Raw genomic sequence first — 57671 nt, forward strand, 5'->3', positions numbered from 1 at the left:
CGTGAAAGGCTATCGTTGGAATCACAAGCGTGTGTATCGTATTTACCGTGAGCTAGAGCTCAATTTACGCATTAAACCGCGTCGTCGCTTAACACGCGATAAGCCGGATGCCTTGAGTGTGCCAAGCCAGATGAATCAAGTGTGGTCGATGGATTTTATGTCTGACAGTTTAGAGGATGGTAGGAAATTACGCACATTTAATGTGCTGGATGATTACAATCGGGAAGCATTAGCCATCGAAGTGGATATTTCCTTGCCCACCTCACGCATCATTCGTGTCCTCGAACAGGTCATTGAATGGCGTGGGAAGCCCGCTGCAATCCGATGTGATAATGGACCGGAATATATCTCTAAAGAGCTCATTTTATGGGCAACAACACATGAGATTACGATGTTATATATTCAACCGGGTAAGCCAACGCAAAATGCGTACATTGAACGATTTAATCGCACGGTACGCCATGAATGGTTAGATTTACATCTGTTTGAAAGCGTTGAGCAGGCACAGCATCTTGCCACCGAATGGTTATGGATTTATAACAATGAAAGACCCAATACAGCGATTGGCGGTATTCCGCCAACACAACTAATCTGTTCCCTTTAATTTATTCTATGAATAAGTACTGGCTAAAAAGGGGGGATTACACCTGAAGCCTACGCTATTTTGGATAATTTCCACTGGACGGCAGACGACATGGGTGAAGTTATCTTAATGAATGAACAAACCGACACAGACCCTTACGAAAATGCCAAAAAGTGGGTAACTAACCACCCAGAACTAGTTGAAAAATGGACTACTCAAAATAATTAGATAAAAACTAAAACTCATAGCGCATCATACGATGCGCTATGTTTGCCTCTTGATAAATTTCACCATACGGCTCAAAACCATAACGAGTGTAAAAATCCAACGCATGCACTTGAGCAGATAAATACACCTTTTTGTGTCCTTGTTTGCTGGCTGCCTTCACTAGATTTTGTAAAATTAAAGCACCTACGCCCTGCCCTCTATACTCAGCCAATACGGCCATACGACCTATATGCGCATTGGGTAACAAACGAGCTGTGCCTATAGGTACGCGGCCCTCATAGGCAACAGCATGCAAACTATTAACGTCTGCATTGTCCATTTCTATAAGAAGTGGTACCTGCTGCTCTTTCACAAAAACTGCATAACGCACTGCGGTGGCCTCGGTCTGTAACTCAGACCAAGCACCGATTTTAACTGTATGATTTTTCATACTATTTATTTTGCAGTACTTTGACGTTTTCTAAATAAATAATCCCTTTATTCTTAATGGTATCTAGCTCGTTTTTCTCTGAAGCCACATGTACTTCTTCCAGCTGCTCAGCTAATTCATCAATTGCCTCTTCCATGTACTCTAAGGCATTTTCTAAGCTGTATGTGAGCTCGTGTACTTTAACGCCATCTTGAGGGGATAATTTATCCTGCGCTAGAATATCGGCCAGCTCGTTATTGTATTTCGTCAGATTATCTTGAGCTTCACTCCAACTACTAACGCTCGCGCCTTTAAAGTGAGCTGGACGATCATCATCGGCTTGCGCCGCTGTACCAAACAGTAAAAGTGCTGCCGCCGCACTTACAACCCATGTATTACCTTTCATCATTTTTCCTTAATAGCCTGATAAGTTTAATATAACCGTCATGTGAATGATAGCGATTATCATTTACATTGTCTATGTTGTTTTAATAATTATTGATTTATCAATTACGCACAAAATGCATCCTAAAGTTTTTCCCTTTAATACCCGCCTCTTGCACGCGGTTGACTGCGCTTTGTGCCACACGCCTATCAAGAGCCACATGCGTCACCACCATTCCCACATTAATCTTACCTACTTGCTCTTTAGATAAGCCACCATCACCCGTAAAAGCTCCCAAGATATCTCCTGGACGCATTTTATCACGCTTACCTCCAATAATTACTAAGGTTTGCATGGGTGCTTTTTGAGGTTTAATCTGACTTTTAGCCTGAGGTATTACTTCGAAAGCAATGGGAGCATCACGCTGACTAGCCAGTTGATCTAACAAGGCGTGATCATACTGATCACATAAACTGAAGACCATTCCTTTTTGATCTACCCTACCCGTACGCCCTATACGATGCGTGTACACCTCGGGCTGATGGGGTAACTCTACGTTAATCACCGCGGGTAATTCTGCAATATCTAACCCCCTGGCTGCTACATCAGTAGCCACCAAAATAGAACAACTATGATTCGCAAATTGGATTAAAACCTCGTCTCTATCTCGCTGATCTAAATCTCCATGCAGCACCAAAGCACTGAAACCTAAGCTGCGTAGATAATGGGTAAGACTATCGCAATTGGCTTTAGTATTACAAAAAACCAAGGTGGAACTAGGCTCATACTCTAATAATAAAGACACCACCGCATCAAATCGCTCAGACTCAGGTACCTCATAAAAATGCTGCTCAATTTGTGCTGCACTTACTTGCGACTCCACCGTCACATGCACCGCATCACGTAAAAAAATCGTTGCATCTTTACCAATGGTGTCAGGATACGTAGCAGAAAATAGCAAGGTTTGGCGTCGCGGTGGACAAGCCGCTACTATATGGCTCATATCCTCATAAAACCCCATATCAATCATACGATCAGCTTCATCTAAAACTAAGGTGTGCACAGAGCGTAAATCAATGGATTGCGTATCTATGTGATCAATGATGCGCCCTGGTGTGCCCACAATAATATGCACACCATGCGCTAAGGAATCCACTTGACGCTGCACCGGCACCCCACCCGTTACCGTCATAATTTTCATATTAGGAATGCCACGTGCTAAGCGTCTAAGCTCTTCAGCTACTTGGCCAGCAAGCTCTCTGGTAGGACACAACACCAAACCCTGAGGCCGTAAGCGTTGTGTATCAATTTTTTGTAATAAACCCAAACCAAAGGCCGCTGTTTTACCACTACCGGTTTTCGCTTGCGCAATCACATCATGACCTTCAAGTATAAGCGGTAAACTTTGCTCTTGAATGGCGGTCATTTGATGGTATTGCAACTGCTCAAGCGTATCTAACAGGGCTGCTTGCAATGGCAGTTGAGGAAATGAAGAAGCGGTCATACTTATACCTAATTAAAATAATACTAAATAAGCTCCATTGTATCCTGCCTACTACAGTTTCAAGCGAAATCTACACAAAGCCGCTGAAATATATACAATAGGTACTCCATCACAACTTATGCTCAATATGAGTTTAATAATATGCGCTCACTTTTAACCCGTAAAAATATTGAATTTTCCCTACGCCGTTATGGGGTAGAAACCATGAACTTTATGACCTTAGGGTTATTCAGTTCATTAATTATTGGGCTCATACTTAAAACGGTGGGTACATGGTTAGATCTAGCGTGGCTCATAGAAATTGGGGCTTTAGCGCAGGCGGGTTTAGGAGCCGCTATTGGGGTGGGAGTCGCTTATGGTCTTCAAGCGCCACCAATGGTGATCTTCAGTAGTGCCATGGTGGGCTCACTTGCTATTAGTGTAGGAGGCGGCCCTATAGGTGCCTTTGTAGCAGTAGCCATCAGTAGTGAACTTAGTAAACTCGTAAGTAAAACTACGCCTATTGATATTATCATCACCCCTGCTACCGCGCTCATCAGCGGTATGTTGGCAGCTCAATGGATGGCACCTTATCTGGGGGATTTAATGCGTGCCACGGGTCAAACCATTGAATGGGCCATGACGTTACAGCCCTTTTTTATGAGTATTGTGATTGCGCTAGTCATGGGTTTATTACTTACCGGTCCGACTTCTAGTGCTGCTGTCGCTATTTCTTTAAATCTAGGGGGTTTGGCTGCTGGCGCTGCTACCATAGGCTGCTGCGCCCAGATGATAGGTTTTGCCACCATGAGTTACAGAGATAACGGCCCTTCAGGTGTATTAGGTGTGGGCTTAGGCACTAGTATGCTGCAACTGGCTAATATAGTACGTAATCCACTGATTTTAATACCCCCTATGCTTACAGCAGCTCTATTAGCCCCCATAGGGACCTTGGTCTTTAAAATGCAGAACGTGCCTACAGGAGCAGGCATGGGCACCAGCGGTTTTGTAGGTCAAGTAGGCACCTTAGCAGCCATGGGTGATAGTAGCGACGTATGGCTAGCCATAGGGCTGTTGCACTTTTTATTACCTGCTGTATTGTGCGGTGTGATGATGTGGTGGATGCAGCGTCAAGGCTGGATTAAAACCGGTGACTTGACGCTAAAAACCTAAGTGTATTGGCAATAACTGCTTGAGGCATAATATTTAATTTGCTGGCAAGTAACGCGTGGCGTCTACCGCCTTACCATTATAGCGCAGTTCAAAGTAGAGCTGTACATGGCTGGTATCAGAGCTGCCCATAGTTGCAATGGTTTGCCCTTGTTTCACGGATTGATTTTCTTTGACATTCAAGCTGTCATTATGAGCATATACACTCATAAAATTATCATCGTGACTAATAATAATCATATTGCCATAACCCCGTAAGCCGTGCCCAGCATACATGACCTTACCCGCAGCTGCGGCTTGGATAGGACTGCCTTTGGCGCCTTTAATAAATACTCCTTGCGACTGCGCCCCTGTACCTCTACGGTGTGAGCCATTAGCAGGCCACACAAGTTTGATGGATCGCGGTGCGGCCACCGATTTGCCCGTGGTGGCCTTAGGTGTTTGTGCCGTAGAACTACCTGCGGTAGGCAACGGGGCGGCGCGGCTACTGCCATTAACGCGCAATACTTGCCCTATGCGAATATGATTGGGATTACGCAGGCTGTTGAGCTGCATTAAGCTATTTACACTTTGACCGTGTTGGCGAGCAATTTTTGAAAGCGTATCTCCTTTAACCACACGATAAGTCCCTGTACCTCCCCCTAGCGCTCCTTTTTTTGGGCTGGAGCCGCATGCAGCTAATACCACTGCTATCATAATCACTGCTAGTAAACGCATATTTTTACTCTCTTGTTACTCTTCTTTTTTCTCAGTTGCTATCTCACTGTCTAGTGTAGAGTGTGTTTGCTCTATTATCTCCATACGCTGGGTAGGATGTAGACTTAGATTTGATTTCTCAAAATTGGCTAACACTTTAAAAAACACCTCACTGCGCACGGCATTGATAAGGCGCGGCGAAGACAAATAAATGTATAAACTGTATGCAATCCCCCCCGCCTCAAATCCATCAATAATAACCAGAGGTTCGGGATCTGTTAACACCTCTTCGGTACTTTCTACCGCATCAAATAAACATTGACGCACCCGTTCTGCTGAAACATTAACCGGCATAATAACGGTGATACGCCCTCGGCCTAAAGGGTCACTGAGCGTAACATTTCTCACCGTTTTTGTGATGAGCTCGGAGTTAGGCACAATCACCGTAGACCTATCGAACATTTCAATTTCAGTAGCTCGAGCATTAATTTGGCGCACATTCCCTTCCACCCCTGTACCTATAGATATCCAATCGCCCACCTTAATAGGGCGTTCAGCTAAAAGTAATAAGCCAGAGACAAAGTTTTGTACTACGGCTTGTAAACCAAAACCTATACCTACCGATAACGCACTCACAATCCACGCCAACCGCTCAAAACCAATGCCTGCCGTTGATAGGGCTAAGACCCCAGCCAACATATACCCTACATAACTCACTAAACGCGCTGTAGAAGCACCCATACCATCTTCTAAACCAGTATAAGGTAAATACTTATCGGCTAACCAACGCTGCAAATGCTGTACTACCCATATACCACCTACCAATACTAAACCGGCATAAAGTAAAGCAGTAGGCTTAACGGTTACCTCACCAAAAGCAAAACCTTTCAATAAAAAGGTAAGTCTGCGCTGCAACCAAGCAGTGGGGTCCTCACCAAAGGGTAAAAAAATCAATAACAGTGTCATCAATACTAAAGCTACCTTCAACACCCCAGCCATTAACAACACAAACTGTCCACGAGCACGTAATTGACGTTCAGTAATCCTCTCTGCTTCGTTCTCTTTATTGAAGCTATTTAATATAGCTTCTGCCACATCGTCTAAAAAACACAGCAATAAATAAGAGGTAAATATAATGGTGCCCAGCCACACTACTTCTTGAATAATGAAATTACTCAACGCAATATAACCAAACAACCAAGCCAACACACTGCTTGCAATCGCAAACGTAACGACTTTAAGCGCTAAACTATGCAAACTCGTAGCCAAAGGCGTACCTAATTCTAATCTGCCCTCTGCTCTATAATATTTTTGTGCCCGGCCTACGGCTAAGCCCACTATGGCGTTTAATCCAAGGGCAAACACGCTATTCACTAGCAATAGCGTGCTGATGTTCGAGCTCACTAAGGTTGTGATCTTTTGTATAGACCACATAAGAAGAATGAAAGCGCCTAATACCACGGGCAGCCACTCTAACGCCTTGGCCACTGGGTCAGGCAGTTGCGGTAAGCGCCACGTGGGCTTATTAGCCGATAACAAAGCACGACCCAAGCCGGCAATAAAGGCTGCCAAAGCCAAAATACCTATAAACTGCTGTACAAACAATGTGAGCTCATCACTTAAGCCGTGGGCACTACTAAGGATAGAAAGTAAAATTATTACCATCCCCGTAGGTAAAAGCACGTATAGCCCAACAAGAAACGTAGCGAGCAATGTGCGCCGTAAGCGTGTGGATTGGCTGCTTTTTAATAAATAACGCATAAAGCGCTTCCACACATAGAGCAAACTAAATGCCCATAAGGCAGCTAATCCCGTTAAAAGCCACCGTCTTTTTAAAGAAACATGCTCAACACTGATGATTATCTCATTAAAAACCTGATAGGCGGCACGCAAATCTGGTCCGAAATCCTCTTTAATCTGACGCCAAGATTCTGAAGAAAAGGGGGATAAAAAGCGTTGACCTAATACTGCTTGAAATTGCTCTTTACGTATCAAACCTAAGTCTTCTAAACTTTGTTTAACTTCTACCGATATAAGACGTGCTATTTTCAGTTGACCATCAATAGTGGCCACTTCTTTAGTGAGGTTATCTCGTTGCTTTTTTAAGTCTCCCGCCTCAGGCACATCCGGATCAATTTGCCCTAATTCAGCTAAGCGTGCCTTACTACTTTCCAAAGAAGGACTTAAAGCACTATCTACCGCCGTGGCTTGCGCTTGCAATTTATTTAAACGATCCCGTAAATCATTGAGTTGCACCTCATTCAATGGTTTCTCGGGTGCTTTAAGCGTCTCCTGAATCTTTTTTAAATCATTACGCGCTTGATCTAAACTTAAATCAGCTTCTTTTACTGTTTTTATTTCTTGAGCTTCGGTTTTTTGCGCATAGACGTTACTACTAAGAACTAGTAAAAACAAGCCGTGACAAAAAATCACCAAAAACAAAGCCCCCATCCACCGCAGGAAAGGGGCTTTAGTAAGAGCCTGAAAGGTAATTAATCTGTGCACCTTAGGCATAGTACACTCTAGGCAACCGTAACACCCGCAGCACCGTCTTGCACCGAACCGACCACTGCAGCAGAGGCAAAGCCTTGCTGCTGAAATAAGGCAAGCACTTCCTCTACGGCGGTGGGGTTGCAGGAGACGAGTAATCCACCCGATGTTTGAGGGTCTGTGAGCATAGCACGTTGTGTTTCAGTAATCGATTCTGCTAACGTAATATGCTCACCGTAGGCTTCCCAATTACGCCCGGAAGCGCCAGTAATAAAACCTTGATGTGCTAGCTCAGCGGTATTGGGTAACCAAGGCAAAGCATTAAAATCGATTTGTAGATGCAAAGCGGAGCCACGGGCAATTTCCCAAGCATGGCCCAGTAAACCAAACCCCGTAACGTCTGTCATGGCGTGCACCCCTTCCATACTACCCAAAGCAATACCGGGGGTATTAAGCTGCGTAGTACTGTGCACCATAGTGGCGTAATCCGCCTCAGACAGCTGATTTTTCTTAAACGCTGCCGACATAACACCTACGCCTAACCCTTTACCTAAAATGAGTACATCGCCTTTTTGCGCCGCCGCGTTTTTACGCACGCGCTGCGGATGCACCAAACCCATGGCCGCTAAACCATAAATAGGCTCTACAGAGTCAATGGAGTGGCCACCCGCCACAGGAATCCCTGCAGCTTTACAGACATCAGCGCCCCCTTTAAGGATTTGAGCAATGTCTTTTTTACTCATGGTATTAATAGGCATACCTACTATAGCTAAGGCCATAATGGGCGTGCCACCCATGGCATAGACATCCGATAACGCATTTGTGGCCGCAATACGACCAAAATCATACGGATTATCTACGATGGGCATAAAGAAATCAGTAGTAGCGATCAACGCTTGCTCATCATTGAGCTGATACACTGCTGCATCATCAGCGGTATCGGTACCCACAAGTAAATTCGCATAGCCCTGCATAGAAGGCATGTCTGCTAATAATTCAGACAAGACTGCGGGAGAAATTTTACAACCGCAGCCCCCACCATGCGCTAAGGAGGTGAGACGAACAGCAGTAGTTGGTGTAGATTCTGACATGAAATTGGCTCCGAAACTCGAATTTAAGGCAAACACGTTGCACATGCAGCCAAGCATGAGGGATGAATATAAAAGATGGCGGAAGGCAGCAGGAGTCGAACCTACCTAAGAGTGTCTAACACCCTCAACTGGGTTTGAAGCCCAGCCGCATCACCAGATACGAATGCCCTCCGTTATTACTATTATTTACGGCTTAGTAAATACGGTATTATCGGGACGGATTAGATGCCGATCCCGCAAACGTCGAGTATAGCCAATACGCTCGAAAAACTCGAGGATTTGTATGGTTCTTTTACGCCCTAAGGATAAATGATCACGGAAATCAGCCGCTTTAATCCCTTTTTCACCAGCTAAGCTGGCAAATAAATCGGCTAATTCCAGCACATGATCACGATGATAGTATAAATCACGTACCACTTGAAACAACACCCCTTGACGAACAAGCTTACGCCCTAAGCTGCGTAATTGTTCTTCGGGCACTTCTAAAGTGGCCGCCATATCTCGCACCCAGGGCGGATTAAACTGCCCATCATAAGACAATCCTACAAGTTTATGAGCGATGATTTCCTCTTCAGGGCTAAAACTCACGGTATGCGCGGTTAAATGATACCAAGGGCCATTGAGCGCTATACGTTGACGCTGTGTTAACTCATGTAAGGCCGCAAACCACAAGGTATCCGAGCAACGTGGTGCTACCATACGACGCAAACGCGCGGCCTCTATGCCGGGCTCATCCGGATAACGTTCATGTGCTTCACTTAATACCGTTTCAATGCGTGCTAATAATTGCTCCCATGCATTATTATGAATAAGCACTTGCGCTTTTGTACGAGGAGCTTGTACCCATAATGCCGCATCTGGCAGGGTTAACTGTTGCGGCATACTGGCATCGGATTGAGTTAAGCGCTGTAAAAACAATTGCTCCAAACCATAGGGAGCTTGGCGTAAAAGTAAATCTAAGCCTCTGCCCAACAAATAACTTTCCACTCCATCTAACCAAGACAAACGCGCTAAAGCCCTACGCTTTCGATCGGGAGCATTCGGGTCTAAGACAACTCCCCCACCTACCGTAAGCTTTGCTTGGGCATTGCGCACAATGAACCTATCATTTGGCATAGCACAAATGGGTTCATCAAAGACCAGCTGCGCTAAGGCCGATTGCCCTGGTTGAATTAAATCTTGGCTCAACGGCACCACATGCGCCACATAATGGGCTGCCCCTATATGTACATGCAAAGGAGACCAGGTTTTAATTACCGCATCTGCCTGATCGAGTAAATTTAAACGTACATCCACATGCGTGGAAGGAATGAAGCAACGCGCATCTGCTACCCAATCTCCTCGCTGGATTTGCTCTTTGGCAATCCCAGATAAATTTAACGCACAACGCTGTCCTTCCAAGGCCGTAACGCTATTTTGATTTTGAGCATGGATGCTACGAATACGTATAGGTACATTGGAAGGCATAAGACGAATATCGGCCTCATTATTCCCAACATGCGCCACACCACTATGCACCGTACCTGTCACTACCGTTCCTTGTCCTTCTAGGGTAAATACTCGATCTATGGCTAGCCTAAATAAACGGTCTGCCGGCTTTGGTTGTGCCATACGCTGTGCTTGCTCATGCAAATGGGCATGTAAAGCCGTAATTCCTTCATTAGAAAGACTATCCACCATAAAAACAGGTGCTTGTGCTAAAAAACCGTTTTGCAATAAAGCTTGCACATCCGCCTGTACTTGCGCCAATTGATCGGCATCGGCGCGGTCTTTTTTTGTGATCACCACACAACCCTGCTCTAAGCCTAAAAGCGACAAAATCGCAATGTGCTCACGCGTTTGCGGCATAACACCATCATCTGCCGCAATAATTAACAGAGCATAATCAATACCCGTAGCACCGGCCACCATGGTATGAATCAGATTTTCATGACCAGGCACATCCACAAAACCTAAGATTTCCCCACTATCTAACGCTTGGTACGCATAGCCTAGAGCTATGGTAATACCTCGAACTTGCTCATCTTGTAGCCTATCGGTATTCACGCCTGTTAAAGCACGTATCAGGGCGGTTTTCCCATGGTCAATATGACCTGCAGTACCTACTATCATGCTAAGGGTTCACTCCACAACGCTTGTAGTTGCAACAGATCGGCTGCCGTTAAACATCGCAAATCTAACAATAAGGTATCTTGCTGAATACGCCCAATCACGGGCCGTGTCAAACTACGTAACCAACGCTCCACTTTCATAATCGCGCTACCGGCTGTCTTAGTAGGGCCGGTATAGCGCACCGTAACACCATAACTAGGCAACACATCGACGGGCATAGCGCCGCTCCCTATTTGACTCATCATAGGCGCTGTAGCCACCGTATACTCAGCACCCAAGGCTTGTTGTAAATGCGGTAATAAAGCCTCCGCTTGCTCTTGCATTTGCGCTTGAGGGCGCGTTAATAAGCGTAAAGTGGTTAAACGCTGCGCTAAAAGCTCTGGACTACGGTACAACGCTAACACAGGCTCTAAAGCGGCTAAAGTCAATTTGCCTACTCGTAAGGCTCGTTTTAAGGGGTTTTTCTTAATGGCCTGTATGTATTGTTTACGACCTACAATAATGCCGGCCTGCGGACCTCCCAGCAATTTATCACCGCTGAAGGTGACCACATCAGCACCGGCTTCTATAGTTTGCCGTACCGTGGGCTCATGCGGTAGGTCCCATTGGGCTAAATCTACTAAAGTACCGCTACCTAGATCCACTGTAACGGGCACATTATGTTTATGACCAATTCCCACAAGCTGTGGCAATTTAACTTCTTTGGTAAAGCCTACCACTTCATAATTACTACAATGTACCTTCATAAGCATGCTTGTGTGCTCAGTGATGGCATTTTCATAATCGTGTGCATGGGTACGATTAGTAGTCCCCACCTCCACAAGCTTAGCTCCAGAATGGCTCATAATGTCTGGTATACGAAATGCGCCTCCAATCTCTACTAGTTCACCACGTGACACCACCACCTCTTTGTTCTTTGCCATAGTGCTTAACATGAGCATAACGGCAGCGGCGTTATTATTAACTACAGTAGCGGCTTCGGCCCCTGTGAGCTCACAGATAAGCTCCTCTATAAGGTCATCTCTATCGCCACGTTTACCGGTGGCCACATCAAACTCAAGATTTGAAGGCGATTGCATCGCTGTGACTACGGCCTGTATAGCCGCATCCGGTAATAAGGCACGCCCTAAATTTGTATGTAAAACGGTGCCCGTTAAATTAATCATAGGGCGCAGTTTTGGTTGCATATGTTGCTGTAACTGCACCTTAAATTGTGACACGATGAGACTATCTTCCAACTGCGCTAAAGTAAGCTCTCCGGCCAAAGCTTGCTTGCGTAACCGCCCTAAAAAAATACGCAGTTGATTAGTGATTAACTGATGCCCATACTGCGGCAATAGTGCTCCTATATCGGCCTGTTTTAAAAGACGATCTACAGCAGGTATATCAGCAGCACGGGCAGCAGTCATAGTAATTATCAATAATTATTCATTCGAGTTTTGTTGCCATAGCAACGGATTATCATTAACACGGAAAAAGCCCTCTTCGCCCATGAGCATATCAAGCTCTAAGCTAGCTAAATCATCAGCTACGGCTTCCACCATATGATCTTTATCTTGATAGAAGATTTTACGGTACGTATTACAATTACCGCAGGACTCCGCCTTAATGGCCTCCGAACCTTCTTCAATAGAATGATAGGCTATATCTTTGGTTGATTCGCATTGAGTACAAGTCACACGGACTATGTGCCATTCCGTAGTACATAATGAGCAAGTTGCATAGCGCATGCCATCACGCTTACCACCAATACGCACCACAGAAGAGACAGGTAAACTACCACAACACGGGCATAGCCCAAAAGGCGTAATTACCGGTAATTGTTTTTCATCAAAATCCACAGCTAAGCGCGTCCAATAAACCTGTAACGCTGCCATTACAAAGGGCGCACTGGCTGCATCAATGCCTTCTTCAAAACGCGCCAAAATAGCATCTGCTAAATTCTCTAAGGCTTCAGGCTGCTCTTTAATTGCAGAGGCAATGGCTTGCGCAATAACTTTAGCATTATCTGCCACATCGGTTTGCTTAGCTACGTGGGCTAAGATGTCTGCCAATATAGCCAACCACTGAGGGTCTCTCCCCCAACCTGTGGCCTGTAAAGGTGGCATGCCGTGCGCTTGAGCACGATCAATTTTCTCAGGATCCGGCCCTGGAATATCGGTATATTTTTCTAAGGCATCATGCTGTGCATCCGCCACATGAGCCATTAGTAATAAATAATCTTTAATTGTGCTCTCAGGCGCGAGCTGACGCAAACGATTAGCACGCTCTTGAAAAGCAAAACGCTCTTTAGCGACAAAAACACGAGGAATATAGGTGTGATCTAAATCTTCAATCTCACCACGCGGGAGAATACGTTGCATCTGGAATCCTAGAAAAAGACGGCTGCTATCGATAAAAGATAACGATAGCAGCCATTTTAGCGTTACGCTAATATTAACGAAAGGCGGAAACGGTTATTCAGCGTTTTCGTTTCTTACTATTTTACGATACCAGTCACGATGGTTTTTCCAGGCCCAACCGGGACTGACCGTACCACGTGTCATGGCACGCATAGAGCCTTTTACCCAAATCCCGGCATAAATGTGAATAATAATTGCACAAATAATCAGGAAGGCAAAAAATGCGTGTAGCAGTGATGCAAATTGCACTACTCCTAAACCGAAAAAGTGAGAGAAGTATTCACGCCACATCACCAAACCGGATGCCAACAGTCCAAGCATTAAAATAATCAATGCGAAGAACAGTACCTTTTGCCCACCATTATAACGGCCGGTATCGGGCACACCTGCAGTCTCATGCTTTAACACCTTGGGGGTGGCAGCAATCCACTCTCTGTCTTTTTTCGTAATTTTATTAAAACGCCATAAGCGAATTGCAAAAAGAAAGAAACAGACAAACATCAACACCCCGATAAAGGGATGAAGAATGCGCGTCCAAACACCGCCCCCTAATAGATTTGACATCCAGTAGAAAGCAGGATGAAACAGCGCCAAACCTGATACCGTTAGCAACACAAAGGTGATAGCTATGATCCAATGGTTTATACGCTGGCCTGGTGTGTACCGCACAATGGAGTACTTTTTAGGATCAGACATGAGTTTCCTCCTTAGCTTTCTGGGCCTCTTGAGCGGCAGCTAACTCATCTTCAGGAGTCACCTCTACTGGGCCTCTACGAATGTAATGGATAAACCCAGCAAATGCCGCCAACGCCATAGTAGCGACGCCAAACGGTTTAGCTATGCCTTTCCATAACGACACCATGGGGCTGATTTTAGGATCTTTAGCTAAATTGCTATAAAGCTCCGGCTTATCAGCATGGTGCAATACATACATAACGTTTGTACCACCTACCCCTTGCGGGTCGTATAAGCCAGCCTGATCGAAACCTCGTGACTGTAGATCAACAATACGATCTGCTGCATGATGTTTCATGTCTTCTTTGGAACCAAACACAATGGCTCCAGTAGGACAGGTTTTTACACACGCTGGCTCTTGACCTACGGCTACGCGGTCAGAACACAAAGTGCATTTGTAGGCTTTGTTGTCTTTTTCTGAAATTCGAGGAATATCAAAAGGACAACCGGTAATACAGTAACCACAACCTATACAGTTAGCTTGGTTAAAGTCTACAATGCCGTTTGTGTGCTGAACAATGGCGCCCGGTGAAGGACAGGCAGTTAAACAGCCAGGTTCTTCACAGTGCATACAACCATCTTTACGAATAAGCCATTCTAAATCGCCATCTTCTTTTTCATACTCAGCAAAGCGCATGAGCGTCCAAGTATCAGCGGTTAGATCGTTCGGGTTATCGTAAGTACCGTAGTTATCACCCACTTCATCACGTAAATCATTCCACTCCATACACGCCACTTGACATGCCTTACAACCAATACATTTTGTAGTATCGATTAATTTGGCTACGCCTTCAGTTGTAGGAATAGGATTACGAATACTCGGCGAAGGAGTGGTCGTCGCAGAGCGACGTTTTATGTCCATTGCTTGTAATGCCATGACAATCTCCTTATACCTTTTCTACGTTAACGAGGAAGGATTTAAACTCAGGTGTTTGCGAGTTACCATCGCCCACAAATGGGGTGAGAGTATTGGCTAAGAACCCGGGTTTAGCTAGACCCACAAAGCCCCAGTGAATAGGAATACCCACATGGTGCACTCGTTTACCATCGATATCTAGGCCTTTAATACGCTTAGTCACGACTGCCTTGGCTTTGATATAACCACGGTTAGAAGTCACTTTCACCATATCACCGGCTTTAATACCTAAATCATTACCTAGCTCTTCGCCAATTTCTACAAACTGCTCTGGCTGGGTAATAGCGTTAAGCATGTTGTGTTTCGTCCAATAATGGAAATGTTCAGTTAAGCGGTACGTAGTAGCAGCATAAGGGAACTTGTCTGCTTTACCAAACTCAGCCCAAACATCTTCAAAAACACGCGCAGCGGGATTACTCGTTGCCTTGTCATTTTCAGGATATAACGGGTTATATCCTATAGGCGTTTCAAAGGGCTCATAATGAACAGGGAAAGGTCCTTCAGCCATATTTTTGCGAGCAAAGAAACGTGCCACACCTTCGGGGTTCATAATAAATGGCCCCATGCCATCGCGTGGCGGCTCATCTGCCTTGTAGTCAGGCACATCCGCTCCTACCCATTTACTGCCATTCCATTCAATTAGCTCACGAGCCGGATCAAATGGCTGACCGTCTAAATCACAGGAAGCGCGGTTATACAAGACTCGGCGGTTTGCTGGCCATGCCCAAGCCCAGTTTAGGGTTTGACCTATGCCAGTGGGGTCGCTGTTATCACGGCGAGCCATCATATTGCCATCTTCGGTCCAGGATCCAGCATAAATCCAGCAACCACCTAAGGTGGAGCCATCATCACGCATTTCACCAAAGCCAGCTAATTGCTCACCCGCTTTACGGATGACCTCACCATTAGCATTTCGTAAATCAACTAATGCTCTACCGTTTAACTCTTTTGCTAACTCAGCAGCGGTAGGATCATCAGGGTTGGAATACGGCCAATTGATATTAAGTATAGGATCTGGGAATACACCACCTTCTTTTTCATATAAATCGAAAATAGCGCGATGCAACAGAGCCATGATATTAATATCAGTTTTCGCTTCACCTGGCGGTTCGGCAGCCTTCCAATGCCATTGCAACCAACGACCAGAGTTAACCAGCGCGCCCTCTTCCTCAGCAAAACAGGATGTGGGTAAGCGGAAAACTTCCGTTTGAATGCTAGCTGTGTCTACATCGTTATACTCACCCGCATTACGCCAGAACTCAGACGTTTCCGTCTCAAGTGGATCCATGATAACTAGATACTTAAGCTTAGAAAAACCTCTGATTAGCTTTCCTTTATCAGGAGCGGCAGCTAAAGGGTTAAAGCCTTGACAAATGTACCCATTCATCTTGCCTTTATCCATCAGCTCATAGACTTGCAACATGTCATAAAGCTTATCGAGCTTAGGCATGTTATCGAAAGCAAAGTTATTTGCTTCCGTAGCGTTATCACCCCACCACGCTTTCATTAAACTCACATGGAATTTTTTGTAATTACTCCAGTAGCTCAACTGATTTGGACGTAATGGTTTATGAGCTCGTGCGGCGATATAAGCATCAAAGTCTTGCTCATTTTGATTGGGTAACGTCATGTAACCGGGTAATAGATTAGACATTAAACCAATATCGGTTAGACCTTGAATATTAGAGTGGCCGCGTAAAGCATTCATACCACCACCTGCGATACCGATGTTACCGAGTAACAACTGCATCATGGCACCAGTACGAATCATTTGTGAACCAATAGAGTGCTGCGTCCAACCCAAGGCATACAAAATCGTCCCAGCACGATCAGGTGAGGAGGTAGAGGATAATACCTCACAAATCTGCTCAAATTTATCAGTGGGTGTACCGCAAATACGACTCACCATTTCTGGTGTGTAGCGCTCATAGTGTTTTTTCAATAGCTGATAGACACAACGGGGATGTTGCAAGGTGCGATCTACAACCACCATGCCATCTTCACCTAGCTCGTAATCCCACGAATCCTTATCATAAGTGCGATTCTCTTCGTTATAGCCGGAGTAAATACCGTCGTCGAAGTCATAGTCTGCACGCACAACAAAGGAAAAGTCCGTGTAATTACGAACGTATTCGTGTTGGATCTTATCGTTATCTAGAAGGTATTTAATCACACCACCTAGAAACACAATATCCGTACCAGTGCGTATAGGCGCGTAAATATCCGCCACAGACGCAGAGCGTGTGAAGCGTGGATCAACCACTATTAATTTTGCATTGTTATGTGCTTTGGCTTCCGTTACCCATTTAAACCCGCAAGGGTGAGCTTCGGCTGCATTACCGCCCATAACTAAAACCACATCGGCGTTTTTGATGTCGACCCAATGGTTCGTCATCGCACCTCGGCCAAACGTCGGGGCAAGACCTGCCACCGTCGGACCGTGTCAAACGCGTGCTTGGTTATCGAATGCAAGCATTCCTAATGTACGTGCCACTTTATGAGTTATATAACCCACCTCATTACTACTGGCTGATGCCGCTAACATACCTGTGGTGGTCCAACGGTTAACGGTTTTACCGTCTTCCGTTTCCACAAAGTTTGCATCGCGGTCTTCTTTCATGAGCTTCGCAATGCGTGTTAGCGCGTCATCCCAAGAAATACGCTCCCAAGTATCAGACCCAGGGGCACGATATTCAGGATACTGCAAACGATTAGGGCTGTGAATAAAATCAACTAAACCAGCACCCTTAGGACACAACGTCCCGCGGTTAACGGGGTGATCGCTGTCACCCTCAATATGCTCTACAGACGGTTTGGCGTTTTTGGCGCCATCACCTAAGCTATAAATTAAAATGCCACAGGCTACGGAACAATAGGGACAGGTACTGCGGGTTTCAGTCATACGCAATAACTTGTATTGACGTGCAGCTGCAACCGCAGGTGTAGGTGTTACACCTAGTAAGGCCATACTAGACCCTGCTAGCGTACCCCCTGTCACCTTAAAAAACTGGCGCCGACTCATGTTATTCATGGAGGCTCTCCCAATAAGGTAAACAACAATTGTGATATCAAGACTAGAGCATAAAGTTTTTTTATTGCTACTATCCTTATGCATCGTATTGTACCTAGATTACTACAATTCCCATATAAACCTTTATATATAGCGGATTTTTTTCTTTACGAAAAATAACACTTAGAAAAACTCATATATATCAACACCTTAAGAGTAAAAAAATAATAAAAAAACGTATTTCATCGTATATTTCTACGTGATAACACTTATATAACTTCTTGTTATATATCAAGAAGTTCTCTCTTAGTAGCCTACTTCTTGTTGACGGTTTTTTGGAACACTCCTTGACTTAAGACCCTTTTCGCCCTTAGTATTAACAATAGCATTTTGATATGAAATGCTTATAGAGATGCCCGCCATAATGCGGGCTTTTTATCTGGGGCCATTTATCCGACTTGCTCGCCCCTGGCAATGGTGCCTAAGAGCTAAAAAGGAAAACTTATTATTATGTCTTATACATTTGTGGTCGACGGTGAAACGTTTACAGGTAAAACTATTTCTGAAGCTGGTGTGGTTAAAATCTATCAGCCTAAAAAGAAACGCACGGTAGCTACCTTTTTCCCCGAAGCTTCTTCATTATTCAGTGATCGCGCTAGTGGTGCGTGGTCAGCCATTCACCCTGACACCAGCTTGACCTTTCTGGAAAAAATCCAGCCTCAGGTGGTTGCTGCATGCAAACAGCGTATTATAAGCAAACACGCTTCCTAGCCTTGCACCTACCCTATTAAATAGAGGTCTAAAGATTTGCCCCCTTACGCCACAAGCCTAAGGGGGCTTTTTGTTGTTTTTTATCTTTTCAGCGCACAAAAAAAGCCACCCTTGGGTGACTTTCAATGAATGCGATTGAAAAATGAATCACATCTATTTGTTCGATTTACTAATGGGACATGAGTTAATACCCACTAATGTATAAAGTGGACAAAATTTAAATAAGCCAGTAGCCAAAGGCACTACACCAATCCAACCCCAAACACCAATTGTGCCTGTGAGAGTTAAAGCGATCAACACCAAACCAAGCACAATACGTAAAACTCTATCTATACCGCCAACGTTTTTCTTCATGGAATTCCCTTATAAATCAGTGTAAATGACAAATTAACAGTTAATGCTCCTATAATCATTATACAATAACATATAATATAAAGTATAGAATTACTGCACTTCCTTTAAGGAGCCCTTATGTCAAAGATTAATCGCCGTCGTTTTTTGCAGTTTAGCACCTTAGCTGCAGGAAGCTCGGCAATCAGTTTAAAAAGCCCCTCTGTACAGGCGGCTTCAAAAACTAAAACCTCTGCTCGTATTGTGATAGCAGGGGCAGGTGCTGCTGGTTTAAGCGCCGCTAACTTGTTAAGTCAGCGTCTAGATGGCGCAAAAATCACTTTATTAGATGCACGTAAAGCTCATTATTATCAGCCCGGTTTCACCCTCATTGCCGCGGGTCTCAAACCCATGTCATATGTAGAAACCACCACCAAAGAATACATACCTAAAGGCGTAGAGTTAATAACTCAATCCGTAGCTGAGTTTCACCCTGAAACCAATCAACTCATTACAGCAGATGGCACCACCGTTGACTATGATTACTTAATTTTAGCCACAGGTTTAGATTTAGATTACAGCGCCATTGAAGGCATGGATGAAAATCGTATTGGCACAAAGGGGTTAGGAAGCATTTATCACAGCCCTGAAAAAGCCTATGCCACTTGGCAATTACTGGACAAATTTGCTGACACCGGTGGCAATGGTGTGTTTTTACGCCCAAACACTGAAATGAAATGCGCCGGAGCCCCTTTAAAATACACCTTCATTACTGAAGATCACTTAGTACGTCGTGGTAATCGTAGCAAAGCAAACTTAATTTACAACTCAAATAATAATGCATTGTTTAGTGTGCCTATAGTGCACGAAAAAATACGTATGCTGTATGAAGATCGTGATATTGGCATAAATTACAATCATATTCTCTCTAGCATTGATCCAGATAAGCAAATAGCCACCTTCACCACCCCTGAAGGCACGGTAGACATGGATTACGATTTTATTAACGTTATTCCACCCATGCGTGCCGCTCAAGCAATACGTAATAGCTCTTTACCTTGGCAAGATGGCCCATGGGCTGCTGATGGCTGGGTAGAAGTAGATAGAAACAATATGCGCCATGCGCGTTACCCTAATATATTTGCCGTAGGTGATATTGCAGGCGTGCCTAAAGGTAAAACGGCGGCCAGTGTAAAATGGCAAGTGCCAGTAGCAGTGGATCATTTAGTCGCCGAAATAGCAGGAACGACTACAGACGCTTTTTACGATGGCTACACGTCTTGCCCCATGATCACACGTTTAGGCCGCGCCATGTTGGTAGAATTTGATTATCACAATAACCTCACTCCTTCTTTCCCCGGTGTGATTGCTCCCTTAGAAGAATTATGGGTCAGCTGGGTCATGAAAACCATGGGACTTAAGCCCACCTACATCAGCATGTTACGTGGTAGAGCATAATTGGCCTTAATAACGCAACAGACATAACTCTAATTATTAATAGATCAAAAGGAATGTATTATGCAATCTATGGATCCTATGGTTTTTCTGGCCGTATTCCAAGAAATGCTTGGCCCATTATTATGGGTAATTTTATTTATTGTCATTGTCGGCACAGTGGCTTTTATTGCTTTGCTTATTAAAGAAAAGCATATTGCTTCTAAACGTTTAGTGGGTTCAGAAATAGTTGGTGTGGTGGGGGGGGTGTTAGCCTTAATATTGATGGCAAAAGTATCATCATCAGGCTTTACTGACGCAGCCGGACCTATTGATTGGCTTGTGATAGCAGGTGTGTTTGTTGCTGGTTTAATAGGCACCACTATTTTAAGCTATACCATCAGTGGCTGGTACGCGCAGCGCAAACTTGTTTAACTCTTATTCTTTCTTCTTTTAGGATTCCTTATGCGCACCACAGACTTTGTTGCTACTTTATTTGAAGATACCACAGGCAAGCAAAACAAAATCATCATTGCTTTAACCATGGCTTTAAATGCTGCCGAAAAAGGCCACAGTTCCACCTTAATACTAATGGGCGATGCTGTACTCTTAGGCACACCAAAAGCCATGAATGCCATTGATATTGGCGCTCCTTTTAAATCGGCCAATGAACTGCTAGAAGCCTATTTAAAACTTGACGGTAGAATCGCTGTTTGTAAGTCTTGTATGATTAATAAAGGCCTCAGTGAAGAACAACTAGATCCACGCTATGTTTGCATCACTGGCGCCGATGTGATTGATCTCACCATGAATGCCATAGGCAGCTTACAGATCGCCTAATAGTGATTAATCTTTAGAAGCAATATCTATCATTGCCTCAGCCACAATATCATTGACCTCTGAAAGTAAGGTTTTATTTGTGGCTGAGCTCACTAAAGCTTCACGGCTATACACCAAATAGGGGTAACCCGTAAGCATTAACCCATGGCGCAATGGTGTTAATTCTTGAGCATCGCGCTGCTCTAACTGCAACAAAGGCTCAGGCACATAGCCCCACCCTAAACCATCTCGAATCGCATCTCGCACTAACTCAAAACTACTCAAGGCAATGCGCTCACTGCCTACATGCTCCATATGAAAACGCTCTTGATTAGAGCTGTCCATATAGGTAATTTGTGGCAAGCTGCGTAAATCTGCATCTGTGACATACTGCAACCGGCTAAGGGGATGATCATGAGTAATCATCATACGCATCACAATACGCCCTAAAACACGCCTGTGTAGGCCCTCTGCAGGATCATATAAGTTTTCAGATACCCCATAAGCGATATCTAAATGTTGCTGTCGCACTAAATCGGGCAATTCATCTGAGGAGGCAAAACGCATGCTTAAACTTAAGTGCGGATAACGCTGACGTAATTGCAAAATAATGTGCCGCCAAAAAGCTTCTGATAAAGCATCATCACGCCCTATTCGTAATTCTTGACGCTGGGTGTGATCTCCCATGAGGCAACGCTGCTTAATGCCTAAGCTCAAACTTAATAAACGATGACAATCATCTAAGATGCTTTCACCTATAGCTGATAACTCCAAGCTATTACCGGTGCGCTCAAAAAGGGCGACGCCCAGCTCATCTTCTAAAGCAGAAATCGCCATACTGACGGTGCTGCGTTGCCGCCCTAAAGCGGCGGCTGCCTTAGCTATGGAACCCAATCGAGCAGTGGCTACAAAATAATCAATATGATCAATACGCATGCGTGAATACCTTTTAGCGTCAAAATAATTGACGCCCAGAGATTTTGCATAACCCCTTAAAACCTTTAGTATAGCTTTATGTTTATTCTATGGAGCGTTCTTAAACTGGACGGTTTTTATGCATTGGGTCTTTTTGACACTAGCAATTGTAGGTGAAGTCCTAGGGACTTCGTTAATGAAAGTTTTCATCAGTGAGGGTTATTTAATCGCTGGCACTGCCACTGCCATGATAGCTGTAGGTATTTCCTACTTACTTTTAAGTCGAGCCACCATTCGTATACCCGTTGCTTTTGCCAACGCCGCTTGGGAAGGTATAGGCATGGTGCTGATCGCAGTTGTTTCTTTTTTGTGGTTGCATGAGCAAATCTCTCCCACTCAAACTGTGGGTATTATTTTATCTTTAATGGGTATTGCTGTAATACATCATGGCTATAACCAAGCAGAGGTAGAAGAAAACAATCTTCCTCCGTTAACATGAGCATTCACTTGCTCTACCTATTAGGCTCCGCACTATTAGATATACTGGCTAATTTAGCGCTTACCTTATCAAAGGGTTTTAAGAAAAAAATCTGGGGCGTGGTTTCTATATTTTTAATTATGGGGGCCTTTGCTTTATTAGCCTTAGCGGTGCATGGTATTCCATTATTTGTGGCTTATACCGTTTGGGGGGTGCTCTCTATTTCAGGCACCGCTCTTGCCACTTGGTGGTTTCTCGATCAACCAATGAACCGCACTATTGTGTTTGGTATTGCTATACTAATCTTAGCTATTGTTTTAATGCAAATAGATTAGTTCCCTCATTACTATAATACCGAGCTCACGTATGTTCTATAGGCGCCCCCCACTGCCTCCTTTTATCAAATACCGTCTGGCGGGCATTTGTGCATTTGTAGCGCTAGTGTCTGGGTGCAGCTTACAACCTCTTTTAGATCGCTCGGAAAGCCAAGCCATTAGCGCTACTGAGGCGCAAAACACCACCCTAGGCAAAGCCTTACAACCCTTAGCGGATGCTCATCCTGGTCTTAGTGGTATAAGCGCTTTAGCGGATGCTCACGACGCTTTTGCTGTACGCGGTTTACTCACGCGTGCTGCTGAAAAATCCTTAGATGTGCAATATTACATCTGGAGAAATGACACTACGGGTATGCTGCTATTACAAAACTTGCAAAATGCAGCTGATCGGGGGGTACGCGTGCGTTTACTTTTAGACGACAACGGCATTAGTAAACGCTTAGATAAAGATTTAGCTTTATTAAACACCCACCCCAATATAGAAATTCGGCTCTTTAACCCCTTTGTGTGGCGTAGCCCTAAAGCGCTCAATTACCTCACTGATTTTCACCGCTTAAATCACCGCATGCACAATAAGTCATTTACGGTAGATAATATGGCCACAGTAGTAGGTGGACGCAATATTGGTGATGAATATTTTGGCGCTACGGAACAAGTGTTATTTGCTGACTTAGACGTACTAGCTTTTGGGCCAGTAGTGCAATCCGTCTCCGAAGATTTTGACAAATACTGGGCTAGTCCGGTGGCTTACCCCATAGATCAAATTGTTAACCTACATGCAAACGATGAGCTTAATGATTTAAATTTAACGGCTACGCTTGAAAAAAACCCAGAACGCACCAAAGATTACTTAAAAATCCTTGCACAAACCGATATTATTCAAGAGTTATTAAATCAAAGCCTAGCCGTAGAATGGGTAAAAACCGAGATGGTAAGCGATGACCCTTCTAAGATAAAGGGTCAAGCCACTAAAGAGCAGATGCTTACCCATCAGCTTAATCGAGCCATAGGCTCACCAAAAACTCAGGTTGATCTGGTTTCGCCTTATTTTGTACCAACAAAAACTGGCGTTAAAAGCTTCCAAGAGCTGCTCAAAAAGCCCAATATGAAAGTGCGACTCTTAACTAACTCATATGAGGCTACGGATGTGGCGGCTGTACACGCTGGTTACATGAAACGTCGTAAAGATCTCATCAAAGCGGGGATGGAGGTCTACGAGCTTAAAGCACAGTCTTCCGGTAATTTAAAACGCAGTGGTAAAACACCTTTTGGTAGTTCGGGCTCTAGTTTGCATGCCAAAACCTTTGCTATAGATGGTGAGCGTGTTTTTATAGGCTCATTTAATTTTGATCCACGCTCAGCCAATCTCAACACAGAATTAGGTTTTGTTATACATAGCCCCAGCTTAGCCAAAGAAATATCTGGTATTTTTGACTATCAAGTCCCCTACTCTAGCTACCAAGTAATTTTAGACAAAAACAAAAAAGAAGTGTGGCTAGAGCGCGAGGAAGATGGCTCAGTCAAATCTCATACTACTGAGCCTGGCACCAGTTTATTTAGCCGATGGTGGGTGATTTTTATGTCTAAGCTTCCTATTGAATGGATGCTGTAGAAGGCGGATTTTCTATACGAACATCACGCCCGGCAAACATACCAAGCAGTAAAATAACGGTTGCTATTAACATACACAATAACAAGGTTGAATTCCAGCTCCCACTGGAATCATGTAAACCTCCGGTTATGCTAGGCCCCGTGGCTGCCAAGGTGTAACCCACAAACTGCGCCATTCCTGAGAGACTAGCCGCCATTTTCGATGTACTAACTCGCATGCCAATAAAGGACAAGCCCAAGACAAAAACTCCGCCACAACCCAAGCCTAAAAAAGCACTCCAGACCATGGCCTGCCCTGGATAAAATAGCAATCCAAGTAAACCTATAAACACCGGTATAATCATGATCAACACTACAGGGCGCTGATCTTTAAAACGTGCTACTAAAGGTATGATAATCAACCCTGAAAAAGCAGTTGCTAGCTGTGTCATTCCATGGGCTCTGCCTGCATACACTGCACTAAAACCCGCCTCCTCAAGTATGGCTGGTAACCAACTAATAACTATGTAATACAGCAAGGAGTTTAATCCAAAAAACAAGGAGACCTGCCAGGCTAAAGACTTACGCCATAATGAAACTCTTTGCATAGTACTGGTTTTTTCTGTGGTCTCTCTTGTTTTTGCTCTTGCTTGTAACCACTGCGGCCACCAAACCACTAAGGCCACAAACACCATAACGCCAATCATTAATAAAGAATAACGCCAGTTTGAACCTTGTAGATTAGCAATAGGTACAGCAAAAGCAGAAACAAAGGCGGCCATAAAACCCATTGTTAATGCATATAAACCGGTAATAAAAGCCACTCTATATGGAAAATCACGCTTAATGAGACTAGGTAACAGCACATTAGCCATAGAAATACCTATGGCTACAATATTATTACCCAAAAACAAAGCTTCTATGCTGGGCAATGAACGAATCACTACACCTATCAACATTAACCAGAGGGCATAAAATAAACTGCTCTCTAATCCAAACCGCGTTGCTATTCGTGGACTCAACAAAGAAATTATCGCAAACACTAATAACGGCGTGGTAGTGAGCAAGCCTGCCACCGTGGAGGACAAGCCCAAATCTATCTGTATAGCGCTAATTAAAGTAGGCAGCCCAGTAATGGGGGCCCGTAAGTTAGCAGCAATAAGAAGAATGCCTAAAATTAACCATTCTGGCCGACGCGTGAGTTTCATGAAAAACCTGTGATGTTATTAAAATAAATTAAGAGCTACTCTACGCTATTTTTTCTGTATAGCCCAATCAATCAACACCCAATTTTCATCTATAAAACGTAACTGGGCGTGTATGCGATGCTGATGCAGTATATTTAGAATATAAATATAACTAGGCGTGGCTAGCTCTGGGTTTTTCTGGGTATCTACATTCGGATTGGCGCCAAAGGTAATTTTTGCTGGATACGTCAGATACACATGACGCTTAGCATGGGCGTGCATTTTTAATAAAGCAGCCTCCATATCTTCCACCAAGGTAGAACGAGAGGCTACCACTACGTCACATAGTGGAATATTTTGCCAATTATCTGCCCAGCTTTTACATAATAATTTTATATTATGTGTATTATAATGCTGCATATTTACAGATAATTTATTAAGCATGCCCTGACTGTAATCTATAGCGTAGACTTTTTTTACTAAAGGAGCAGCAAGCACTGCAATATTCCCCACCCCACAACCTATATCTAATAAAGTGTCTTCGGCTGTTATTTGCATAGCAGTCAATAAAGCCTTAGTGTAAGGGCTTTCTAATTGACCCACTTCCATTTCTTGCGCTTTTTGATCCCAGCGCTCAGCTTTAGAAGGTGGTCGGGCTGCTAACTGTTTATGATTTATATAAAGAACAGCGAAATTAACGTCATGAATAGTTTGTATTGGCATTTGCTTAATAGTTAATCTTTAAAATTTACGCCACTAATGCATGTAACTACCATGCACAATAGCTTATGATATGTGTGAATATATAGTAAGCCATTTTCTTGATCCAACTGGAGCTGATGTATGTATCGTTTGCTAACGCGCTATACCACATTTTATATTGTGATTATTGGCGCGATTGTTTTTAGTCTACTGGCATTAATAAGTGGTGTTGCCTGGTGGGTGCTAGCTCTGCCTTTCATTGCTCTCAGCTTATTAGGAGTAATAGATTTAAGCCAAACTAAACATGCCATACGACGTAATTATCCCGTCATAGGTAATCTACGCTTTCTTTTTGAGTTTATACGCCCAGAAATACGTCAATATTTCATGGAGAGCGATGATCAACAGCTACCTTTTTCTCGTGCCAGTCGTTCCTTAGTCTATCAACGCGCTAAACAACAACAAGATAAACAACCTTTTGGCACTCAAATAGATACATATAGCAGTGGTTACGAATGGATTAACCATTCTATGGCACCTACAAACATTAAAAACACAAATTTTCGTATAACTGTAGGGGGGCCAGATTGCACACAACCCTACTCGCTTTCTGTATTTAATATTTCAGCTATGAGTTTTGGCGCCCTATCGGCTAATGCCGTTATGGCCCTTAACCGTGGAGCTATTTTAGGCGATTTTGCGCACGATACCGGTGAGGGTGGTGTAAGTCGTTATCATACAAAATACGGTGGCGATTTGATTTGGAATATCGGCTCTGGTTATTTTGGCTGTAGAAATGAAGACGGCAGCTTTTCCGCCGAACGCTTTGCTAAACGCGCTCAACAAGAGCAAATTAAAATGATTGAGATCAAGCTCTCTCAAGGTGCCAAACCTGGCCAAGGAGGGATTTTACCCGCCGCTAAAGTCACTGCTGAAATTGCCGCAGCACGTGAGGTTCCGGTAGGTCAAGATTGCATGTCACCTGCCCAGCATAGTGCCTTTAGCACTCCTATAGAATTGATGGAATTTGTGGCCCAACTGCGTGAGCTCTCTGGTGGTAAACCTGTGGGTTTTAAACTAACTATTGGTCACCCTTGGGAATGGTTTGCGATTGCTAAAGCCATGCTAAAAACTAACATCGCACCTGATTTTATTGTGGTTGATGGCGCAGAAGGGGGGACAGGTGCCGCCCCTGTTGAGTTTATGGACCACGTAGGGGTTCCGCTGGTAGAAGCTTTGCGTTTAGTACATAACACCTTAGTGGGTATTGGCTTGCGCGGTAAAGTTAAAATCGGTGCTTCAGGTAAAATTATTAGTGCCTTTGATATGGCAAGAATCATGGCGCTAGGGGCCGACTGGTGTAATAGTGCCCGCGGCTTCATGTTTGCTATTGGCTGTATCCAAGCCTTGGCATGCCATACAGGCAAATGCCCCACGGGCGTGACCACCCAAAGTGTATTACGCCAAAAAGCCTTGGTGGTATCAGATAAATCATTACGGGTAGCAAGTTTTCATAACAACACCCTAAAGGCTTTAGGTGAGCTACTGAGCGCAGCAGGTCTGGAGCATCCGTCTAACTTACGCCCTCACCATATTGCACGCCGCATTGCTAATGGTGAGGTGCGAGTATTATCAGCTCTATTTCCAGACTTAGAAGAAGGTGAATTACTGCGTGGAGAGTTTAAACAAACGGTATTTCGTACCGTATGGCCTATGGCTACGGCTGAGTCTTTTCAGCCTTTGTATAGTCTTAGTGCAGCGCTGTCAGGACACCACGCCATTAGTCCTCAACCTACTGCAAAAATATAACAAAGCCACCTTATAACAATCCTCGATCATATAAGTGCTGTAAGCAGCTGTCACCATCGACGGTGTCAGCTGCAAAAATCCCCTCACCGTCTAAATCATAAGCTTTAAGCAGATATTCTGCCGCCCGCTCATGGTTAAGACGCCAATAACACTTACCCAACATATAGTAAGGGTACGGGTTTTCTTTGGCCTCGGGACATTCCATGGCTTGCGTTAAAGTCGCTATAGCTTGCTCGAAATCCTCTAATTGATAATAGCCTTCTGCAATGGAAGCATAAAGCCAAAAAGCAGCCTGCCACTGCACTATAGGTTCAGGCAATAACTGCAATGCTTCTTCCCAAAGTAAAATAGCCTCATTAAAGTGGCCTTGATCTATAGCAATATTACCTTGATCGGCTAAACCGCTTAATTCATTATAAATAGCATCAGATAACTGCATAATTATTCCCTACTGTATAGTAAGCGTAGATTTGTAAGGGCTACTTGGCGTGTTGCTAGTATCCAATTTACCATCGAGTATCTTAGAAACACGCTTTATCGTCATCCAATCACTCTAATGCTTACTAGGAATCAAACGGGGTGCAATCATATGCTGTGGCTTGAGGATGTCGTTAAGGACTTCTTCATCTAGTAGCTCTTCTTCCCGCACTAGTTCTAAAATACCTCTACCTGTTTCTAAGGCTTTTTTTGCAATCCGCGTGGAGTTTTTATAGCCAATATAGGGATTTAAAGCGGTGACCAAACCTATAGAATGCTCAACTAAATGTAAGCAATGCTCTTCATTAGCGGTAATGTCGTCTATACAAAGCTCACGCAACATATCCATGGAACGATAGAGTAAACGGATAGAGTCAAACATTTTATAAGCAATGATGGGCTCCATGACATTAAGCTGTAACTGCCCGGCTTCAGCCGCCATGGTTAAGGTGAGATCATTACCAATAATCTCAAAAGCCACTTGATTAACGGCCTCTGGAATCACCGGATTCACCTTACCTGGCATAATTGAACTACCTGGCTGACGTGGAGGCAAATTAATTTCATTGATTCCAGTACGGGGCCCGCTAGAGAGTAGACGTAAGTCATTACATATCTTTGATAGTTTGACTGCCGTACGCTTCAACATGCCCGAAAACAACACAAAATCCCCCATATCGGAGGTAGCTTCAATTAAGTCCGCGGCCGATTTAACCTCATGACCACTAATAGCCGCTAAGCGCTCAATCGCTAATCTCTGATAACTGGGATCAGCATTAATACCGGTGCCAATGGCTGTACCACCTAAGTTCATTTCACAGAGCAACTCAGGCACTATGGTGCGTAGACGACATAAATCTTCTTCTAAGGTCGTGGCAAAGGCTTGAAACTCTTGACCCAGCGTCATGGGCACAGCGTCTTGTAACTGCGTGCGTCCCATTTTAAGTATATGTTCAAACTCTGTGGCTTTCTCTTTAAACGAAGCTATTAATTTTTCAATACTCTGAAGCAAACGATCATGACCCAGTAACAACCCTAAGCGTATAGCGGTAGGATAAGAATCATTCGTGGACTGCGCCATATTGACATCGTTGTTTGGGTCTATTTGATTATAGTCCCCTTTCTCACAGTTTAAATACTCTAAGGCAATATTTGTAATCACCTCATTGGCATTCATATTAGTAGATGTACCGGCTCCGCCTTGGATCATGTCTACCACAAACTGATCATGAAACTCACGATTCATAATACGCTGACAGGCATGAGTAATAGCTTTATGTTTACAAGTGGTGAGATAACCTAATTGATGATTGGCGTCTGCGGCTGCATGTTTTACCATTGCGAGCGCAATCACAAAGTTAGGGAAATGAGAAAGCGGTACCCCTGATAGGCTGAAATTCTGTACAGCACGTAAGGTTTGCACACCGTAATAGGCATGAGAGGGAACTTCTAGAGAACCTAATAGGTCTTCCTCGATACGAGTGGATGCATTTTCTGGCACGATAATTTAACCTAATCAAAGCGCTTTAAAGCGTTGTATTGATGTATAAAAAGAAATGAATAATGGGTAAAGAACAGAAAGTAAAGAATAAAGTATAAAGAACGTTAAGAAAAATGCGCAATCATTTTTTTTAACATAGTTTAATATTTAGGAATAAAAAAAACACTAATCTACGTGTATAAAACGTAAAGCGTCTACATTGATATAACCAATGCGCCCTTGATGATCACAAACTAACCACCAATCATCACTTTGCTGTTGATGCGTTAAAAACTCACGTTGGGCCTCAAGCACTCCTACTACCTCTGAGCCCTCTTTAGGGCGCAAATAAATAGTTAAACGCCTATATAAACTACGCCCTTTTTTTTGAAAAAAATGCGCGGGCATGGGGGTAGCTAGCCAATGCCCTGGACGATCAGGATCAATGGTAACTACACCAAACTCTGCCAAGCGTTGCAATAAACGCTCCGCATTTTTAGTACTTATATTTAAATGCAATTGCAAGTCTGAGACGCTCGCCTTTTGCTGTAACCAAATGCAATGTGCAGCCTCAGTAACTATATCCAATGCAGCGCCTTTTTATTTAGCTAAATAAAACACGGCAACGCATGGTGCCAGGAATCTCTTTCAACGCCTGATAAGCGAGCTGAGAATCCGCCTGGTCTACATCGATCACTACATAACCAACGGCTTCATCCGTTTGTAAAAATTGCCCAGTGACGTTGATATCATTATCAGCAAACACCTTATTAATAGCCCCTAACATACCCGGCTGATTTTGGTGCACATGTAAGATGCGATGTTTACCTGGATGCGAAGGCAAAGCTAACTCAGGGAAGTTTACCGATGACACAGACGTACCATTATCACTATATTTAACTAGCTTTTGGGCAACTTCAATACCAATATTAGCCTGTGCTTCTTGAGTTGAACCACCAATATGGGGAGTTAGAATCACATTATCAAAACCACGTAAGGGGCTGATAAATTCATCATCATTAGAGCGCGGCTCTACGGGGAACACATCTATGGCAGCACCTGCAAGGTGCTTATCTTGAATAGCAGCGGCTAAGGCTTCTATATCAACTACCGTACCACGAGCTGCATTAAGTAAAATGGCACCCTTTTTCATGGTGCGAATCTGTGCTTCAGAGATCATCATATGCGTAGAAGGTAGCTGAGGCACATGTAAAGACACCACATCACTTTCAGCTAATAACTCATTAAGTGTATCGACTTGACGAGCATTACCAATGGGCAATTTAGTAATTACATCATAATATAATACCTGCATACCTAAAGCTTCGGCCAAAACGGAAAACTGCATACCTATAGAACCATAGCCAATAATACCTAGCTTTTTACCTCGTGCCTCAAAAGAGCCCGATGCACTTTTGTTCCATTTACCAGCATGAGCTGCGGTGCTTTTATCGGGAATGCCGCGTAGCAACATAATGGCTTCAGCTAAGACTAGCTCCGCAACGGAGCGCGTATTAGAGTAAGGGGCATTAAAGACAACAATACCGCGCTCCCGCGCCGCATTCAAGTCAACTTGGTTTGTGCCTATACAAAAACACCCTACTGTTACGAGCTTTTCAGCCACAGCAAACACGTCTTGGGTTAGCTGAGTGCGTGAGCGTATACCCACAAAGTGTGCATCAGAAATCTTCTCTTTTAGCTCAGCCTCAGACAAGGCGCTAGAGATAGATTCGATATTGTAATAACCAGCAGCATTGAAGGTGTCTATGGCATTTTGGTGCACACCTTCAAGTAATAAAATACGGATTTTGCTTTTATCCAAGGATGTTTTGCTCATCAATTAACCTTTTTGCAAGAAAAACGAATACAACACTCGCTAAGACTCTGATAATATCACACAGCGAAATTAGTATATATTGGCACACTAAAGTTTCCCTTTTTTCACAGAGGTATCACCTTGTTTGGCACCAATTTTAGTGAGTTTTTAGACGGTGAACTAGGGCGTATTATATCGTCTTTAATGATTGTTTTAGTGGCAATGACGCTAAGTCACTTAAATAGACGTTATTACACCTCACCGGCGCGTGCTCAAAAAAAGCGTAGTCATAGCCGCCAGCAATTAGTGCTTATAAAAAACATCATCATTCTAAGTGCCGTAGTGATGATTGTGATTATTTGGGCTACGAAAATTGCCGGTGTTGCCATTTCATTATCTGCCTTTGCGGTTGCTTTGGTGCTTTCCACAAAAGAACTGATCATGTGCATTACAGGCTATATTTTATTTGTGATGTCACGCCCTTTTAATGTGGGTGACCTAATTGAAGTGAATGGTAGCCAAGGCTTAGTAGTGGATGTAGGCTTGTTAAATCTCACCCTGTCTGAAACCAATGGCTCACAACAAATCACAGGCAAAACCATTGTGCTGCCAAATAGTATTTTACTAACCGCAGTGGTCACAAACCATGTCGGATTAGGACGTTTTGTAGTGGGCTCAGTACGTCTAGCTGTGCCTTATAGTACAGATAGAACCACTTTTAACCAAGTCGCTCTGGAAATAGCCACAAAACTCTGTGATCCATGGGCTACCGAGGCATTAAAACACTTCCAACGCTTAGGATCTAAAGCACTTTTAGATGCACCTTCAAATAAAGTGGAAATATTTTGGGAATCTGAAGACGTAAAACAACATTGGGTAGAAATTCGTTTTTTTGTACCTGCCTCTCAACAAGAGCTGCTCGCACAGCAAATACAACAAGAAATTTGGCTAAAATATGGCCCTGAACTGAGCGCGGCAGCCGCTAAAATCTGACAATAACTGCTACCATTAGAGTTAACGGTTATTCACCAAGGAGTTTTTATGCCTACGCCACCCACTCCAGAAAAAAAGTCCGACTTAAACCTTAAACCGGCTCTAGCTGCTATTGCCATTGGTGTGCTTGTTTGGCTGTTACCGCAACCTGTGGCAGTCACGAATGAGGGCTGGCTCATGCTGGCCATTTTTATAGGCACCATCGCTGCCATTATTGGTAAAGCCATGTCTATAGGTGCCATTTCTATTGTGGCTATTGCTTTAGTAGCTGCCAGTGGTGTGACGGCTGAAAATCCAGGGCAATCCATAGATAACGCTTTAAGTAGTTTCTCTAACCCGCTTATTTGGCTAATTGCCATTGCCGTGATGATTTCACGTGGTTTAATTAACACAGGCTTAGGCGCTCGTATTGGTTATTATTTTATTTCTCTTTTTGGCAAAAAAACCTTGGGTATTGCTTATGGCTTAGCCATTTCTGAATTAGTTATTGCTCCAGTTACCCCTAGCAATACCGCACGTGGTGGGGCAATCATCCACCCAATTATGCAATCCATTGCCAATAGTTTTGATAGCAGCCCAGAAAAAAACAGTAGTGATTTAATCGGTAAGTATTTAGCTTTGGTGAATTACCACAGCAACCCCATCACCTCTGCCATGTTTATTACGGCCACCGCACCGAATCCACTGACTGTAAAACTTATTGCCGAAGCCACGGATATGCAAATCCAGCTCAGCTGGACGACGTGGATGGTGGCCATGCTTTTACCCGGCTTATTAGCTATAGCCGTGATGCCCTTAGTTTTATATTGGATATACCCCCCTAAAATCAAAACTACGCCGGATGCTTCTGCCTTTGCCAAGAAACAACTAGCCGATTTAGGGCCCATACATAAAGATGAAAAGATCATGCTAGGCGTATTTGGGCTTTTACTTTTACTTTGGGCTGATATTCCAGCTCTAATTTTTGGTAGTTTTCTAACACTTAACGCCACCACTACCGCTTTTATAGGCCTATCCATTTTAATACTTTCCGGTGTATTAAAATGGGAAGACGTCCTTAAAGAACGTAATGCTTGGGATACCCTAGTCTGGTTTGGTGCTCTGGTTATGATGGCAAGTCAGCTTAATCATTTAGGTGTCATTGCCTGGTTTTCACAGAGCATGCAAAACATCATTGCTAATGCCGGCATGGGCTGGCCCGCAGGCACAGCTTTATTAGTCGCTGTGTTTTTGTATTCGCACTACTTCTTTGCCAGCACTACAGCACACATTACCGCTATGATGGGTGCTTTTTTGATAGTGGGTTTAAGCCTTGGTGCCCCACCCATGCCTTTTGTACTTATGATGGCAGCGGCCTCATCCATTATGATGACGCTTACTCATTATGCCACCGGCACCTCCCCCGTTATTTTTAATTCTGGCTACGTAAGCCTAACGGAATGGTGGAAAGCAGGTTTTATAATGAGTGTAGTGAACTTAACGATTTGGGTAGTAGTTGGTGGGCTTTGGTGGAAGGTGCTGGGGTATTGGTAAGTCTAGCGGTTAGGTCAGAAAGCCTTTATTTTTTAAAAAGGTAATCCCTATCACGGAAAGTGCAAACCCACTCTGGCCGGTACACCACCAATGCCGCAATACTGACCCCATTCATTAACCCCTCAGGTAAGGCGACTAATGGGATGATGAGCAGGTAGTCCGCCTTAACGGCATCCCAGCTATAAACACCCGTTAACGCTAAATACCCCCCCACCATCAACATTTTAGTGGTAAGCGTTAAAACTCCATTAAAAAATCCCGCTATAAATATATAAACAAATAAATGTCTAGGCATATAGCTATACGTAAGCAAGAAAACAAAATAACTTAATGATACCGGCCAAACAGCTCCAAAGAATACGTTTTCTGCTAGGCTAGCCCAACTACTAATGCCCACTGCCGTAACGAGAAAAGTAGCCACACTCGCAATAAGAATACTAAGCCGCCAACCAAGCATTAAAGTCAGCGCAGTCAAACCTAAAAAATGCACTTCTAAACCGGGTCTAATACCGGTTTGTAAGGCCCAGATGGCAGTTATAATACAGACCGAAATCACACTGAGCTGCTTACGAGTGCTATCTTTTAGAAACTCTGCCCAATTCAATTCGCGTACTGCAGTAACTAGAGTCCATATGGCTACGAGTAATAATATGGCTTTGGTCATAAGGAATTTTAGAAATATCAATCAGTAAACTTTGCCGTCCTCAATTATCTTTTTACATGCTAAAATAAATTACTAAAAATTAGGTATAAATTTTAACTATTAATGAGGGAGAAATGGATAAAACTAAAAAATTGCGCTCCAAGCGCAAAACAATGGGTATTTTTACCACTCAACAAGCTGCTGAACAAGCAAAACAGCACTTATCGAATTTATATTCGGGCGATGAGTCAAAAATAGCTTTTATTACACCTGATGACCCTGATGTAGACGCTAAACTCAAAGATGAGCTCACTGCTATGGGTACTTTAGGCTTCTCCGTGCATTTTATATCTATAATTGTCAGTCTTATACTCGGTGTTGCTTTTTGGGGCATTATGTACAACGCCGGTTCACTCATGTTTGTACATGAACCCGTGATTTCTTTCATGGGCGTGGTGTGTGTATTTCTTTTAATTGGCGTAATTATAGGTGTATTAATTGCTTATACTCCCGGCCGTAATGCTGTAATTGCTCCCGTAAAGACTGCGGTTGCAAACGGTAAATGGGTAATTATTGCCTATCCACAATCTCAATCAGAAACAAAAGCCACCATTGATTACTTCGATAAGTTAGAAGCCTCTCCTAACTAATAGTCTTTTAAATATTAGAAAGCGTGCTTCCATAATTTGTGGTGATTTATCTTCCACTATTACAGCACGCTATCAAAATTGATTTTTTCTTCGCTCTAATCGACAAGGTGTTTCGCACATTTTGCTAAATAGCAAAAATCTAATCAACCGCACTGATCAAATAGGGGCTCGGTCAATTTTCGATAATTGCTCGTGCACAGCAAAAATCTTGCCGTTTACAGGTGAAATCCCAAAATCATTTAAACGCGCAGTATGCATGGTTAAATAAGCCTCGGCACTCGCCTTATCTTCAAATAAATAAACGCCTCCTGCCTCCTTCTCTGTCTCATTAGTGGTCCATATTTTCCAAATAAGCCCAGGTTCGTTTGCGATTGAGCGCGCCAACCCCTCCATAGCAGCAGTCATTTCATCCCCCCAGGGGCCAGTGTAAGGAAAATCAACTTGCAAAATATAACTCATAAAAACTCCAATTCTTTTATTTGAAATTATCAAGAAAACTCATGCCGTAAATCAAGAGTAGATATTTCGCCTAAGTTAGCATGATGCTCATCAAGAAATGCTTTAGCCGAGGCACGTCCTATGTCGCGCAAATGCACCAAAAACTCCCACTCTGAATTCATTTTGCTGGAAGCGGCTAAGGGACTTAAATGCTCAGTGGCCTCGATTCGATGCACTAGTACATCGGCATAATGTGCTCTATCTAATTTATTTTTTTGTAATAATCTATGTACAAACTCAATACTTCGCAATTCTCTTAACAAAGAAGAATTGAAGGAAATTTCATTGATGCGATTTTGTATATCTTTCGCTGATTTTGGTGTTTCATTGCGCTCAACTGGATTAATTTGCACAATAACTACATCTTTAGATTTAGTGGAATGAAATAAAGGATACAAAGGCGGATTGCCCACATAACCTCCGTCCCAGTAAGGCACACCATCAATTTCAACCGCTTTATAAAGCGTAGGCAAACACGCTGAAGCTAAAATCATATCGGCGGTTAGTTCTTCGCGCTCAAATACTTTTATCTTACCCGAATGTACATTAGTGGCCGCAATGAATAGCTTTAATGCACTACACTCTCTAACTTTTTCAAAATCAATAGTGGATTCGACCAGTTCTCGTAACGGGTTAATATCAAGCGGATTTATATCATAAGGTGAAGCCACACGGCTGAATAGATCAATCATCGTATTTAACGGTGAATAACCCATACTCCAACTGCCTGTAAGTACGCTTAATGGACTACGCTGAATGGGGCTAAAACGCCCCATCTCTGCGACCTTCCGCCAAAACCTATTCAGTGCTTCACGAGCGCCCTCAGCACCCCCGTCTAAATATCCGTGTGCTAGCATGGCGGCATTCATGGCTCCGGCGCTTGTACCCGAAATGCCACCTATGCTGATGCGCTCGTCTTCCATAAAGTAATCCAGTACACCCCAAGTGAACGCACCGTGTGAGCCACCACCTTGTAATGCCAAATTAATTGATTTTTTTTGCATTTAGACCACATTCCTTTTTTCTTCTACTAAGAAAAAATATAGTAACACGCTGTACAGCGGGATAGCAGCCCACCCGTAGACGGCATTAGTTTGTTGATAACTCTTTCAAACTTAGCTTAGCTAAAACTGTAATTTAGATATTTCAGATGCCGAAATAGGTGGGGAAAAAAGATCACCTTGAAACCAATCGCAGCCATGCTTTGAAAAATAATCAAACTGCCACCCAGCTTCTACTCCCCCCACTATTACTTCTAAACCTAGAATATGACCCAAGGCAATAATTGCTACAGCTACTACACGATCACCCACCCGATCTGACAAATTTTGCACCCGTAAAAAATCAAGCGGTAAACGCTCAATATGTTGAACAGCAGAACATTCTGTGCCAGATCCTTCTAGCGAAAAGCGTACACCTAAAGCTTTTAACTCTTGTATTCTCAAGATATTGATTTCAATATCTGAGAAATACACCGATTCAGTCAATTTAAAACAAAGTAAGGACGGGTTTGCACCGGTTTTCTCAAGAGTATGGCGTATAAAGGTGATAACAGATTGATTTTGTAATTGGCGTGTACTCATATCAATCGCTATAGTTAAATGAGTCAAACTACTACTTTGACTCCACTCCACTAATTGCTTACATACCTTTTCAAGTGACCATTGAAATATTGGAATCTCTAGATTATTTCTTTCTACTAACTCCTGAAAGGTGTTAGGTGACAAAACTCCTTTAGCGGGATGCTTCCAATAAGCCATAGCATCAAAACCTTGAATATTACGTTTTTTATCAACTATTGCTTGATAGCGTAGAGTGAATTCATTACGTGCTAAGGCCTGCTGCAAGTCTTGAAATAAAGCATTACGCTCAACCACAATATCTTGTAGTTGTGAATTAAACACATATATTCGGTTTCGCCCTAGCTCTTTGGCTTTGTACAGGGCCATATCAGCTTGACTCAATAAAGTAGACTTACTGTTTTCAAGCTCATTAAATAATACTAAACCCATACTAGCGGTCACACTTGCTTGAAGGCCATCAAGCGTAAAACTGATATCTAGTGATTTGCGCACCTCTTCTGCCCGTCTCTCTGCCTCTTGCTTTGCTCGGTCAGGATCCACACCCAAGTTTGCAAATAAAATAACAAATTCATCACCTCCTAAACGACCCGCTATGTCTTGATCTATTATTAAACAACTGAGCTGCTTGGCCACTTGGCGCAATACATTATCACCCGTAGCATGCCCCATTCTGTCATTGATTTCTTTAAAGTTATCTAAATCTAATAATATAAGAGCCGCATATTGATTTATGACACCTATTTCTTGAATGGTTTTTTCTAAAAACTCATAAAGCTGCGCTCTATTTGGTAAGCCAGTTAACTCATCATGCCAAGCCAAATGATATAAATGCTGCTCTAACTGCTTACGCTCTGTGATGTCAGCTCGCACGGCAATGTATTTTCTCGGCTTCCCGTTCGGTCCTAAAAAAGGAGTAATAGTGGTCTGAACCCAATAAAGCGAACCATCTTTAGCACGATTGCATATTTCTCCGTTCCAGACGTCTCCTGAGGAAATGGTAAACCAAAGATCTTGAAAAAATTCTCGCGGATGATGACCTGAATTAATGAGACGATGATTTTGCCCAATTAATTCCTCGCGGGAGTATTGCGATATATCACAAAACTGCTCATTACAATCAATGATTATTCCTTTTGCATCCGTTATTGCCACAATGGCATGGGCATCTAGTGCTTCTTTTAGCTCACCTAGCCTTTGAAGATATGAGTACGAGATTTTTTTCAACTGATTTTTAGGCATGGCGATGTTCTTTCATTTACTTACGTATTGATAGATATATCATACCTAAAAGCCCTGTATGCCAAGGGATAACCCCACAAAAAAGCCCGCTTAAGCGGGCTTTACCAGATATATGAGTTTAACAGTGGGCTAGGATAGAAATTTCATGCCGATATTAGCGTTCAAGCTCTAGACGGACGATTTCTGCGCCTGCACTCAAGGCATGTAACTTGCCTCTTGCCACGTCGCGAGCTAAGGGTGCCATTCCGCAGTTGGTAGAGGGATAAAGTTTATCCGCCTCTACAAACTGCAGTGCTTTGCGTAATACGCTAGCCACTTGTTCGGGCGTTTCAATGGTGTTGGTTGCCACATCAATGGCACCTACCATGACTTTTTTACCTCGAATAAGCTCAATTAAATCCATAGGCACATGGGAGTTTTGACATTCTAATGAGATGATATCAATATTGGATTTCTGTAATTTTGGAAAGGATTCTTCATATTGGCGCCATTCAGAGCCTAGCGTTTTTTTCCAATCCGTATTCGCTTTGATGCCATAACCATAACAAATATGTACAGCTGTTTCACACTTCAATCCTTCAATGGCTCTTTCTAAAGTAGCAATACCCCAGTCATTCACTTCATCAAAGAAAACATTAAATGCCGGCTCATCAAATTGGATAATATCCACGCCCGCTGCTTCTAATTCTAGCGCCTCTTGATTCAGAATTTTAGCAAACTCCCACGCTAATTTTTCACGGCTTTTATAATGATTATCATAAAGCGTATCAATCATGGTCATAGGACCTGGAAGTGCCCATTTAATAGGCTTTGTAGTTTGCTGACGTAAAAACTTAGCATCTTCCACAAAAACAGGCTTTTGCCTACTGACTGCCCCTACAACAGTAGGCACACTCGCATCATAACGATCTCGGATTTTAACGGTTTCGCGCTTCTCAAAATCAACCCCGTCAAGGTGTTCAATAAAAGTCGTCACAAAATGCTGACGCGTTTGCTCACCATCACTAACAATATCAATGCCTGCTTGTAATTGCTCTTGTAAAGACACACGCAAAGCATCTTGCTTGGCTTCAATTAACTCTGCACCCTGTAATTTCCAAGGAGACCAGAGTTTTTCAGGCTCTGCCAGCCAAGAAGGCTTAGGTAGGCTGCCAGCGGTGGACGTAGGTAATAGTATTTTTTTTGTCATAGTAAATATCAATACAGAATATGAAAATATAAATATATAAATATATAAATATAAAAATAATTTTTAATAAATGAAGGACTTATTGTGCGTAATTAGCAGCCCACTGCTCAAGAACCGTCTTGTACGGCTTAATAAAATGCTCCTCAGTAAACCTCCCTTGTTTCACTGCTAACTCATTACGCTCTTCTCTATCATAAACAATTTGCGTTAATGAATGATCCGAATTTTTTAGATTAGGTTTATAACTTTGTCCTGCTGGCGCATTGGCATTATAGATTTCAGGTCGATAAATTTTTTGAAAAGTTTCCATTGTACTGATCGTACTAATAAGTTCTAGATTACTGTAATCATTCAGTAAATCACCCAAGAAGAAAAAGGCCAACGGTGCCACGCTATTGGGTGGCATAAAATAACGCACTTGTAAGCCCATTTTTTTGAAATATTGCTCAGTCAAAGAGGATTCATTGGGTTCATACTCATAACCTAATATGGGGTGCTGGTTTTCAGTGCGTTGGTAAGTTTTGCTATCGGACACACTCAGACAAATTACAGGTGCTTTGTTAAAGCGCTGTTTATACGCTTCTGAATTGACAAAGCACTGAAATATTTTCCCATGTAACTCACCGAAATTATCAGGAATACTAAAGGTAGATTGATTCTTGTTATGATCTAACAACCATACGCTAAAGTCATAATCGCGCACATAAGAAGAAAAGTTATTACCTACAATGCCTTCAATGCGTTCGTTAGTTTTGTGGTCAATAATATTTGTCTTCAATACTTCAATCGATGGGAAGGATTGACCATCACCTTCAATATCCATATCCACAGAAATAATTTCCAGCTCTACCGAATACCTATCTCCGTTCGGGTTATCCCAATTTGCTAAGGCATTAAAACGGTTGTTAATCATATTTAGGGTGTTACGCAAGTTCTCTTGACGGCTCTCCCCTCTAGCCAAGTTCGCAAAGTTGGTGGTAAGGCGCGTATTGTCCGAAGGATGATAGTTCTCATCGAAAAAAATGCTCTTGATATTAAATGCAAACTCTTTGCTCATGATGCTCTGGCGTCCTAATTTCGAATGGTTTCATATTAAGTAAGTAGATTGCATTGTAGAAAAGCGCACACATGAAGTAAAATGGTCTTATTTCACATACCCATGAATATATCTCATATCTATTATTGTTTACTATGTTAGAACGTATCCACCTGAGCATTGTGCAACAAGTAGCAAAACAAGGCTCCTTAACCGCTGCAGCAAACGTACTGCACGTGACGCAGTCTGCCCTAAGCCATAGCATACGAAAACTAGAGCAGCAGTTAGGCACCGAGATCTGGCGACGCGAAGGTCGCAATTTGCAGCTGACTCAGGCAGGCCAACATCTATTGACCGTAGCCAACCGTGTGTTACCACAATTGGAACTGGCCGAAGAGCGCTTGCTCCAGTTTGCACAGGGTGAACGCGGCTCTCTACGCATTGGCATGGAGTGCCACCCTTGCTATCAATGGCTATTAAAAGTCGTTTCACCTTATTTAAATGCCTGGCCCGATGTGGATGTGGATGTAATACAAAAATTCCAATTTGGCGGCATAGGTGCCCTTTTTGGTTATGAGATTGATTTACTCGTTACCCCTGATCCCGTATTCAAGCCTAGCCTGAAATTTGAGCCGGTATTCGACTACGAACAGGTGTTGGTAGTCCCCAAAAACCACCCTCTGGCAAAGACCCCCTACGTAGAGCCACCCCAGCTCAACAACGAAGTACTGATTACTTATCCGGTAGACATTGGGCGTCTAGACATCTACAACCAATTTCTGCTACCAGCCGGTATCGCACCTAAACGCCACAAAACCATTGAAACCACCGATATCATGCTACAAATGGTAGCCTGTGGCCGCGGTGTGGCCGCGTTGCCCCGTTGGCTCGTTGAAGAGTACGCAGACCAGTTCGCCGTAGCCCCCGTGCGCTTGGGGCCTAATGGTATTGCGAAGCAAATTTTTCTGGGCGCACGTGAAGCGGATATTACTACGGATTATGTACAAGCGTTTATAGAACTGGCTAGAACGACGTCGCCGGGGTTTTATCAAAGCATGACCTAATGACGGTCTAAGTCAGTTACCGTTGACTCATTACGGGTTTTCCCTTACGATACTCAAATAATAGACCAGTTGGTATAAGTTTGCAGTGGAACCATTAGTAATGAATAAAAAAGTAAAACCTAAAGACGCGCTCATTGAAACGGCAGCCCGTCTTTTTAGAGTACGTGGTTATAGCGGCGTGGGCTTGAACGAGATCCTTGAGGAAAGTGGCGTCCCTAAAGGCTCGCTGTATTATTACTTTCCAGAAGGCAAAGAAGAATTAGCGATTGCGGCCATTAACAGTACCAAACAATTAGTGATGGAAGATATTCAAGGCATTTTTGCTGATATCTCCAATCCAATAGATGCCTTTCAAGCCTATGTAGACGAATTATCCAGAGTATTTGGAGAGGACGGCACACCGCTTGGTTCGCCGATTGGCGCCATTACGGGAGAAAAGCACTCCACCAGCGAACCGATTCGTCTGGCGTGTGAAGCGACGTTTGAAGACTGGCAATCCATTTATGCTGAAAAACTCCTAGAGGCTGGCTATACAAAGCAAAAAGCCACGGATTTAGCCATCGTTTTTCATGCCCTCACGGAAGGCGGCATTCTTTTAGCTTTAGCCACCAAAAGCGGCGACCCCCTTAAAACCATCGCAGAACAAATCCCCTCCTTATTCCATCAACCTAGAGAAATTTAATGTCTACAGCAGTAAGCGAAAAAGATCAAATCACTATAAAACCAGTGCCGATTTTAATCTCCTTTTTAATCGCGGGATTCATCGGATTATTTAGCGAAACCGCATTAAATATGGCGTTGGGTAATTTAATGCAAGAGTTGGATGTGGTTTCTTCCACAGTGCAATGGGTAACAACTGGCTACTTGCTCACTATGGGAATACTCATCCCCGTTTCAGCCTTGTTAATACAAAGGTATAGCACTAGGCAACTATTCATTACTTCGCTACTTTTTTCCATCCTTGGAGTCGTAGTATCCGGTATAGCACCTGTTTTTGGTGTATTACTTATAGGCCGTATTATTCAGGCCATAGGAACCGGTTTATTAATCCCCCTGATGTTTCACACCGCATTAGTCATTTTCCCCATTCATCGAAGAGGTACCATTATGGGGGTGATTGGGCTTGTGATGATGTCAGCACCGGCGCTTGGACCAGCCACTTCGGGCTTAATTATTGAACTATTAAGCTGGAATTGGATTCTGTGGTTAATTCTGCCCTTTCTTATTTTTACTTTAATCTACGGACTGATTTTTGTGCAGAACGTTACGACTCTCACAAAACCCAAAATAGATGTGCCTTCAATCTTTTTGTCCACTCTTGGCTTTGGTGGCATTGTCTATGGCTTTAGTGTGGCAGGGCACCAAGGATGGAGCAGCACAACCGTCATTAGTACCTTAATAATGGGTATAGTATCTCTACTGGTGTTTTCATCAAGACAGCTAAAACTCGATACCCCTATGTTAGATTTACGTGTTTTGAAATACCCGATCTATACCTTAGGTTTATTGAGTGTGTCTGTCACGTTCATGATTATTTTATCAAGTATGATTCTTTTGCCCTTATTTCTACAAATTGGACTCGGGCTAACGGCGCTGACTGCAGGGCTTACGCTTATGCCTGGAGGCGCAATAAATGGCATTTTATCGCCATTTGCTGGACGTATTTATGATAATTATGGTCCCAAATGGTTATTTGCTCCTGGCTTCATCATTATGCTTATGATGTTATGGAATCTCTCAAATGTAAACACAGAAACGTCTGCTCTGACGATCATCTTATTACATTCCGGTCTTATGATTGGCGTCACCTTCGTGATGATGCCTTTGCAAACTCATGCTTTAAATGTGTTACCTCAAAAACTATATCCAGACGGCACGGCTTTAATAAATACCTTACTGCAAGTATCCGGTTCCATTGGCACTGCTCTTGCCATTACTATTATGTCGGCTGCGCAAAGCAACTACTTGAAAACCGTTACAGACCCATCGGCGCCATTTGTAGCTAGCACCTCTTTAACGGCTGGAGTACAAACGGCTTTTATTTTGGGAATTGTGCTCGCTATCAGCGGCTTAATTATGGCGTTTTTTATCAATTTACCCAGAAAACCGCAAAACAATAAAAGCAAAGCCTAACCCTATGGCCATTTCATTTGGTTATAAAGAAAGGGCGTCAAAAGTAGGCGCCCTTTCTTATTTGTACAACAAATTATTTTTTATGCAACAAGTGAAATTACTCCCACTCGATTATCAATAGAAACAAAAAAAGTTTATTTTTCAACATGATACTAACCACAAAAAGCAAAAGACCATGAAAAATACCACGTCGAGAAATCACCAACTTAAGCAACAAAGTCGATACTCGGAGCCTATCTTAGCGTTCAAAGCTTAGCCTGAGACTCAATAGGCAACCTAGGACGCAAATCAAGAAGGTGTACATGTATATAGGCTCCGCCTCCCAAAGCCTGTTGCACTCTGTCAGCCTCTGCAGTCAGCAGCGACAATAACTCATCCGCTTTGATCCTGCGCTTTTCATCTGGATGTTGCCATTGACGGTCTTTTGCAAGAGTCACCAGCAAAGCTCCAGCTTTACTGTATTCTGCTGCCATGTATTTCCTAACAAGCTGATTTTCTATTGTATCTCGCAAGTCTGTCGCTGTGCGCCCATCACCAAGTTTTAGTTCAATCACAGCTTCATGCTTAGAAAGAACAGAGCGCAAACGTATATCAGTTTCCTTTTCGTCAGCTGTAACAGCCTCTTGGTCCACAGTGTAGATCGAGTTCGCGGCATAGCTCAGCTCGCGCGAAATTTCTCGACGCATGACCCTCTCATCTGATATCCCTGCCCAAGCCTCTCGCGGTGACGTGTCACGGAGAAGAAGGTCGTTTAGGTCAGACAGCCTATCCTTCAAAATCGCAAACATGGCTTCATTCGTTGAGGCAGGCGCCTCCCCGCTTCGATCAAGCGCTACTGCTTGAGCCTCATCAAATACCTCAGCATCAATCTCTTGCGCCCAACTCTCTTCTGCCACAGCCAAAATGCGATCCTTGAAATGAACGCACAAAGGATCTGCGGCCATCTCGAGCTTGGTAGCAAAGCCCTCCTCGCCTTTCGCGTTGAGTAATGCCGTTACAATGCTATTGCGTGCCTGTTCCGCGTTGTCTCGAGTATCCGGTGAATAGGACCCTTCGTGGTGCGCATCGTCTTGTATTCGAACGTGGCGATAGGCCAAACGAAGAAGCCTCAGCAGTAGTTGCGGCGTGAATCGTTCGTCACCCAAATCAATTCCGTCTTGGCGATCACCAAAGAGGCTGGCCAGCCATGTCACAGCGTCTGATCGCTCAGATGGTTCAACTATCTCAATCTGATCCGCCAGCTTTTCGACACTCGTCTGCGGATCAATTCGCATTAAGGTCGACAACCAAACAAAGCGCAGCGAAAACGGCAATTGTTGTTCCAATCTTTGTAGTGCCCGTTCTTGAAGTCTCTTAATTTCCGCAGCATCGCCATGCTTCAAGATAACCCGTGTGACTTGCCGAACCCTTTCGGTCATTCCGGTCGTGTTATCGGCGCCATTAATCCAGTCCCCACCGTCATCTAGCCAGGATTCCAGTCGAGGTAAAAATAAACTGGCTACCCTCTCAGGCGCATAATCAATTCCTTGAATTAAGCTCGAATGTCCACGCTCACCTGACGGCCGGTTCAGCTCCCACGACAATTCATTTCCAAGCGTTCGGTCCACAGCGTTTGGGTGCGTGTCTACGAGACCTTCTATCCACTGAGGCAGGCCGTTCAGTTCAATCAGAGCGTACCGCGCGGCTAGCTCGGCTTCGGCATCGCCGAGTTTAGCTGCCCAGTCGGGCGCCTCCGCTTCGGCGTAGATCGCGGCTAGACCAAGTTGCCAACGTACAAGGAATGTATTGCGCTCGCCTTCGGACCTTTCGCTGGGAAAAGTTGGGTGGTCATCACGCCAGATCTTCATCAGCACCCGGCGAAGCTTGTCGGCCGTTTCTTGATTGAATTGCTCTTCAATGAATCGCCGGTTCCAGCCTGACGATCGACTGTCTTCACCATCATGACTCATGGCGCGCCACAAGTTCCAAGCAGTGTTCCAGCTTTGCTCCGTCGAAAATGCGTTTTCAGGCTGATTGGCAACTTCTCGCCAGAACTGAACCCAGCTCGCGCGGTTCTTGGCCTTTCGCCGCTCTTCTTGCTTCTTTCGTTCAGCCTGCTTCTTTTCCCAACGACGATGCTCTTTGTCGTGCTTCGATGGCTTCAGCGAGTCGTCAAGTCTTTGCACGAATGAAGGTTCATCCACTATTAGAGGCCTAAGTCCTTCAACGTGTTTTTTCCATGTATCACGATCCGGCGACAGACGGATGGCTGCCTCCAAGAGCATTGCGCGTTCACCCGCATCCCGGGTCGTGTCACCAAGCGCTTCACTCACCCAAGTCAGATCCCGGTCCGGTCTTAGCTGAACTGGTCCATCGTGAATAGTGATCTCTGCGAGCCGTCTCCAAGGATCTTTGATTTCATGGAGCGACTGCAGCAAAGCGTCCTCAACCCAGAAAAGACGCTCATTGTCCACTGCTTTCAGATTGATCAGCCGTTCGCGAAGTGATTTGATCGGCTCATCGTCGCAATGGTCTCGGTGGTGTAATCGCAATGCGATTACACCACCATGCAGCCACTGGTCGTCTAGGCTTATATCGAGGCCGCGTTCACATGTTGCTGCGAGTGCTCCACTGAGATGTGGCCTATCACTCATAATATGCGGCCACTCTTTTCGCCATTTAAGCCCCTCTGATACTAGCGCGAGGAGACCATCACGAAGTTCCTCAAGGACAGGGAGATCAAGAGATGCTCCTGCTATCAGGCGTGGTAGTTGCCAACTAAGATCGCCTACATTGCGCTTCTCTCGTTTTATCCATCTAAGGGTCCGACAAAGCTGCTCAACCGACATGTATTTTGGGAAAAGGCGTAGTATGGCACCGCGTACTACTCTGTCAGGCCAAAGATCATCAGCATCAGCTATTCTGGCAGAAACTATCCCTAATCTCTCGTCACCAAGGGCTACTAAAGCGTCAATAGCCATTATGCGCTCGACCGCAGTTGCAGCAATGTCCTGAGTGATATCGAATACGATGTCTGCACAAGCTTCTATGCGCCCCGCCTCTATAAGGCTGATGAGGACTTCTCGTACATCCGGATTCTCTACTCCACTGCGCCAAATCCTGTCGATTTCTTCTGCCAACTCGTTCGATGCAAATCGGTGGACCTGAATGTGAGGCACCTGAAGGCCTCTCCACCCACCAGGGCCGTAGCGTTTAGCGTAGGCGTGAAGAGCTTGATTTCGCTGCGTCTGCGTTAGCGACTCTGGGTCGCCTTCATCCAGAAGCACAGCAGGCTCATTGTCCCGCAAGAGTTCAAATATCCCGTCTTCTTGCAAGGCTAGCCACCCCGCCACTGGTCGCTTGGACGGGCGAACGATTGTGTTACCTTTTGTCTCCGCGAAGAGAAGACGTTTGAGGGCTCGAAACGGCATGCCTTGTCTGCGAAAAGCTATTAGCCGCTCCGCAGCAAGGTACTCGGCAACAGAGCGATGATGGAAGCGCACTCGGCCATAAGAAGCGAAGCCAAATAACGGACGCTCCAGCAGTGCTTTTCGTTCGTTCGGCTGCCAATCGGATAGGATGATCGCGGGATCAAGAGCTGCCTCCTCGTCAACAGCGTCGGACGCTGCACTATGACGAATGGTTATACGACGTGTCATCTGAACTGCAAGCGCGAGTCGGCTAGCTCCTTCGATCGCCTTGTCGACAGATAATTCCGCCGGTTCAGGTCTGTCTTCGCGAGGAAGCAACTTCACGCGAACATTCGTGGCAACCTGATCGCGATGTGTTCGGATGCGTTTATGCTCACGCCAGTCCGCGCATAACTCAATGAGGTCCTGAGGCCTACGTGCAAACTCTAGGGCATTGCGACGTCGTAAGTCTTCAAAAAGAAGCTCAGGATCGCTCACTCCCTGGTGTCGACAAAAATCGACGATCTGTTCGTCCGACAATGGCATTAAAGCTACAGACCGCCAATCGGGCGATTGATTATTTCTTCTGTTGCCGTGTGGCTCCCGATGCTCACGCATTGCGATCTTCGCAAATGCTTCTTCATCGGAGTCCGAAGACGGCACCATAGGAACAGGCAGTACGTTTCGGACCAGCTGTTCGTCGAAGGGGATCGGCCGTGTCGTGATGACGACGCGCGCCCGATGAAGCTGACCTCCGATACACTTTTTCAGTCGTTTGAGCGCGCGCTCAAACGACCCCATCGTCAATTTTAGCTCGTCAATCGAGTCCAGAAAAAATGTCGCCACCTCAGACTGTGAGGCAAGCCACCCATCCAGCCGGGCTTCTTCATCTGCATCTAACAGACTGCGAAGGTCTTCTGTTGCCAACGCGGCCAATTCAATGAAGAATGCAGGTTCTCCCGAGGCCCAAAGGCGCTCCGACTGTTTACGGCATTCGTAGGTTTTTCCTGCCCCTGCCTCGGAAATTATCAGTACACGTTTTGAATGTAGCAAATCATCCCATGTATATCCTCGCGACCAGCCCAGGCTGACCAAGAAAGACTGTTGGTCGGCATCATTAACCTTCCCATCAGGGATATCTTTAAAGGTCCGCTCTATTATTATCACTAATGCCACCTATAAAATTTTTACCAATTAGACCCGAATCTAGTGGTGCGCTTCGTTACAGCCTCAACATATTTAAATACAGCACCATGAGACTCATTAGCGAAACTGGACTCCCCTTCAATGCTGAGGCACAACGACTCCAACATACTTATAAATCGTTGTGCGAGAGACTCCATAAAGACGAGCTACGTCTGCAACACGCATATCAGGGTTGCTTAGAAGTTCTTCAATCTCCCGAACTTGCTTATCATCAAGCTTAGGCTTCCGCCCTCCAGCCCGGCCCCTAGCACGTGCTGCAGCAAGACCAGGCTGCGTTTGTTTGCGAATCAAGCTACGTCGAAATTCAGCTAGTGCAGCAAATACATGAATAACTACTTTTCCTGCTGCACCGGTAGTTTCGATCTGCTCGGTAATGCTCTCAAACCCCACCCCTTGCTGCTCTAGACTTTCCACTGTCATTACTAAGTCGGACAAACTTCGCCCTAGATCATCCAACCGCCAAACCACTAGGGAATCCCCCGCACGCAACTCCCTAAGGCACTGTTCAAGCTTTGGGCGCTCTCTGCTATTACCGCTGAAAGCTTCTTCATAGATCGCGCGACACCCTGCCTTCTTGAGGGCCTCACGCTGGAGGTCTAGGTGCTGGCTATCCGGCGATACTCGGATGTATCCTATGCGTTGATTCATTGACACAACCAGAACATTGAAAAGTTAACGGAAATATTAACAGCCTTCGCTAGCTCAGGCGAGCTGAAGTTGAGAGCATCGCTGAGTAACCTGCTCCTAATTCATAGGCGCTATGATTGATACATCAAGAGACGGATTGAGGAGCGATAGAATGAGCAAGAAGAGCCCAGAAGAATCAAGTAATTACACCAAGAAAGCTTTGCCACTCGAAGCTGACGCCGCCAGCCGGGGCGCTCAGAGACTGACAGACCAGGAGAAATTGGAACTTCGGCGGGATATGATGGAGTCTTCAGCTTGGGCAAAGGAAGAGCTGGCCCGCCGACGTAAAAACAAGGGGAGCGATCATAGCCTTGTCATGGCTCAGACCTCAGCATAACAATCTTGGTCATGACCTTACCCATTTCCTCCTGTGTCGCCTCAATCTTGCTGAGAACAGCAAGGATTGTAGACTAGCCGAACTGGGCAGTTCGCACGTCATCGGTAAGCCATAGCTTCAATAGGCCACCTAAGCGGCCAAGGTCGCCGTTGATTCGGGCCAATTCCCGAACCTGCTCATAATCCACCACACCAGAGATGTGATAACCCTGACCGACTTCGCGTAAGTACCGTGCAGCACTCATACCAGCTCGTTTTGCCTGCGCCTCGATCTGCTCCTTTTCCTCGGGCAGGCAGTACACTTTGATAGGTGTGCTGCTCTTCCTCGTTATTCGTTCTGTCTTATCGTGCATCATCTTTTGCCTTGGTTCCTTGTCACTTGGCGGATAGTGTCCAACGCCTGCTCGAAGTCATCCGGCGTCGCTCGGCCAGTTTCAGCCTGGTAGTAAAGGATTGTGAACATATTGGCGACCGCCTCCGCGACGGGCGAAATCTGCCGGGCGGTTTCCTGGTCGATGAACTCCAGGGCGGCCAGCTTGGTCGCTGCGTGATGAATTGCTTGCTGAACTTCGATATTATGCGTGGTTGTCATGTGTCACCTCTCTGACAGGTGGTATGTGGAAATGCGGGCCGGTGCACCATCACCGGCCCGTGTGCTTTCTATAGGCCGGTATTGGAAAACCCGGCCACTTCTGAAAACGGGGTTTTCCCGGTTCCAGCCCCTGCGTCATTGCTGATGCGTATGCTGCTCGATGCCCCCACCCGACCAGTAGGATCCGGGCGATTCACAAAGGCCGCAATCTCCGCTTCGGTGTCTTTCTCTTCCTCGGTCGATGGTTCGACAACCGGCACAAAATCGGCTTCTGTGCGGGGTTCCTGGTCTTTGTCGAGCATATCCAGGGCAGCCATGAAATTACGTTCTTTCATCGTCTTATCTCCTTACGTATCTTGCCGATCGCGGTTCACAAAGCTGGCAACCTCTTCATTACGTTCCTGCTGTCGTTCCTGGGCATACGAAACGTAGTCCCCGACGTCGAAGGTGTGCTTTTCCGGGTCGCGTGCTTGCCACTCAGCGTGTGATTGGCGGGCCTTGTCCTGGTCCTCGCTGGACAGAGCATCAAAGCCGCCCGCTTGGTTTACCCAGCCGCCGCCGTTGCCACCGCTCAAGCTATCGCTGTCGAACGATGCGGTATCACTCACCTGATCAGCGCTACCAGCATCGTTATCACTCTTTGGCTCCATGCTTTCACGAATTGAGGATGCCAGGCGTCCTCCGGCGGTCTGATTAGCCTTGTCTTGAAAACTTCCGGCCATCTTTGCCCCGACCCCTTTAGCAAGCTCGCCAGCCGTTCCGGCTGCTAGAGAAGCTGCCCGACCAAACCCACCGCCAGAGCTGGAACTACCCGTTCCGGAAAAACCTGCTGCCTGGGCAAATGGCGTATCACCCGTGCTCGCGTTATCACTGCCAGTGGCGCTACCACCCCAGCTTTCGCCGGTATCACTAGAGCTACCGCCGAAGCTCGGCATGTCTCCACCGGCCATATTAGTCGCCCCGGACATGGCAGCGCTTCCAAGCGCAGCACCACCCGATGCGACGGCTGCACCGGCACCGACAGCACCACCAATCAAGGCCCCTGCACTGAATGAACTACCAGCGCTCGCAGCAGCACCACCGCCAGGGATCAAACCTGCAACCACGTTTGGTACGGAGTTAACGAGAATAACCATGACAAGGGACACAACGAAAATGACCAACAATTCGTCCATTGGCGCACCTTCTGAAAGGTCGGAGTGATAACCATCGATAATAGAAACAGCGATCCCAACCAGCAGTGTCATTGTCATGATTTTGAGTGCTATACCGGCCACACTCCTGAAATAGTTGACGGCAATGTCAGAGGTCCAACGCGAGCCACCGAAGCCCAAGACAAAAATTCCCGCGTAAGCAATAATCCATGCCGTAACTAGGGCAAGAAGAACGTTGGCCGCGACAATGGCCATGCATGCCAATATGGCAAGCGTGGTCAGGAAGATGGACAAGTTGTCCATAGGGCTAGTGATGCTATAGCTGCTCGCTGCCTTAGCGATAATATCAAACGCAATATCTATCGGCGTGGACGGATTCAACCCCCTTGGCAGGCCGGATGCTTCAGCCGCGATATTTCTCAACGAGTTGATAATATCCATTGCAAAGCCAGGCCCATTGATCAACAGCCACCAAAAGAACCCGGTAGTAATGGTGAAGCGGGTAAACTCGGCGAAGAACTCGCCAATGTCGGCTTTGCGCAATGCCATCATGCCGAACGTCCAGACCATTGAGATAACAACCAGTGTCCAGAATAACCAGGACGCATGATCAGTAATTGTTGTCGCCCAATTTGAGCTTTCGGTTAAAAAACGGTCCGAAACTTCATTCAACACGCCGCCTTTATCTATTTCGGCAAAGGCGGCTGGTGAAATGGAAGCAAAGGGCAGTACTGCCCCAAAGCGAAGAAGTACTGTTTTCATATCAGAACTCCTTGCTCTTAGAGCGATCCACCGGTTCTTTCAGGCTATCGTAGATAGTCCCGTCCTGTTTTTCGCACTGCTCTTGCTGTTGGTTTGTTTTTTCGCAGTTTTCTTCCTTCTCACTACATCCCGCCATGAGGAACAAAGAAAGCAGGAGCGTCAGCATTTGAATCATGTATTTCATGCTTAGTACTCCTTGCTGTGAGAACGGTTGACTGGCTCTGACAGCCCCTCATAGAGCTTATCGCGTGAAGCCTGATACTGAGCTTCGCGGTCGGCTTCGGCCTGCATTTGCGTGCCGACGGCATTCTGCTGAGCAATCAGCAAGCTGCGGATTTGCAGGAGCTGGTTGGCCTGGTTGCTGGCGAGCTGGTTAGCGTACCCGATGGCGGCCAGTTGGCCATCCGCGCCCTGGGCGGCAGATTGCAAACGTTGGAGTTGTCGAGCGTCAGCCTGCAAGTTGTCTTGCTGCTGCTCAAGACCCTTAAACAGCGCGTCGTTGGCCTTCTTCTGCGATTCAGACGCCAGGCGGCGGTTCTCGGCCATCGCGACCCGTTCGGCATCGCTGCACCCCGCCGATGAAAAGCACGGCGAGCTGCGGTAATAGGCCACGTCCTGGAACTTGCCCAGGTAGGCATCGAGGCTGCCAAGCTGATTTTGGTAATAGGCGAGTGTGTTGGTTGCCTGGTTCAGATCATTGATGGTGCGCTGCGCCTGGTCCCAAATATGGGCCGCCGGTGCCATCGTGTTTTGCAGTTGGTTTTCGTACTGCTGGAGTTGAGTTTGGTATTCCTGAATCTGCTTGAGCGTCTGCGCAACCGCTTCCATCGCGGTCATGATGTTCTGCGATAGGTTTGTGCCATCAACTACAGGAATACCGGCGTGGACAGGCTGCAAAGTGCAGGTCGTCATGGCGACGACCAGAGTAATTTTAGCGGCTAAATTTTTTCTTCTAACTTTTTGCATTCGTTGATCTCCATTACCAATGAATGCTTTATCGTGCCTTTCAATGCATAACGTATAAGCTCAATAATTGGACATAAAAGTTGACATGGAGAAATTTAATCCAACAACTCCTACGGCGGCAGCCAATGGCCTCGCAGAGCAGGATGACCGTTGAGCGCCCGGCGCGAATAAGGTAAGTGAAGAAGGAACCACCGACTTGTCGGTGAGCCTACTTCACCTATCCTGCCCGCACCACAGCGTTGATTCTTGCACGTACGGTATGTGCATTTCTGTGCAATAACATGTTTATTCCTGTGCAAACCGTGTTTTTCCGAGCAAATCGACCTTTACAGCGGTATGACAGCGCACTTATAGCGACTCAACAGCGCTAAAATAGTGGTCTAGCAGCGTTTTGAGATGACTACTTTCCTCGCCATTCACTACACACAAAAACACAGCTTTCCTGTGAGTTGCCTCATGTGGCCACCTTGCTTGAAATCCCGCCCCTCAAATGTCAATGAAACACGTGGGCATCCGACACATTGCTTTGTTTTACAAAGACTTCCATAACACCCCACCCACTTAACTGCCATTTCATTGACTGTTTGGGGTCGGTATTAGTTGAGGCATTCTTGTTGCGCCGCGCACCCACCTTCAGACAGGTTGCGAGCACGATGTATATGCGAATAGGAAATGTAGCGTTGTAGTATGTTGTATGGTGCTACTACATAAGTGCTTAGGCAGATATTTTCATGCATACTGCCGGTAGGATCTCAGCTTAGGACGGCAGCATGGCAAGGCGCTTCATCCCTAAGCGCATTCGGCACTCACTGAAGGGCCGACGTGATGAGACAGATTTTCGCCATACCCAGGGCCTTCTGAAAGTGCTCCAGGAGCAAGAAGATCGGGGCGAGCACGAGCTGTATTACTTCGATGAGTCAGGTTTCTCGCAGTCCTCATCGGTACCCTATGCGTGGAGCGCTATCGGAAAACCGTGGGAGGTAACGGCGTACTCTCATAACCATAGGCTGAACGTGCTGGGGTTCGTGAGCCGAAAAGGGAAGCTGGTCTACCACACGACCACCGAGTCGGTCACCACCGAGACAGTCATTGAGGCGTTCGATCAGTTGGTGGCTCAGAAAGACCCCGATGCCTTCGCCGTGGTGGTGCTGGACAATGCCAGTATGCATCGCTCCAAGGCGTTCAAGAGCAAGATTCTGGAGTGGATGTCGCATCGTGTGCATCTGGTCTACCTATCCGCTTACTCGCCAGAACTGAACTTGATCGAGATCTTGTGGCGACAGATCAAATACTACTGGCTGCCCTTGGGCGCCTATCTCTCATTTGATCGGCTCTGCGCTGAGGTCCATCGCTTGCTCGGGGACTACGGCACGGAATACACGATTAATTATGCATAATCACTTACTACAAACTACACACATTTACAGACCGCTACTGGCTTAAGTTGCTATTCATCTTGATGCATTGAATACGCTTTCTGAACCGCCCAGAGAGGCGCTTCGGGCATCGCCCTCCAGTACCCCTAGTCGGCCTCTGAACGACGCTCCTGGAGCGTATAAGGCGGCTTTGGTCGTCCTTCGGACGGATTGAACGCCAAGAAGAGGTGATAGCCCTTAGCGAGGAAGCAGAATCGGCCACCCTCTTGGCGTTAAAACATCGGCCAAAGGCCGATTGAGTTGGCAAGGCATGAACGCGCCATTCAGGCGCGGGCTATGCCGCGCATGATGGATATTCTTTGGAATATCTTGGATCGATTTCCAAAACAGGCCGGAAAGCCTTGCCCTGCAAGCGTTTGCGCGATTGAAGCGGGTACCGTTATGCCGGGGATGGGATACCGTTATGCCGGGGGACGGGTACTATTATGCCGGGGATGGGTGCTGTCACGCCGGGGGCTGGCTTGGTTGGCCCCTGGCCGCCTAATCTCCCATTTTCCCTTGGCGTATTCATGTACAGTCCAGCCCACTGAAATAAGTTCAGTCAACGCTTTCCGGGCCGTCTGACGGCGCTTTTTCAAGGTGTTGGGGTTCTTCGTTGCATCCGGCCAAACGTAGTTGCAAAGAGTATTCAGTTCTACCCGTCCAGATTTACCGGCATCAATCCAGCCCGATAATCGCTGATGTATTAATCGAGCAGGATCGGTCTGTAGCGCCCGAACCTCAGTCATGTCGAGCCGAGTATGTGGACGTTCTCCCATTACAGCCTCTGCTAATCGAGGGTTTAGGCTGACAAACAGTTTACCTTCCCGGTCGTCGCTGACGTAATCGGACAAGATGCGGAAACCCTGACGCTGCCCGTTACGCTCCACAATGACCGATACTGCCCATAGGCGCTCGATGCTATCGCGGATAGTTTTGAACTGGCTGCCTCCATCGTCGGCATACCCAAGTTCTCGGGCCAGTTGTCGAAAGCTGCCCTTGGCAACCATTGCATCCTTCTCAACCGCGTCCCACTTCAGGTCTAGCAAGAGACGCAATTGCTGCCCAACTTCTGACTCTGTTTCGTTTCGCAGCACAATCCCGCGTCCCCCATCACCAGAAATTGCGGCCATAGCCACAAGCCCTTGTAGGATGCGAAGATCATCAACACCTAGAGGCTCAGGCCCCCAGAAACGTATCGAATCCTCGCCATGGGTATAGGTTACGTCCAGCTTGAGCCGCTTTCGCTCTCCACGCTTCAGACTACGGAACAAGCCAGGAGCCAGGCAGTGAGCTGGATCATGTCGAACATGGGTAAGATCAAAGCTCATCACGTGACCTCACCTTAGATTTCTTGAATGGCAGCACGCCATTGGCTACGCGCTGCCTCTCCAGCACGGCAGGTTTGAGCACACCGCCCTCGTGACGCCGGAACCAACGCTCTGCGAAAGGAGAGCCATAATTCGCCTTGCTCACGCCATAGCGAACGAAGTACCCACGCTGACTATCATCAACACCCCATTCCTCAGCCTCGGTTTGCGTCATGCCAGACAGGTACGATTGCCAGCGAATGTTATCGACCAGAACAGACGACCCACGGCTGGCCTGTTGCTGGTCACCCGCACCAATCATGGCGGCGCTCTTACTGGCATGGTGCAAAAAAACGATAGAGCACCCTGTATCGGCGGCGATGGCTTCCATACGTCCGATCACTTGCGCCATTGGACCGCTAACGTTTTCATCTTCGATGTGGAAACGACGTAAGGTGTCCAGGATCATAAGGCGGCGACCCGCAGCCGCTCGCTTAAGGCCGTCGAACCAATCGAGACACATAATGTTGGGGCACCTTCCTATCAGCGGCTCAATCAACAAGCCTTCAGCAACAGCTTGCCGCTGCTCGGCGGTGAGATGCGCTCCAAGCGCATGTAATCGGTGATGGATAGCAGCGGGAGGATCTTCTGCGGGAAGATAGATAACTGGCCCAACAGGAAATTCTCCGACTTCCAGCAAGTCTGGGCCTCCAGCGATCTGCGTGGCAAGCTGTAAGGCCAGCATGGATTTTCCGGCACCACCTGGTGAAACCAAGGCCCCTACCGTACCGGAAACCATGTTAGGTAAAACATAATCAAGAGGCGGCGGCGTTTCCGAAAAGGCCGCCATAAGATCAAGGGCCATAATGTTAGGCCCCTATGGTGTTGCCAGGTCGAGCAGCCTGGATTCCAGACGTTTTACGCGTCTCTATCCATTCTTCCACTTCCGATAAATCCCAAGCAACATTTCTGCTTGTAAGCGCTATGCGCTTCGGAAACTCCCCACGCTGTTCCAGGTTATAAATTGTGCGCGTTGAAAGTGGAATCATCTCCAAGAGTTGTTTCCTGTTGATGAGAACTTTATTTGCCATTGTTTGCATGCTTGAACCTCCATTTACCTGTTGAGGCTTCATGGTGCCAAGCAATGCAACTTGATTGAGCTTTATTTTTGGACTATAAGGTTGTTATGAATATCGAACACCAAGCTAGACTAGACCTAGGGCAAGACTACATAGCCATCCTTCCAGGCTGCGCCCAGCCTGTTTCTCTTGCTATAGCCAAATTTAGAACGCGCTGGGGACCTTACTCTGCCTTCTCTCGGCGCTACCCCATTCTTCGCCTGATACAAGAACTGATCGATCCTGCCATAGCTGAGTACATGGATTCCCTCCCAAACAGCTATAAAAACCATGTTGCAGGTATTGGCTCAGGGGTTGGATT

Annotated in this window: 55 protein-coding genes, 1 tRNA gene and 2 pseudogenes (1 of these 58 running past the window's edge); 20 read left to right on the forward strand and 38 right to left on the reverse strand. The window is 45.3% G+C overall.

Going from position 1 to position 57671, the window contains the following annotated elements:
• A partial coding sequence (locus AC2UZJ_RS00005) for an IS3 family transposase (RefSeq protein WP_486948074.1) occupies positions 1-604 on the forward strand: 604 nt, incomplete at its 5' end.
• A 36-nt stretch (positions 605-640) separates the two neighbouring features.
• Positions 641-811 carry a glycine betaine ABC transporter substrate-binding protein gene (locus tag AC2UZJ_RS00010; protein ID WP_486948569.1) on the forward strand — a complete coding sequence of 57 codons (171 nt, stop codon included), beginning with the start codon at positions 641-643 and terminating at the stop codon, positions 809-811.
• Between the two features lie 7 nt (positions 812-818).
• Here the strand turns inward: AC2UZJ_RS00010 and AC2UZJ_RS00015 are convergent, their stop codons facing one another.
• The 3 genes from AC2UZJ_RS00015 to dbpA form a co-directional block, all read right to left on the reverse strand.
• Complete coding sequence (locus AC2UZJ_RS00015; protein WP_486948075.1) at positions 819-1241, reverse strand: GNAT family N-acetyltransferase; 423 nt, start codon at positions 1239-1241, stop codon at positions 819-821.
• 1 nt (position 1242) lies between these two features.
• Positions 1243-1629, reverse strand: coding sequence for a DUF6746 family protein (locus tag AC2UZJ_RS00020; protein ID WP_486948076.1), 387 nt, complete (start codon positions 1627-1629; stop codon positions 1243-1245).
• A 97-nt stretch (positions 1630-1726) separates the two neighbouring features.
• A complete protein-coding gene (dbpA, locus tag AC2UZJ_RS00025) occupies positions 1727-3109 on the reverse strand; it encodes an ATP-dependent RNA helicase DbpA (RefSeq protein ID WP_486948077.1) in 1383 nt (460 codons plus the stop codon).
• A gap of 141 nt (positions 3110-3250) precedes the next feature.
• Here dbpA and AC2UZJ_RS00030 point away from each other — a divergent pair, with 141 nt between their 5' ends.
• Positions 3251-4261, forward strand: coding sequence for a PTS sugar transporter subunit IIC (locus tag AC2UZJ_RS00030; protein ID WP_486948078.1), 1011 nt, complete (start codon positions 3251-3253; stop codon positions 4259-4261).
• 33 nt (positions 4262-4294) lie between these two features.
• On the opposite strand, the gene AC2UZJ_RS00035 is transcribed toward AC2UZJ_RS00030, so the two are convergent.
• The 10 genes from AC2UZJ_RS00035 to fdnG all read right to left on the reverse strand — a co-directional run bounded on the left by AC2UZJ_RS00035 (position 4295) and on the right by fdnG (position 17731).
• A complete protein-coding gene (locus AC2UZJ_RS00035; RefSeq protein ID WP_486948079.1) occupies positions 4295-4975 on the reverse strand; it encodes a peptidoglycan DD-metalloendopeptidase family protein in 681 nt (226 codons plus the stop codon).
• Between the two features lie 15 nt (positions 4976-4990).
• Entirely contained in the window at positions 4991-7468 is a 2478-nt protein-coding gene (locus AC2UZJ_RS00040) for a mechanosensitive ion channel domain-containing protein (protein ID WP_486948080.1), read from the reverse strand.
• Positions 7469-7476: 8 nt separating this feature from the next.
• Complete coding sequence (gene selD / locus AC2UZJ_RS00045; RefSeq protein ID WP_486948081.1) at positions 7477-8535, reverse strand: selenide, water dikinase SelD; 1059 nt, start codon at positions 8533-8535, stop codon at positions 7477-7479.
• A gap of 76 nt (positions 8536-8611) precedes the next feature.
• Positions 8612-8707: transfer RNA gene (locus AC2UZJ_RS00050), tRNA-Sec, on the reverse strand.
• Positions 8708-8721: 14 nt separating this feature from the next.
• Positions 8722-10647 (reverse strand): selenocysteine-specific translation elongation factor, encoded by a 1926-nt coding sequence (gene selB, locus AC2UZJ_RS00055; protein WP_486948082.1) that lies wholly within the window; start codon positions 10645-10647, stop codon positions 8722-8724.
• Positions 10644-12056, reverse strand: coding sequence for an L-seryl-tRNA(Sec) selenium transferase (selA, locus tag AC2UZJ_RS00060; protein WP_486948083.1), 1413 nt, complete (start codon positions 12054-12056; stop codon positions 10644-10646). Before selA ends, selB begins: the two co-directional genes overlap by 4 nt.
• 15 nt (positions 12057-12071) lie before the next feature.
• Positions 12072-13010 (reverse strand): formate dehydrogenase accessory protein FdhE, encoded by a 939-nt coding sequence (gene fdhE, locus AC2UZJ_RS00065; RefSeq protein ID WP_486948084.1) that lies wholly within the window; start codon positions 13008-13010, stop codon positions 12072-12074.
• Between the two features lie 93 nt (positions 13011-13103).
• The gene (locus AC2UZJ_RS00070; RefSeq protein WP_486948085.1) at positions 13104-13745 is read right to left on the reverse strand and encodes a formate dehydrogenase subunit gamma; all 642 of its coding nucleotides are present in this window, start codon (positions 13743-13745) and stop codon (positions 13104-13106) included.
• Positions 13738-14661, reverse strand: a complete 924-nt coding sequence (gene fdxH, locus AC2UZJ_RS00075; RefSeq protein WP_486948086.1) for a formate dehydrogenase subunit beta — start codon at positions 14659-14661, stop codon at positions 13738-13740. Before fdxH ends, AC2UZJ_RS00070 begins: the two co-directional genes overlap by 8 nt.
• 10 nt (positions 14662-14671) lie before the next feature.
• Complete coding sequence (gene fdnG, locus AC2UZJ_RS00080; protein WP_486948087.1) at positions 14672-17731, reverse strand: formate dehydrogenase-N subunit alpha; 3060 nt, start codon at positions 17729-17731, stop codon at positions 14672-14674.
• Positions 17732-18220: 489 nt separating this feature from the next.
• Between fdnG and AC2UZJ_RS00085 the strand changes: the two genes are divergently transcribed.
• Positions 18221-18481 (forward strand): hypothetical protein, encoded by a 261-nt coding sequence (locus AC2UZJ_RS00085; protein WP_486948088.1) that lies wholly within the window; start codon positions 18221-18223, stop codon positions 18479-18481.
• A 153-nt stretch (positions 18482-18634) separates the two neighbouring features.
• Here AC2UZJ_RS00085 and AC2UZJ_RS00090 read toward each other — a convergent pair whose 3' ends face one another.
• A complete protein-coding gene (locus AC2UZJ_RS00090) occupies positions 18635-18835 on the reverse strand; it encodes a YgaP family membrane protein (protein WP_486948089.1) in 201 nt (66 codons plus the stop codon).
• Between the two features lie 117 nt (positions 18836-18952).
• Between AC2UZJ_RS00090 and AC2UZJ_RS00095 the strand changes: the two genes are divergently transcribed.
• The 3 genes from AC2UZJ_RS00095 to AC2UZJ_RS00105 are packed head-to-tail and all read left to right on the forward strand — an operon-like array spanning position 18953 to position 21085.
• The gene (locus AC2UZJ_RS00095) at positions 18953-20269 is read left to right on the forward strand and encodes an NAD(P)/FAD-dependent oxidoreductase (RefSeq protein ID WP_486948090.1); all 1317 of its coding nucleotides are present in this window, start codon (positions 18953-18955) and stop codon (positions 20267-20269) included.
• 60 nt (positions 20270-20329) lie between these two features.
• On the forward strand, positions 20330-20680 hold the full coding sequence (locus AC2UZJ_RS00100) for a DUF5368 domain-containing protein (protein WP_486948091.1): 351 nt from the start codon (positions 20330-20332) through the stop codon (positions 20678-20680).
• A gap of 30 nt (positions 20681-20710) precedes the next feature.
• The gene (locus tag AC2UZJ_RS00105; RefSeq protein ID WP_486948092.1) at positions 20711-21085 is read left to right on the forward strand and encodes a DsrE family protein; all 375 of its coding nucleotides are present in this window, start codon (positions 20711-20713) and stop codon (positions 21083-21085) included.
• A gap of 6 nt (positions 21086-21091) precedes the next feature.
• Here the strand turns inward: AC2UZJ_RS00105 and AC2UZJ_RS00110 are convergent, their stop codons facing one another.
• Positions 21092-22000, reverse strand: coding sequence for a LysR family transcriptional regulator (locus AC2UZJ_RS00110; protein ID WP_486948093.1), 909 nt, complete (start codon positions 21998-22000; stop codon positions 21092-21094).
• A 118-nt stretch (positions 22001-22118) separates the two neighbouring features.
• Between AC2UZJ_RS00110 and AC2UZJ_RS00115 the strand changes: the two genes are divergently transcribed.
• The 3 genes from AC2UZJ_RS00115 to AC2UZJ_RS00125 are packed head-to-tail and all read left to right on the forward strand — an operon-like array spanning position 22119 to position 24404.
• Positions 22119-22478: a DMT family transporter gene (locus tag AC2UZJ_RS00115; protein WP_486948094.1), complete on the forward strand. Its 360-nt coding sequence runs from the start codon at positions 22119-22121 to the stop codon at positions 22476-22478.
• Complete coding sequence (locus tag AC2UZJ_RS00120; RefSeq protein ID WP_486948095.1) at positions 22475-22792, forward strand: SMR family transporter; 318 nt, start codon at positions 22475-22477, stop codon at positions 22790-22792. The genes AC2UZJ_RS00115 and AC2UZJ_RS00120 overlap by 4 nt, the downstream gene beginning before the upstream one ends.
• A 31-nt stretch (positions 22793-22823) precedes the next feature.
• A complete protein-coding gene (locus AC2UZJ_RS00125; protein ID WP_486948096.1) occupies positions 22824-24404 on the forward strand; it encodes a phospholipase D family protein in 1581 nt (526 codons plus the stop codon).
• Here the strand turns inward: AC2UZJ_RS00125 and AC2UZJ_RS00130 are convergent.
• Positions 24385-25590 carry an MFS transporter gene (locus AC2UZJ_RS00130; RefSeq protein WP_486948097.1) on the reverse strand — a complete coding sequence of 402 codons (1206 nt, stop codon included), beginning with the start codon at positions 25588-25590 and terminating at the stop codon, positions 24385-24387. The two genes, AC2UZJ_RS00125 and AC2UZJ_RS00130, sit on opposite strands and share 20 nt — an antisense overlap.
• A gap of 45 nt (positions 25591-25635) precedes the next feature.
• Positions 25636-26292: a class I SAM-dependent methyltransferase gene (locus AC2UZJ_RS00135; protein ID WP_486948098.1), complete on the reverse strand. Its 657-nt coding sequence runs from the start codon at positions 26290-26292 to the stop codon at positions 25636-25638.
• Positions 26293-26412: 120 nt separating this feature from the next.
• Between AC2UZJ_RS00135 and AC2UZJ_RS00140 the strand changes: the two genes are divergently transcribed.
• Positions 26413-28080 (forward strand): FMN-binding glutamate synthase family protein, encoded by a 1668-nt coding sequence (locus tag AC2UZJ_RS00140; RefSeq protein WP_486948099.1) that lies wholly within the window; start codon positions 26413-26415, stop codon positions 28078-28080.
• A 10-nt stretch (positions 28081-28090) separates the two neighbouring features.
• On the opposite strand, the gene AC2UZJ_RS00145 is transcribed toward AC2UZJ_RS00140, so the two are convergent.
• The 4 genes from AC2UZJ_RS00145 to serA all read right to left on the reverse strand — a co-directional run bounded on the left by AC2UZJ_RS00145 (position 28091) and on the right by serA (position 31874).
• On the reverse strand, positions 28091-28519 hold the full coding sequence (locus AC2UZJ_RS00145; RefSeq protein WP_486948100.1) for a tetratricopeptide repeat protein: 429 nt from the start codon (positions 28517-28519) through the stop codon (positions 28091-28093).
• A 114-nt stretch (positions 28520-28633) separates the two neighbouring features.
• Positions 28634-30058, reverse strand: a complete 1425-nt coding sequence (locus AC2UZJ_RS00150) for an aspartate ammonia-lyase (protein WP_486948101.1) — start codon at positions 30056-30058, stop codon at positions 28634-28636.
• Between the two features lie 165 nt (positions 30059-30223).
• Complete coding sequence (locus tag AC2UZJ_RS00155) at positions 30224-30625, reverse strand: SH3 domain-containing protein (protein ID WP_486948102.1); 402 nt, start codon at positions 30623-30625, stop codon at positions 30224-30226.
• A 16-nt stretch (positions 30626-30641) separates the two neighbouring features.
• Positions 30642-31874: a phosphoglycerate dehydrogenase gene (gene serA / locus AC2UZJ_RS00160; protein ID WP_486948103.1), complete on the reverse strand. Its 1233-nt coding sequence runs from the start codon at positions 31872-31874 to the stop codon at positions 30642-30644.
• A 120-nt stretch (positions 31875-31994) separates the two neighbouring features.
• Here serA and AC2UZJ_RS00165 point away from each other — a divergent pair, with 120 nt between their 5' ends.
• A complete protein-coding gene (locus AC2UZJ_RS00165; protein WP_486948104.1) occupies positions 31995-32846 on the forward strand; it encodes a mechanosensitive ion channel family protein in 852 nt (283 codons plus the stop codon).
• Positions 32847-32894: 48 nt separating this feature from the next.
• Entirely contained in the window at positions 32895-34379 is a 1485-nt protein-coding gene (locus AC2UZJ_RS00170; RefSeq protein ID WP_486948105.1) for a DASS family sodium-coupled anion symporter, read from the forward strand.
• A 25-nt stretch (positions 34380-34404) separates the two neighbouring features.
• On the opposite strand, the gene AC2UZJ_RS00175 is transcribed toward AC2UZJ_RS00170, so the two are convergent.
• Positions 34405-35043 (reverse strand): energy-coupling factor ABC transporter permease, encoded by a 639-nt coding sequence (locus AC2UZJ_RS00175; RefSeq protein WP_486948106.1) that lies wholly within the window; start codon positions 35041-35043, stop codon positions 34405-34407.
• 113 nt (positions 35044-35156) lie between these two features.
• Here AC2UZJ_RS00175 and AC2UZJ_RS00180 point away from each other — a divergent pair, with 113 nt between their 5' ends.
• Complete coding sequence (locus tag AC2UZJ_RS00180) at positions 35157-35672, forward strand: hypothetical protein (RefSeq protein ID WP_486948107.1); 516 nt, start codon at positions 35157-35159, stop codon at positions 35670-35672.
• Between the two features lie 156 nt (positions 35673-35828).
• Here AC2UZJ_RS00180 and AC2UZJ_RS00185 read toward each other — a convergent pair whose 3' ends face one another.
• The 5 genes from AC2UZJ_RS00185 to AC2UZJ_RS00205 all read right to left on the reverse strand — a co-directional run bounded on the left by AC2UZJ_RS00185 (position 35829) and on the right by AC2UZJ_RS00205 (position 41238).
• Positions 35829-36131, reverse strand: a complete 303-nt coding sequence (locus AC2UZJ_RS00185; protein WP_486948108.1) for a monooxygenase — start codon at positions 36129-36131, stop codon at positions 35829-35831.
• A gap of 29 nt (positions 36132-36160) precedes the next feature.
• Complete coding sequence (locus AC2UZJ_RS00190; RefSeq protein ID WP_486948109.1) at positions 36161-37174, reverse strand: patatin-like phospholipase family protein; 1014 nt, start codon at positions 37172-37174, stop codon at positions 36161-36163.
• A 120-nt stretch (positions 37175-37294) separates the two neighbouring features.
• Positions 37295-38992, reverse strand: a complete 1698-nt coding sequence (locus AC2UZJ_RS00195; protein WP_486948110.1) for a putative bifunctional diguanylate cyclase/phosphodiesterase — start codon at positions 38990-38992, stop codon at positions 37295-37297.
• Between the two features lie 154 nt (positions 38993-39146).
• Positions 39147-40181, reverse strand: coding sequence for a methionine synthase (locus AC2UZJ_RS00200; protein ID WP_486948111.1), 1035 nt, complete (start codon positions 40179-40181; stop codon positions 39147-39149).
• Positions 40182-40260: 79 nt separating this feature from the next.
• A complete protein-coding gene (locus tag AC2UZJ_RS00205; protein ID WP_486948112.1) occupies positions 40261-41238 on the reverse strand; it encodes a DUF1852 domain-containing protein in 978 nt (325 codons plus the stop codon).
• Between the two features lie 134 nt (positions 41239-41372).
• On the opposite strand from AC2UZJ_RS00205, the gene AC2UZJ_RS00210 reads away from it, so the two are divergent.
• The 3 genes from AC2UZJ_RS00210 (at position 41373) to AC2UZJ_RS00220 (ending at position 44414) form a co-directional block, all read left to right on the forward strand.
• Positions 41373-42281 carry a LysR family transcriptional regulator gene (locus AC2UZJ_RS00210; protein WP_486948113.1) on the forward strand — a complete coding sequence of 303 codons (909 nt, stop codon included), beginning with the start codon at positions 41373-41375 and terminating at the stop codon, positions 42279-42281.
• A gap of 100 nt (positions 42282-42381) precedes the next feature.
• Positions 42382-42963 (forward strand): TetR/AcrR family transcriptional regulator, encoded by a 582-nt coding sequence (locus tag AC2UZJ_RS00215; protein ID WP_486948114.1) that lies wholly within the window; start codon positions 42382-42384, stop codon positions 42961-42963.
• Positions 42963-44414 carry an MDR family MFS transporter gene (locus AC2UZJ_RS00220; protein ID WP_486948115.1) on the forward strand — a complete coding sequence of 484 codons (1452 nt, stop codon included), beginning with the start codon at positions 42963-42965 and terminating at the stop codon, positions 44412-44414. Before AC2UZJ_RS00215 ends, AC2UZJ_RS00220 begins: the two co-directional genes overlap by 1 nt.
• A gap of 245 nt (positions 44415-44659) precedes the next feature.
• Here AC2UZJ_RS00220 and hyoA read toward each other — a convergent pair whose 3' ends face one another.
• Together hyoA and AC2UZJ_RS00230 are read right to left on the reverse strand one after the other, a co-directional pair.
• Entirely contained in the window at positions 44660-48970 is a 4311-nt protein-coding gene (gene hyoA, locus AC2UZJ_RS00225; RefSeq protein WP_486948116.1) for an NACHT domain-containing antiphage protein HyoA, read from the reverse strand.
• 117 nt (positions 48971-49087) lie between these two features.
• Positions 49088-49657 (reverse strand): recombinase family protein, encoded by a 570-nt coding sequence (locus tag AC2UZJ_RS00230; protein ID WP_486948117.1) that lies wholly within the window; start codon positions 49655-49657, stop codon positions 49088-49090.
• A gap of 112 nt (positions 49658-49769) precedes the next feature.
• Here AC2UZJ_RS00230 and AC2UZJ_RS00235 point away from each other — a divergent pair, with 112 nt between their 5' ends.
• On the forward strand, positions 49770-50033 hold the full coding sequence (locus AC2UZJ_RS00235; protein WP_486948118.1) for a hypothetical protein: 264 nt from the start codon (positions 49770-49772) through the stop codon (positions 50031-50033).
• Here AC2UZJ_RS00235 and traJ read toward each other — a convergent pair.
• The 6 genes and pseudogenes from traJ to trbJ all read right to left on the reverse strand — a co-directional run bounded on the left by traJ (position 50011) and on the right by trbJ (position 53506).
• Positions 50011-50385 (reverse strand): annotated as a pseudogene (gene traJ, locus AC2UZJ_RS00240) (conjugal transfer transcriptional regulator TraJ). The gene AC2UZJ_RS00235 and the pseudogene traJ sit on opposite strands and share 23 nt — an antisense overlap.
• Positions 50385-50624, reverse strand: coding sequence for a type I toxin-antitoxin system ptaRNA1 family toxin (locus tag AC2UZJ_RS00245; RefSeq protein WP_486948119.1), 240 nt, complete (start codon positions 50622-50624; stop codon positions 50385-50387). Before AC2UZJ_RS00245 ends, traJ begins: the two are co-directional and overlap by 1 nt.
• 68 nt (positions 50625-50692) lie before the next feature.
• The gene (locus tag AC2UZJ_RS00250) at positions 50693-50959 is read right to left on the reverse strand and encodes a hypothetical protein (protein WP_486948120.1); all 267 of its coding nucleotides are present in this window, start codon (positions 50957-50959) and stop codon (positions 50693-50695) included.
• A gap of 12 nt (positions 50960-50971) precedes the next feature.
• Positions 50972-52540: a P-type conjugative transfer protein TrbL gene (gene trbL / locus AC2UZJ_RS00255; RefSeq protein WP_486948121.1), complete on the reverse strand. Its 1569-nt coding sequence runs from the start codon at positions 52538-52540 to the stop codon at positions 50972-50974.
• Between the two features lies 1 nt (position 52541).
• Positions 52542-52724: a hypothetical protein gene (locus AC2UZJ_RS00260; RefSeq protein ID WP_289072850.1), complete on the reverse strand. Its 183-nt coding sequence runs from the start codon at positions 52722-52724 to the stop codon at positions 52542-52544.
• A gap of 2 nt (positions 52725-52726) precedes the next feature.
• Positions 52727-53506 (reverse strand): P-type conjugative transfer protein TrbJ, encoded by a 780-nt coding sequence (gene trbJ / locus AC2UZJ_RS00265; RefSeq protein ID WP_041523384.1) that lies wholly within the window; start codon positions 53504-53506, stop codon positions 52727-52729.
• A gap of 791 nt (positions 53507-54297) precedes the next feature.
• Here trbJ and AC2UZJ_RS00270 point away from each other — a divergent pair.
• Positions 54298-54903, forward strand: a pseudogene (locus tag AC2UZJ_RS00270) (IS630 family transposase); the annotation flags it as partial.
• Positions 54904-55343: 440 nt separating this feature from the next.
• Here the strand turns inward: AC2UZJ_RS00270 and repC are convergent.
• Genes repC through AC2UZJ_RS00285 form a run of 3 tightly spaced genes read right to left on the reverse strand, consistent with a single transcriptional unit; the run spans position 55344 to position 57331 of the window.
• On the reverse strand, positions 55344-56252 hold the full coding sequence (gene repC / locus AC2UZJ_RS00275; RefSeq protein WP_091855258.1) for a replication protein C, IncQ-type: 909 nt from the start codon (positions 56250-56252) through the stop codon (positions 55344-55346).
• Positions 56242-57096 carry a helicase RepA family protein gene (locus tag AC2UZJ_RS00280; RefSeq protein WP_144726643.1) on the reverse strand — a complete coding sequence of 285 codons (855 nt, stop codon included), beginning with the start codon at positions 57094-57096 and terminating at the stop codon, positions 56242-56244. The genes repC and AC2UZJ_RS00280 overlap by 11 nt, the downstream gene beginning before the upstream one ends.
• Positions 57097-57100: 4 nt before the next feature.
• The gene (locus AC2UZJ_RS00285; RefSeq protein ID WP_486948122.1) at positions 57101-57331 is read right to left on the reverse strand and encodes a helix-turn-helix transcriptional regulator; all 231 of its coding nucleotides are present in this window, start codon (positions 57329-57331) and stop codon (positions 57101-57103) included.
• Positions 57332-57417: 86 nt separating this feature from the next.
• Between AC2UZJ_RS00285 and AC2UZJ_RS00290 the strand changes: the two genes are divergently transcribed.
• Positions 57418-57671: the 5' end (the start) of a LuxR family transcriptional regulator gene (locus AC2UZJ_RS00290; protein ID WP_486948123.1), read on the forward strand. The gene runs 790 nt beyond the window's last position; 254 of the gene's 1044 nt are visible here — the first part of the coding sequence; the start codon lies at positions 57418-57420; the stop codon falls past the right edge of the window.

The sequence above is a fragment of the Paenalcaligenes sp. DL 309 genome, from assembly GCF_057475285.1.

Coding starts and splice junctions, on each gene's coding strand:
- AC2UZJ_RS00015 (WP_486948075.1), bottom strand. CDS start 1,241: ATGAAAAATCATACAGTTAAAATCGGTGCTTGGTCTGAGTTACAGACC.
- AC2UZJ_RS00020 (WP_486948076.1), bottom strand. CDS start 1,629: ATGATGAAAGGTAATACATGGGTTGTAAGTGCGGCGGCAGCACTTTTA.
- dbpA (WP_486948077.1), bottom strand. CDS start 3,109: ATGACCGCTTCTTCATTTCCTCAACTGCCATTGCAAGCAGCCCTGTTA.
- AC2UZJ_RS00030 (WP_486948078.1), top strand. CDS start 3,251: ATGCGCTCACTTTTAACCCGTAAAAATATTGAATTTTCCCTACGCCGT.
- AC2UZJ_RS00035 (WP_486948079.1), bottom strand. CDS start 4,975: ATGCGTTTACTAGCAGTGATTATGATAGCAGTGGTATTAGCTGCATGC.
- AC2UZJ_RS00040 (WP_486948080.1), bottom strand. CDS start 7,468: ATGCCTAAGGTGCACAGATTAATTACCTTTCAGGCTCTTACTAAAGCC.
- selD (WP_486948081.1), bottom strand. CDS start 8,535: ATGTCAGAATCTACACCAACTACTGCTGTTCGTCTCACCTCCTTAGCG.
- selB (WP_486948082.1), bottom strand. CDS start 10,647: ATGATAGTAGGTACTGCAGGTCATATTGACCATGGGAAAACCGCCCTG.
- selA (WP_486948083.1), bottom strand. CDS start 12,056: ATGACTGCTGCCCGTGCTGCTGATATACCTGCTGTAGATCGTCTTTTA.
- fdhE (WP_486948084.1), bottom strand. CDS start 13,010: ATGCAACGTATTCTCCCGCGTGGTGAGATTGAAGATTTAGATCACACC.
- AC2UZJ_RS00070 (WP_486948085.1), bottom strand. CDS start 13,745: ATGTCTGATCCTAAAAAGTACTCCATTGTGCGGTACACACCAGGCCAG.
- fdxH (WP_486948086.1), bottom strand. CDS start 14,661: ATGGCATTACAAGCAATGGACATAAAACGTCGCTCTGCGACGACCACT.
- AC2UZJ_RS00085 (WP_486948088.1), top strand. CDS start 18,221: ATGTCTTATACATTTGTGGTCGACGGTGAAACGTTTACAGGTAAAACT.
- AC2UZJ_RS00090 (WP_486948089.1), bottom strand. CDS start 18,835: ATGAAGAAAAACGTTGGCGGTATAGATAGAGTTTTACGTATTGTGCTT.
- AC2UZJ_RS00095 (WP_486948090.1), top strand. CDS start 18,953: ATGTCAAAGATTAATCGCCGTCGTTTTTTGCAGTTTAGCACCTTAGCT.
- AC2UZJ_RS00100 (WP_486948091.1), top strand. CDS start 20,330: ATGCAATCTATGGATCCTATGGTTTTTCTGGCCGTATTCCAAGAAATG.
- AC2UZJ_RS00105 (WP_486948092.1), top strand. CDS start 20,711: ATGCGCACCACAGACTTTGTTGCTACTTTATTTGAAGATACCACAGGC.
- AC2UZJ_RS00110 (WP_486948093.1), bottom strand. CDS start 22,000: ATGCGTATTGATCATATTGATTATTTTGTAGCCACTGCTCGATTGGGT.
- AC2UZJ_RS00115 (WP_486948094.1), top strand. CDS start 22,119: ATGCATTGGGTCTTTTTGACACTAGCAATTGTAGGTGAAGTCCTAGGG.
- AC2UZJ_RS00120 (WP_486948095.1), top strand. CDS start 22,475: ATGAGCATTCACTTGCTCTACCTATTAGGCTCCGCACTATTAGATATA.
- AC2UZJ_RS00125 (WP_486948096.1), top strand. CDS start 22,824: ATGTTCTATAGGCGCCCCCCACTGCCTCCTTTTATCAAATACCGTCTG.
- AC2UZJ_RS00130 (WP_486948097.1), bottom strand. CDS start 25,590: ATGAAACTCACGCGTCGGCCAGAATGGTTAATTTTAGGCATTCTTCTT.
- AC2UZJ_RS00135 (WP_486948098.1), bottom strand. CDS start 26,292: ATGCCAATACAAACTATTCATGACGTTAATTTCGCTGTTCTTTATATA.
- AC2UZJ_RS00140 (WP_486948099.1), top strand. CDS start 26,413: ATGTATCGTTTGCTAACGCGCTATACCACATTTTATATTGTGATTATT.
- AC2UZJ_RS00145 (WP_486948100.1), bottom strand. CDS start 28,519: ATGCAGTTATCTGATGCTATTTATAATGAATTAAGCGGTTTAGCCGAT.
- serA (WP_486948103.1), bottom strand. CDS start 31,874: ATGAGCAAAACATCCTTGGATAAAAGCAAAATCCGTATTTTATTACTT.
- AC2UZJ_RS00170 (WP_486948105.1), top strand. CDS start 32,895: ATGCCTACGCCACCCACTCCAGAAAAAAAGTCCGACTTAAACCTTAAA.
- AC2UZJ_RS00175 (WP_486948106.1), bottom strand. CDS start 35,043: ATGACCAAAGCCATATTATTACTCGTAGCCATATGGACTCTAGTTACT.
- AC2UZJ_RS00180 (WP_486948107.1), top strand. CDS start 35,157: ATGGATAAAACTAAAAAATTGCGCTCCAAGCGCAAAACAATGGGTATT.
- AC2UZJ_RS00185 (WP_486948108.1), bottom strand. CDS start 36,131: ATGAGTTATATTTTGCAAGTTGATTTTCCTTACACTGGCCCCTGGGGG.
- AC2UZJ_RS00190 (WP_486948109.1), bottom strand. CDS start 37,174: ATGCAAAAAAAATCAATTAATTTGGCATTACAAGGTGGTGGCTCACAC.
- AC2UZJ_RS00195 (WP_486948110.1), bottom strand. CDS start 38,992: ATGCCTAAAAATCAGTTGAAAAAAATCTCGTACTCATATCTTCAAAGG.
- AC2UZJ_RS00200 (WP_486948111.1), bottom strand. CDS start 40,181: ATGACAAAAAAAATACTATTACCTACGTCCACCGCTGGCAGCCTACCT.
- AC2UZJ_RS00205 (WP_486948112.1), bottom strand. CDS start 41,238: ATGAGCAAAGAGTTTGCATTTAATATCAAGAGCATTTTTTTCGATGAG.
- AC2UZJ_RS00210 (WP_486948113.1), top strand. CDS start 41,373: ATGTTAGAACGTATCCACCTGAGCATTGTGCAACAAGTAGCAAAACAA.
- AC2UZJ_RS00215 (WP_486948114.1), top strand. CDS start 42,382: ATGAATAAAAAAGTAAAACCTAAAGACGCGCTCATTGAAACGGCAGCC.
- AC2UZJ_RS00220 (WP_486948115.1), top strand. CDS start 42,963: ATGTCTACAGCAGTAAGCGAAAAAGATCAAATCACTATAAAACCAGTG.
- AC2UZJ_RS00230 (WP_486948117.1), bottom strand. CDS start 49,657: ATGAATCAACGCATAGGATACATCCGAGTATCGCCGGATAGCCAGCAC.
- AC2UZJ_RS00235 (WP_486948118.1), top strand. CDS start 49,770: ATGATTGATACATCAAGAGACGGATTGAGGAGCGATAGAATGAGCAAG.
- AC2UZJ_RS00245 (WP_486948119.1), bottom strand. CDS start 50,624: ATGACAACCACGCATAATATCGAAGTTCAGCAAGCAATTCATCACGCA.
- AC2UZJ_RS00250 (WP_486948120.1), bottom strand. CDS start 50,959: ATGAAAGAACGTAATTTCATGGCTGCCCTGGATATGCTCGACAAAGAC.
- trbL (WP_486948121.1), bottom strand. CDS start 52,540: ATGAAAACAGTACTTCTTCGCTTTGGGGCAGTACTGCCCTTTGCTTCC.
- AC2UZJ_RS00260 (WP_289072850.1), bottom strand. CDS start 52,724: ATGAAATACATGATTCAAATGCTGACGCTCCTGCTTTCTTTGTTCCTC.
- trbJ (WP_041523384.1), bottom strand. CDS start 53,506: ATGCAAAAAGTTAGAAGAAAAAATTTAGCCGCTAAAATTACTCTGGTC.
- repC (WP_091855258.1), bottom strand. CDS start 56,252: ATGAGCTTTGATCTTACCCATGTTCGACATGATCCAGCTCACTGCCTG.
- AC2UZJ_RS00280 (WP_144726643.1), bottom strand. CDS start 57,096: ATGGCCCTTGATCTTATGGCGGCCTTTTCGGAAACGCCGCCGCCTCTT.
- AC2UZJ_RS00285 (WP_486948122.1), bottom strand. CDS start 57,331: ATGCAAACAATGGCAAATAAAGTTCTCATCAACAGGAAACAACTCTTG.